The following is a 57,431-nucleotide window of genomic DNA, read 5'->3' on the forward strand; positions in this document are numbered from 1 at the left end:
GGGCTTGGGGGGGGGGGCGGGTTCCTGTTTTGTTGGTGTGCCCGCGACCCGCCCCCCCCCGGGCGGGGGGGCGCCCTTCTCTCTACGTGCGGTCAGACGCGCTTGGCGCGCATCCAGAGGATCGGGCCACTGACCAGGTAGATGGCGACGATCAGGACGAACGTCATGCGCGGCTGGAGCAGGGCGCCGACGATCGGGAGCAGCCACAGCCACGGCGGCAGCTTCAGGAGGCGGGCGAGCTTCGCGTACGGGAAGCTGGAGACCATCGCGAAGGCCAGCAGCGTCACGCCGGCCAGCTGCACCATGCCGGGCAGCGGCAGGCCGATCAGCACGGTGAGCGCGAGAACCGCGGCGGCCATCGTGGTGGGCACGCCGCAGAAGAAGCGGCCGTCCTTCGGCGAGACGTTGAACCGGGCCAGCCGGATCGCGGCGCAACCGGCCACCAGTGCGGTCGCGATCGCGGCGGCGGCCTGCGGCACCTCGTCGGCGAGCGACGCGTAGACCACGACCGGCGCGGCCAGGCCGAACGAGCACATGTCGGCCAGCGAGTCCATCTGCGCGCCGAACGGGCTGGCGACGCCGAGCTTGCGGGCGAGAGCGCCGTCCAGACCGTCGAACACCACGCACGCCACCAGGCAGGCGGCGGCGATCTGCGCCTTGCCGTCCATGGCCAGGAAGATCGCCAGCAGGCCGAGGCCGAGGCTGGACAGGGTGCACGCGTTCACGAGCGCGAAGCTCGCACGCCGGGACATGGTGCGCTCGCCCGGCAGCAAGGGGATGGAAGCCGGTGCCGGGTCGGCCCCGGCGACGGACAGCTCCACAGGAACCCCCGGTGCGGGAATGGTGATGGTCCGCACCGAATCGGAACCGATGTGCAGCACCTCGGCCCGGGTCGCGGTGGCGGCCCGACCGGTCTCGACGGAACGGCGGCCCACCCGAACCATCAGGGCTTGCCGCGCGAGAGTCCCGCCGCGGCGCAGCCGGCCAGCCCAACGACGCCCGGCGGGACGGGGACTATCCGTCGTACGACGCCGGCGCCAAGGGGTACTCGGCACGTGCTTCCTCCATGGAGTTCGGTTGTTCCGCCGGGTAGTCGCGAGCCCGGCGAAATTGCGGGTTACACCATCGCACAGCCGGACGGCATTGGCGAGAGGGCGAACGATCCTGGAGTGCAACGACGAGAGCTGCCCGTTGGATCCCTCGCGTGGAGCGACGGACAACTCATCGACCTTCCGTGTGACGATTTTAGCCCGTGCGGCCCAACGCATCCCGGGTCAGCTCGGTGAGCGGCAGTCCGTCGAGCTGTTCGGGCGTGAACCAGCCCGCGTCGGCGGTGGATCCGCCGGCCGCTTCGGTGACCTCGGCGGCGGTCGGCCGGTCGACGATGACCCGGTAGACGACACGGATCACGTGCCAGTCGAGCGGCACCCCCTCGGGGCCGAGCGCGGCCGGGTCGTACCGGTGCGAGACGTCGAGCAGACCGGCGATCCGGCCCCGCTGGGAGGTCTCCTCGTACAGCTCCCGGGCGACCGCGCGCTCCGGGGTCTCGCCGAAGTCGGTGCCGCCGCCGGCCAGGTGCCACAGCCCGGCGCCGGGGTAGCCGTCCGCGATCCGGGTCAGCAGGATCCGCCCGTCCGGGTCGCCGGCCAGGGCGTACGCTCCGAAGCGCTGCACCCGGCCGGTGCGCTCGGGCTCACCGGCGGGCACCTCGACCTCGGCGGTCTCGAAGCTCACGCCGAGGATGCCGGCCGTGAAGGGCAGCAGCGGGCGCGCCGCCACCTCGGCCGGGGTCAGCCACTCGGCGGCGTCGGTGGTGCCGGCCACCTCGGGGCTCAGGTCGCCGCCGGTCGCCTCGACGTCGTAGACGATCCGGTCGGTGTGCTCGACCGAGTCGTCGGGAAGCCGGGCCAGGTCGGCGAGCACGGCGCGCAGCCCGGTGATCCGCACCCGCAGGCCGGTCTCCTCACCGAACTCTCGGACCACCGTGTCGTCCGGGTGCTCGCCGTGGTCGATGCCGCCGCCGGGCAGGGACCAGACGCCGGGGAAGGCGGCCTCGGCGGATCCGCGGGTGAGCAGCACACGCCCGTCCGCGTCCCGGCACACGCCGTACGCCGTGGCCCTTCTCCTGATCTTCAACGTGTCCAGGTCCTGTCTCGTGAATCGAGGGGGAGGACCTAGATTAGCCGCGCCGCCCGCAAGGCATCGGCGGTCACCTCGGTGAGCTGGTCGTGCGCCAGTTCGGCGACCTCCTTGAGCGGCATCCAGCGCGCCTCGCAGGTGGAGCCGCCGACGTCGTGGATGGTCACCTCGGTCGGTTGGTCGACGACGACCCGGTAGAAGGCACGGACACCGTGCCAGTCGATCGGGTAGCCCTCCGGGCCGAGGGACGCGGCATCGCGGTGGCTGGCCACGCCGAGCAGCGAGACGAGGCGGCCCGCCTGACCGGTCTCCTCGACGAGTTCGCGGACCAGTGCGGTGCCGGGCTGTTCGCCGTAGTCGGTGCCGCCGCCGGGCAGGTGCCAGCAGCCGGCTCCCGGGTAGCCCTCGGAGATCCGGGTGAGCAGCAGGTTCTCGTACGGGTCGGTGGCGATCGCGTAGGCCGCGAACCGCTGCGCCCGGTGCAGCCCGTCCGGCCCCTCGTACGCGTAGAAGGACGGGAAGACCGGCGCCTCCTCGGGCCGCAGGTCACCGGCGGCGGTGGAGAGCCCGAGGGCGGCCGCGGTGAAGGGCCGCAGCTTGAGCTTCTCCGCCTCCTCCAAGGTGTGCCACCGCGCCAGGTCGGTGGGGTGGCCGACCCGGTCGATCAGGTTGCCGCCACGGACCGAGACCGTGTAGACCAGCCGGTCGGTGTGGATGGTGACGCCTCGGTGCGGCATCGAGCGCATGTCGGCGAGCACGTCCTGGAGCCCGGTGACGGCGACGGACAGGCCGGTCTCCGCCGCGGTCTCGCGGACGACGGTGTGGTTGGGATCTTCGCCGTGATCGACGGCGCCGCCGGGCAGCGACCAGACGCCGGGAGTGCCGGATCTGGACGATGCCCGGACCAGGAGCACGCGGCCGTCGCCGTCGCGCGCGACGGCGTAGGCGGCGATCCTGCGGAGCGGTTCCAGTGCGGGGGTCACGGGCGGCATTCTGCCCGGAATATGTGACCTCTCAAGAACTTTTGTCAACTTCCTGACAGTGGGATAGCGGTGCGTAACCGCAGCTCAGGGCGGCTTACGCCGCCCTGGGCGATTGATCCACTACTGTCCGTCACTCCCACTCAATGGTGCCTGGGGGCTTGCTCGTCACGTCCAGGACCACCCGGTTGACCTCACGAACCTCGTTGGTGATCCGGTTCGAGATCTTGGCGATCAGGTCGTACGGCAGGCGGGACCAGTCGGCGGTCATGGCGTCCTCCGAGGAGACCGGCCGCAGCACCACGGGGTGCCCGTACGTCCGCCCGTCACCCTGCACACCCACGCTGCGCACGTCGGCGAGCAGCACCACCGGGAACTGCCAGACCTCCCGGTCCAGCCCGGAGGCGGCCAGCTCCTCGCGGGCGATCAGGTCGGCCGCCCGCAGGATGTCGAGACGCTCCCGGTCGATCGCGCCGATGATCCGGATCGCCAGGCCGGGGCCGGGGAACGGGTGCCGCTGCACGATCTCGTCGGGCAGGCCGAGCTCCTTGCCGATGGCCCGCACCTCGTCCTTGAACAGGGTGCGCAGCGGCTCGATCAGCGCGAACTGGAGGTCGTCCGGCAGACCGCCGACGTTGTGGTGCGACTTGATGTTGGCAGTGCCGGTGCCACCGCCGGACTCCACCACGTCCGGGTAGAGCGTGCCCTGGACCAGGAACTCGATGTGCCGCTCGGCGTCGAGCTCACGGGCCGCGGCCTCGAACGTACGAATGAACTCGCGCCCGATGATCTTGCGCTTCTGCTCCGGGTCCTCCACACCCTTCAGGTGGGAGAGGAACTGCTCCTCGACGTTCTTCACGACGAGCCGGACATTGGTCACCGCGACGTAGTCCTTCTCGACCTGCGCCGCCTCGCCCGACCGCAGCAGCCCGTGGTCGACGAAGACACAGGTGAGCTGGTCCCCGATGGCGCGCTGGACCAGCGCCGCGGCGACCGCCGAGTCGACGCCCCCGGAGAGCGCGCAGAGGACCTGCTTGTCCCCGACCTGCTCACGGATGCGGGCGACCTGGTCGTCGATGATGTTGCCGGGCGTCCAGGTGGGCTCGATGCCGGCGATGTCGTACAGGAAACGCTTGAGCATCTCCTGACCCTGCTCGGTGTGCGCCACCTCGGGGTGGAACTGGACACCGGCCCGCTTCGAGATCAGGTCCTCGAACGCGGCGACGGGCGCACCCGGGGTGGAGGCGGTGACCGAGAAACCGGACGGGGCGACCGCGACGCTGTCACCGTGGCTCATCCAGACCGGCAGGTCGGCCGGGAGGTCGCGGAGGAGGGTGCCGCCGCGCGACTCGAGGAGGGTCCGCCCGTACTCCCGGGAGCCGGTGTGCGCGACCGTGCCGCCGAGGGCCTGGGCCATCGCCTGGAAGCCGTAGCAGATGCCGAAGACCGGCACATCATGATCGAACAGGCCGGCGTCGAGCGTGGGAGCACCCGGCTCGTAGACGCTGGACGGGCCGCCGGACAGGATGATCGCGGCGGGATTCTTCGCCAGCATCTCGGCCACCGGCATCGAGTGCGGGACGATCTCGGAGTAGACACGGGCCTCGCGGACCCGGCGGGCGATCAACTGAGCGTACTGGGCGCCGAAGTCGACGACGAGAACGGGACGCGGGGTACTCACCCGGCGAGTTTACTCACCGGCTGAGTACCCCGGCCTCGTCAGGCCCGGTAGTAGGTGCGAATCGTGGTGTACCGCACGTTGCCGGCCTTGTCGTACGCCCGCACGCGGACCTTCATCGTCTTCTTCTGGCTCGCGACCTTGAACGACAGCGCGTAGCCGGCCGCCGTGTCGGTCGCCACCACCTTGCCGTTGACCAGCAGCTGGACCCTACTGATCCCGGACTTGTCGGCAGCCTTCACGTACACCTTGACGGTGCCCTTGACCTTGGCCTTGTTCGCCGGAGCCTTGGTGATCGACACGGTCGGGAGCACGTTGTCCGCGATCACCGTCCGGGCCGGCAGCCAGGTGCTGTTGCCGGCCTTGTCGTACACCCGCAGCTGCACCTTGATCGCGCCGTTGCGGCCGGCCGTCTTCAGCACCGGGGCGAACGGGGCCTTGTAGTCCCAGCTGTGCCACTTGCCGTCGACGTAGAGGTCGACGGCCCGGATGCCGGACCAGTCGTCCTTCAGACCGAGCGGGGTGATCGCCACGTCACCGCGGACCTTGGCGTTCTGCGCCGGGCTGGTGCCGGTGCCGGTCGGCGGCACGGTGTCGGTGCCCTTGGTCAGCGCGGCGGCCGCGTCGACCAGACCGTAGTAGTTCCAGCTGCCGTTCGGCCGGGCCGAGCTGGTGATCGCCCGGTGCAGGCCCCATCCGCTGTAGTTCGGGTTCTTCGACTTGACCAGGGCGGCCACCCCGGCGACCAGCGGCGAGGAGAACGAGGTGCCCTGGATCTCGTAGTCGTCGTAGATGAGGTTGCCGGAGCTGTCCCGGATCGTCAGCCAGCACGAGCTGCGGTCGTCCCAGCAGTACGTGCCGTTGCGCTGCATGGCCGCGGTGATGGCGGGCGCCGAGACGTCCACCCAGCTGCCGTAGTTGGAGAACTCGACCCGCTCGCCGGGATTCGAGGTGTTCCGGGTGTTGGTGCCGCCGACCGCGAGCACGTCCCCGTACGCCGCGGGGTAGCTCTTGGCGCTGGAGCCGTCGTTGCCGGCCGCCGCGACGACCAGCACGCCCTGCCCGTTGGCCCAGGCCACGGCGTCCTGGAGGACCGCCGACGACTGGCTGCCGCCGAGCGACATGTTGATGATCTTCGCGCCCCGCTTGACCGCGTAGATGATGCCCTGCGCGATCTGCGAGTAGCTGCCCGAACCCGTGCTGCTGAGCACCTTGACCGGCAGGATCTTGCACTTGGCGCAGACGCCCGCGATGCCGGCCCCGTTGTTCGGCGTGCCGGCGATCAGCGAGGAGACGATCGTGCCGTGCCCCTCGTCGTCGGACGCGTTGCCGTCCCGGTTGACGAAGTCGTAGCCGGACAGCACCTTGCCGGTCAGGTCGCCGGTGCCGGTCACGCCGGTGTCCAGCACCGCGACCGTCACCTCCTCACCGGTCGTGGTGTCCCACGCGGCGGGCACCCGCAGCTGCCCCAGCTCCGGCTGCCGGCCGGCGGTGAAGTACGGGTCGTTCGGCGCCACGTCCAGCTTCTTGGCCAGCGGGTCGACCTGGACGTACGAGACGTTGGGGTCGAGCTTGAGCGCGGCCGTGACGGCGACGGCCCGGGCGCGCGGCACCTCGATGGACTTGGCCCGGATCTCGCCGAGCAGGCTGCGGGCCATCGAACCCTTGGCGTCGGCACCGGCCAGGCCGAGCCGGCTCAGGCTGGGCAGGTCGACATCGGTGGCGACACCGGCGCGCAGGCCCACGACCAGGCGAACCGGCAGTTCCCGGCTGGAACCGGTGACCGAGGCGTTGGCGGTGGGAGCAAAGCTGGCGCCCGCAAGAAGGGCAGCGGCAGCCAGACCGACGACGACGCGCCGGTGAGTGGATTTCATACTCGGACGGCCTCCCCATGAGTCGATCCGTCGATCGACGAATCGGCCGCGCAAGCCTACCGGTGATCTTAAATCTGGCAATACCCACGTGGCATTGAGCACTGCCGTGATCTCATTTACTGTTCGCGCTATGCGGAACAGCAAGATCACCTGGTCGATCGTGACCGGCACCGGCCTCGCGCTGATCGCCGGAGTGGGCGTCGCCATCGCGGTCAACCGGGGCCCCGCCGAGCCGGCCGCGGCGCCGTCCGCCGCCCCCTCCACGAGCGCCGCGCCCACGGTGAGCACCCCGTCGGCGCCGCCGTCGCCGTCCCCCGGCGCAGACATCAAGGGGCCGCTCGACCTGGTGCTGATCGGCGTCGACACCCGGCTGAGCATCCCCGGCTACGAGCCGCACGCCGACACGATCATGCTGCTGCACGTGGAGGCCGACCTCGAATCGGCCTATCTGTATTCACTGCCACGTGACCTCCGGGTCCAGATGCCGGCGTACAAGAAATCCGGTTTCCGCGGCGGCAAATACAAGATCACCGAAGCGATGAGCCGCGGTTCGCGCATCCCGGGCTCGAAGAAGAAGAGCGTGGAGCAGGGTTACGAACTGCTCACGAAGAGTCTCAGCGCGTACACCGGGATCAAGACCTTCCACGGCGGCGCGATCCTCAATTTCCGCGGCCTCGACAAACTGGTCGACAAACTCGGCGGCATCGACCTGGTGGTCGATCAGAAGGTGAAATCCCGACACCGCCGACCGGACGGCAAGATGCGGACGCAATCCGGCAGCGACTACAGCGGGCCGCAGGCCACCTACCTGCCCGGCAACCGGCACCTGGTCGGCTGGCAGGCGCTCGACTACGCCCGCCAGCGCTACGGGCTGCCCAACGGGGACTACGACCGCCAGCGGCACCACCGGCAGCTCGTCGAGGCGATCCTCACCAAGGCGATGACGCAGGGCATGGAGGACCCGGCGAAACTGGGCGGGCTGATCAACGCGCTCGGCGAGGCGCTGGTCTACGTGGGTGGCCGTACGCCGTTCGAGTACGCGTACGCCCTCCGGAACCTCACCGCGCAGGACATCACCACCGTGTCGCTTCCCGGCGGCGGCGTCGGCAGCGGCGGCGGGTACCTGGGTGAGCAGCTCAAAGCCGAGGGCCAGGGCTTCCTGAAGGCGCTCACCAAGGGCACCCACGTCGCCTACCTGAAGGCACACCCCAAACTGGTCGACAGGTAGTGGTCGTAACCTTCAAGCCATGAAACGACGGGCCGGCGGGCTGATCCTCCTGTTGCTGCTGTCCGGGTGCACCGGCGGTGAGCGCGAGCCGGAGGCGCCCCGGTCGGCGTCCCCGGCCCCCAGTTTCGGGCCGGGCGGGGTCGGCGCCGGCGATCCGTACTTCCCGACCTACGGCAACGGGGGCTACGACGTCGGCGGCTACGACCTGGCGCTGCGCTACGACCCGGCGGCCGGCAAGCTGGACGGCACGGCCACCATCACGGCCACCGCCACGCAGGACCTGTCCCGGTTCAACCTGGACCTGGCGCACCTGAAAGCCACCACCGTCCTGGTGGACGGCACCCCGGCCACCGTGGCCGCCGCGGGCAACGAGCTGGTGGTCACCCCGGCCGCCGGCATCCCGAAGGGCCGCGCCTTCACCACCGTGGTCAGCTACGGAGGCGTGCCGAAGCAGTTGGAGAACGAGACCCTCGGCGCGGGCGGCTGGCTGCGCGTCGGCAAGCAGGGCGCGATCGCCCTGGGCCAGCCCGAGTCGGCAAGCACCTGGTTCCCGGTCAACGACCACCCGTCCGACAAGGCGACCTTCAAGCTGGCGATGACCGTGCCGGACGGCGTCGAGGTGCTCAGCAACGGGCTGGCCGGCAACCGGGACACAGTGGACGGCTTGACCACCTGGCGCTGGGCCGAGGAGTCGCCGATGGCCAGCTACCTCGCCACCGTCGTGATCGGGCAGTACCGGATCACCACGGGCACCCACGCCGGGCGACCCATGATCACGGCGCTTCCCGAGTCGCTGCCCGCCGACGGCGCGGCCGCCAAATCGCTGGCCCGGACCGGCGAGATCACCGACTTCCTGGAGACGCAGTTCGGGCCGTACCCGTTCCGGGCCAACGGTGGCGTGGTGGTCGACGAGGACGAGATCCGCTACGCCCTGGAGACGCAGGCCCGCCCGGTCTACGGCAACACCTTCTTCACCTCCGGCGAGAACACCGGCGTGGTCGCGCACGAGCTGGCCCACCAGTGGTTCGGCGACAGCGTGGCGCTCAGCCGCTGGCAGGACATCTGGCTCAACGAGGGCTTCGCCACCTACGCCGAGGCGCTGTGGTCGGAGCACTCCGGCGGGCGGACGGCGCAGCAGATCTTCGACGAGGCCTACCGCGCCTTCGACTGGACCGAGACCCCCGGCGACCCCGGCCCGCGCCGCATCTTCGGCGACGCCGTCTACGTGCGCGGCGGCATGACTGTCCACGCGCTGCGCAAGACGATCGGCGACGAGGCCTTCTTCAAGCTGATCAAGTCCTGGGCCGCCGACCACCGCGACGGCAACGTCACCACCGAGCAGTTCATCGAGGCCGCCGAGACCGCCTCCGGCAAGGACCTGGACGCCTTCTTCGAGGCCTGGCTGAACGGCAAGACCAAACCCCCGAAGCCCTAGATTTCGTACGGGAGAACGGTCACCCACCCCTACGGCGGTGCACTAGACACACCCGCAAAACGCCGCCGGTGTCGAGGCGAGCGATTTGCCGACGCCAGCGGGGTTTGCTGGCGGCGGGAAATCACCTGCCTCGACACCGGTTACAAGGCGTTTTGCCGCGGAGCGAAGCGGAGCAATCAGGCCCGGTCGAGGACCAGGGCCACCTTCTGGAACTCCTTGACGTCGCGGTAACCGCACTTGGCCATCGCACGACGCAGGCCGCCGAAGAGGTTGAGCTGGCCGTCCGGGCGGTCGGCCGGGCCGTACAGGACCTCTTCGAGGGTGCCGTCGGGCTCGCCGGCGATGCAGAACCCACCACGCGGCAGGGCCGGGTGGCTGGCGGCCGAGTGCCACCAGGCGCCGCCGGCCGGGGCGCCCGCGGCGAGCGACAGCGGCTCGCCCAGCATGACCGCGTCGGCGCCGCAGCCGATCGCCTTGGCGATGTCACCGGAGGTGGCGAGGCCGCCGTCGGCGATGAGGTGTACGTACCGGCCGCCGGTCTCGTCCAGGTAGTCGCGGCGGGCGGCCGCGGCGTCGGCGATCGCGGTGGCCATCGGCACCCGGATGCCGAGCACGGTGTCCGTCGTGGACCACTCGTCGGCGCCGACACCGACGATGACACCGGCCGCGCCGGTCCGCATCAGGTGCAGGGCCGTCTTGTAGTCGGTGCAGCCGCCGACGATGACCGGCAGGTCCAGGTCGGCGATGAACTCCTTGAGGTTCAGCGGCTCGTCGGTGGTGGAGACGTGCTCGGCCGAGACCAGGGTGCCCTGGATGACCAGCAGGTCCACGCCGGCGTCCAGTATCACCGGGGCGAGCGCCAGGGTGTGCTGCGGCGACACCCGGACGGCCACGGTGACGCCGCCCTCGCGGATCTGCCGGACCCGCGCGGCGATCAGCTCCGGCTTGATCGGCTCGGAGTAGACCTCCTGGAGCCGCTTGGTGGCGTCGGCGTCCTCGTCCAGCGAGGCCAGCTCTTCGAGGATCTTGGAGGGGTCCTCGTAGCGGGTCCACAGGCCCTCGGCGTTGAGCACGCCCAGGCCGCCGAGGCGGCCCAGGGCGATCACCGAGTCAGGGCTCTGGGTCGCGTCCGACGGGTGCGCGACGCAGGGGATCTTGAAGGGGTACGCGTCGAGCTTCCACTCGGTCGACACGTCGTCCACGTCGCGGGTGCGACGGCTCGGAACGATGGCGATGTCGTCCAGGTGGTAGCCGCGCTGCGCGGTCTTGCCCAGGCCGATCTCCACTACGTCACGCATGGCTTGGATGCCTTCAATCCTTGTTACGGGTGGTGGGCGGGGTGGTTGGAAGGCTTCAGCGGGAGTGGTAGTTGGGAGCTTCGACCGTCATCTGGATGTCGTGCGGGTGGCTCTCCTTGAGCCCGGCCGCAGTGATCCGGATGAGCTGTCCCCGCTCCTGCAGGTCGGGGATGGTCTCCGCGCCCACGTAGCCCATGGCCGCGCGCAGCCCGCCGATGAGCTGGTGCGCCACCCTGGACAGAGGACCACGATAGGGCACCTGACCCTCGACGCCCTCGGGAACCAGCTTGTCCTCGTTCACATCCTGCTGGAAGTAACGGTCCTTCGAGTACGACTTCGCCTGACCGCGGGACTGCATGGCGCCGAGCGAGCCCATCCCCCGGTACGACTTGAACTGCTTGCCGTTCACGAAGATCAGCTCGCCGGGGCTCTCCTCCGAGCCGGCCAGCAGGCTGCCCAGCATCACGGTGCTGGCGCCGGCCACGATCGCCTTGGCGATGTCGCCGCTGTATTGGATACCGCCGTCGCCGATGACCGGGACGCCGGCCGGACGGCAGGCCCGGGACGCCTCCATGATCGCGGTTATCTGCGGCACACCCACGCCCGCGACGATCCGGGTGGTGCAGATCGCGCCCGGCCCGACACCGACCTTCACGGCGTCGGCGCCCGCCTCGACCAGGGCCTTGGCGCCCGCGTACGTCGCGACGTTGCCACCCACGATGTCGATCGTGGTGTCCTTCTTCAGCCGGGCGACCATCTCCAGCACGGCGCGCTGGTGACCGTGCGCGGTGTCGACGATGACCACGTCCACACCGGCGTCGATCAGGGCACGGGCCCGCTTGTACGACTCGTCGCCCACGCCGACGGCGGCCGCCACCCGGAGCCGGCCCTGCGGGTCCTTGGCGGCGTTCGGGTACTGCTCGCTCTTGGTGAAGTCCTTCACGGTGATCAGCCCGCGCAGGTGACCGCTCTCGTCGACCAGCGGCAGCTTCTCCACCTTGTGGCGGGCCAGCAGGGCCAGCGCCTCGTCCTTGCTCACCCCGACCGGGGCGGTGATCAGCGGCGCCTTCGTCATCACGTCGCGCACCTTGGCGTCGAAGTCGCTGACGAACCGCATGTCCCGGTTGGTCACGATGCCGACCAGCACGCCCTCGGCGTCGACCACCGGGGCGCCGGAGATCCGGTAGCGCCCGCAGAGCGCGTCCACCTGGCGGAGCGTGTCGTCCGGCCCGCAGGTGATCGGGTGGGTGATCATGCCGGACTCGGAGCGCTTCACCAGGTCGACCTGGGCCGCCTGGTCCTCCACGGAGAGATTGCGGTGCAGCACGCCGATGCCGCCCTGACGGGCCATGGCGATCGCCATCCGCGCCTCGGTGACGGTGTCCATGCCCGCGGAGAGCAGCGGGATCGACAGCTCGACGTTTCTGGTCAGGCGCGTAACGGTGTTGACCCGGCTTGGCACGACATCCGATTCGCCGGGCTGCAACAGCACGTCGTCGAAGGTCAGACCGAGAGGAACGGTACGAGCGCTGTCAGTTTCCACAAATCATCCCTAGAGAAGAGGCGGAGTTCATCATCCTACCCATCCGGAGCGGGGCACCCGGGCGGCGGACAGAACGTGCGGGCCAGCACACACACGCGGGAGGTGAGTACGGTATGAGGGTGCAAGATGAGCCGATCGACCCGTTCAACGGCGACCCGACCGACCCGGCCGCTGGTCTCGACGACCTCAACGAGGACGCCGAGTCCGAACCGCTGACCGAGGACGAGCGGCAGGATGTCCTGGAGGACCTCTCCGACCTGGAGATCTACCAGGCGCTGCTCAGTCCGACGGGCATCCGAGGGCTGGTGATCGAGTGCGAGGACTGCCACGAGCCGCACTACTTCGACTGGGACCTGCTGCGCGGCAACCTGCGCCATCTGCTGAGCAGCGGCCGTCCGCGGGTGCACGAGCCCGCCTACGATCCGGACCCCGACCACTACGTCACCTGGGAGTATGCCCGTGGCTACGCCGACGGCGTCCACGACACACTGACAGAGGGCACGGATGACGAGAGTTGAGTTCGTCGTCCGTACCCTCTGATGGGTGTTGATCTTCTAAGCGACCAGGCCCGCTCGGAAGCCGGCGGCGACCGCATGTGCGCGGTCCCGGGCGCCGAGCTTGCGGAACAGCCGCCGGGCGTGCGTCTTGACAGTGTCCTCCGAGACGAAGAGTTCCCGGCCGATCTCGGCGTTGCTCTTCCCGTCCGCCATCCCCCGTAGCACCTGCAACTCACGCTCGGTGAGCGTGAGTCGCCGACCGGCGGGCTGCGCGTCGGTCATCCCGACACCCGCCTCGTTGCCGGGCCACGCCACCATCGGCCGGCCGGTAGCCGGATCGATCGGGGCGTCGCCACGCTGTGACGGAACCATCGGCGCGTTGGGGCCGAGCATGGCCGGCACCGCCGCCGCGTTGTGCACGCCGATGCCGCCGGGCCCCTGCTGATACTGCCCCCGCGCGCCGGGCGAGTTGGTGTTGCGGACGCCGCCGGCCACCGTGGCCGGCTGCGCGTTCGAACCGTTGATCGGCATGCCCTGCGGGCGCACCGGTAGCAGGAGCAGGAGCAGCGCTTTCGCGACGACACTGACCAGGTCGTGCTCGACGCCGCGGATGACGCCCCGGGCTCCGGCGGCGACGGCCGCCGCCGCCACCCGCGGGTCTTCGGCACCGAAGAGCACCACTTGTGCCTGGGGGGCGCGGGCAAGTACACGCCGGGTGAAACCGACGCTGTCGGGCCGGGTCACGGCGGTGTCGGCCAGGACCACTTCGGCGGGCCGTTCCGCCAGTCGGATCATGGCCTCGGTCTCGCTGACCGCGGTCCGGACGACGCCGGTCATGCCGAGCCGGGCCGCGGTGGACGCGACGGTCTGGGCCGCCAGCGGGGTTCGGACGCACACGAGGACGGTACGCACAGTGATCCTCCTTCTCTCTCAGAGGAGATCACGCGAGGGCCGCAGCATTACGCGCTTTAGATGGAAAAAACGGGAAAGAAAGGTATGACTTGCCACCCCTTTGCCATACCGCTCACGAAGACATCGACGTGTTGCGTGTGAGCCGGCGATAGCCGGGGTACACCCGCGAGAGGCCTGAGTCAGGCCCCTCACGACGAACGCTCCGCGGTGCCGCGCGGGAGGAGGGTGTTGATGTCGAACGTTCGCAGACTGCCCGGGCCCATCGCCGATCTGTGGGATTGGCAGAGACTCGGGCTCTGCCGGGGCCGGGACAGTGCACAGTTCTTCCACCCCGACGGCGAGCGCGGGTCGTCCCGCAATCGTCGCGAGGCAAAGGCCAAGACGATGTGCGGCGCGTGCCCGGTCCGGGCGGAGTGCGCCGCGCACGCCCTCGCCGTTCGCGAGCCGTACGGTGTCTGGGGAGGTTTCAGCGAATCGGAGCGGCTGCGGCTGCTCGCGGTCGGCTGGGAGGACCTTGCCGATCGTCACGGACGGGTCGACCTGACCCGGCTCGAAGCCCGCCTCGGACGGCCCCACAAAACGGCGGTACCCGCGCAACGGCAGGCACCGGCGGCCTGACGCCGCCCGGAGCGCGGCATCACCACACGGCTTCCGGCACGGTCCTCCGCGGAGGACCGTGTCGAGTGGTTCAGCGGTTCTTCAACCGCATCGGTGGACATGCAAGCCACCGTATGAGCGACTTGCTTTCCCGAGTCGGACCGAAAGTGCGGCTTTCAACTACCCGATGTCGACTGTCACCTGGTGCCAGCCGGTCGCCCCGTCGGGTGCCGGAAGGGCCTCCTCCGGGGTCTGTGTCACCCCATCGAGATCGGTCGCGCGTACCCGTAAGGTGTGCCGTCCGGCGGAGGCGTCCCAGGTGAGGCTCCACTGCCGCCAGGTGTCCGCGGAGGTCGCCCCGGCCAGCGTGGCGGTCCGCCACTCCCCGTCGTCGACCTGCACCTCGACCTTCGCGATGCCGCGATGTGTCGCCCATGCGACGCCGCCCACCGTGACCGGGCCGGCCGAACGCGAGGCGCCGTCGCGCGGGGTGTCGATTCGTGACTGCGTCTTCACCGGCGCCTGCGCCGACCAGCCCCGGGGAACCCAGTAGGCGTCGAAGTCGGCGAACCTGGTCAGTTCGATCTCGGTGATCCACTTGCAGGCGGACACGTAGCCGTACAGTCCGGGAACGATCATCCGGACCGGGAAGCCGTGCTCGACCGGCAGCGCCTCGCCGTTCATCCCGACCGCCAGCAGCGCGTCCCGGCCGTCCCGCAGCACCGCGGTCGGCGTGCCGCAGGTCCAGCCGTCCACCGACCGCTGCACCACCTGATCGGCCTCGGGCAGCGGGTCCGCCTCGTCGAGCAGCGCCTTGATCGGGGTGCCGAGCCAGAGCGCGTTGCCGATCAGGTCGCCACCCACCTCGTTCGACACGCAGGCGATCGTCAGGTAGCGCTCGATCATCGGACGGCGCAGCAGATCGGCGAAGGTGACGGTGATCGGATTGCGCACCATCCCGTGGATCCGCAGCTCCCAGGTGGCCGGGTCGACCTGCGGGGTGACCAGTGCGGTGTCGATCCGGTAGAAGGTCCGGTTCGGCGTGACCCAGGGCACCGCGCCGGGCGCCTGCACGCCCGCGGGCGGCACCGGGGCCGGCTCCACCGGCGCCGGGAGCGCGATCGACCGCCGGGCCGCGCTCACCGCGCGCCTCGAGGTGAGCAGCCGCCCGCCGACGCCTCCGGCCGCCGCGATCACACCCACGATCCCCAGATCACGGACGAATCGGCGGCGGCTTCTTTCGATCTCGTACGGAGTTCGCGCGTCCCCGACCGCAGCGACGTGTCCCGCCCTACCGGCGCCGGCGCCGTCGTGGTCCGGGCCGTCGCCCGCCGCCGGGCGGGGCTGCCCACTCACCGGCCCGGTCGCACCCACCGCGGCCGGGTCGACGCCCCGGACCGTTTCCGGGTCGACGGCCCGGGACAGGCGCAGCAGGTGGTGCAGGACCAGAACCGCCACGGCCGCACCGACCAGGGCCGGGAGCACCGCGCCCGGTCCGGCCCCGGGACGGGTCAGCGCCGCCGCCGCGCCCACCGCCCCGAACAGCGCGATCCCGCCGACCGCGAGCGCCCACCGCCGCCGGCCCAGCACACCGACCCCGTAGGCGTATCCGGCGAGCAGCAGACCCGTACCGATGAGCAGTGCCGTCTTGTCATGCGTCCCGAAGACCGCGATGCCGAAGTCCTTGACCGGCGCCGGAACGTGGTCGACCACCACGCCGCCGACCGCGACCAGCGGCGCGGACCGTGACCCGGTCGCGGCCGCGACCAGTTCGGCGACGCCGAGCGCGGCGGCGGCCGCCGCGATCCCGGCCAGTCCGGCGCGTACCGATGCCCTCATCGGACCATCCTGCCTCGCGCCGGGCCCGCTCACCGCCCCCGGACTCGGCGGATCGCCCGGATCACCATCCGCTCGACGGCGTTGGGCGGCCGCTCCGCCGGCGTGGGCGCGGGCGGCCGCGGGATCCGGTCCGGGCCGCGGGCCGGCATGGGGACGCGCAGCTCGGGAAGGGTGCGGGCGTCCAGGGCCGCGACCAGCTCGGGACCGTTCAGGAAGAGGGCCGGCTCGACCTGCACGTGAATGGCGTCGTGCCCGACGAATCGCCGGGCCCCGTCCGGCCACTGGAGCACGGCCGAGCACTCGGCGAAGAGAACCGTTGCCATCGAGTCCTCCCGGGCCAGGGTGAGGCCGGTCTCCCCCGTGGTCAGGCGGATCTCCGGGTCGCCGAGCGCCGGGTACGTGGTGCCCTCGACCGCCTGCTCGGACCCGGTCGGCGCGGCGGTGTACCCGGCCCCGTCGGCCTCGCCGCGCCCCGGCGTCATGAGCAGGCCGTCGGCACAGGCCGCGGCGGCGACCGCCGCGACGCTGTCCCGGGTGACCGTGTCCAGTTCGGCGAGCACCTCGTCGAGGCTCTGCACCGGGCGGCCGTCGAGCAGATTGAACACCTGACCCGGCAACCGGCCGCCGGCCTCCTCGGCGCGGGCCAGTTCCTCGCGGCGCCGGCCGACGACGGTGGCGACCTCGGCCGGGTCGAACCGCCCGAGCCGGGCCGCGGCCAGCACGTCGACGAAGCCGCCGAGCACGGCGTCCTGCTTCTCCGGCAGCGAGTCGGCGACCGCGGTGAGCAGCGCCCGGCCGCCGGCCCGCGGCGTGTACTCGGTGTGCACGTTGTAGGAGAGGCCGCTCTCCTGGCGCAGCGACCGGAACAGCGACCGTTTCAGCAGGTCGGCGAAGACAGCGGTGCTCTGGCCACGCTCCACCACGGCGTCCCAGGCCACGACGTCGGAGCCGCCGACGAAGTACGCCGGGCGTACCGGAAGGGCGGAGGAGGGAGTGGGCACCGGCCGGCGCGTGCCCTCGGGAAGCTTGAGCTCGAGGCCGGCGGGCACGCCGGGCCCGGCGATCCAGAGCGCCGCGTTCTGCCGGTTGAAGTAGCGGGCCGTCCAGGCCCGCAGGTCGTCGGGGGTGAGCCCGGTCAGGCCCCACTCCGGGTAGCCGGGCATGCCGTGGTCGCGGGCCCCGTGCCGCCACAGCGCGAGGGCGTCGGCCGCGCTCTCGCCGTGGCCGTTCTCCTCGGTCCGCAGAATCTCCTTCTCGGTGGCGAGCCGGTGCATCGGCAGGTCGTGCAGCCCGGCGCAGACCCCGTGCAGGAAGGCCACGATGTCGTCCTCGGCGCCCTGCATGTGGAAGAAGGTGTGCTCGACGCCGGTGGTCCCGTTGTAGTGGTAGTCGGCCACCCCGAAGGAGAACAGCGCGAGGTGCTCGATGAGGTGCGTGATGCCCCGCCGGGCCAGCGGCTCGTCGGCGTGCCCGACCCGGAAGACCAGGCCGGCGTGCATCGGGCCGGTGGTCGGCGCGACCAGAGCGGGAATCCCGTCCACCTCGGTACGGGTGATCACGACGTCCCCCGGCGCAGCGCCCTTCGCGCGGCCCGGCGGGCGCGCAACTCGGTGACCGGCCCCCAGCAGATCCACACGAACAGGGAGGCGAGCAGAATCCCGCCGAACAGGGCATCCACGTCCTCGCCGGTACCGTTGCCGGTGACCACCATCCCGAGCTCCCACAGTGTGACCGCTACGAAGGCGATCGCCACCGGGCCGAAGAACAGCAGGGCTACATGCGGGCGCCATCGCTCCCGCCAGTCGTCCCGCCGGGGCGGGGCCTCCGGCTGTGGGATCGCGGCCCGGTCCCGGGGCGGCATGTCGATCCGCAGCCGGGGCGGGATCCGGGCGTCGATCTCCCGTACCACCCGGTCGGCGCCCCGGTAGAGGGTCGGCTCGATCCGGGCCGTCACCGCGTCCGGGCCGATCATCCGCCGCCCGCCGTCCGGCCAGGCGAGGAGCAGCGCGCACTCGTCCCAGCGGACCGAGGCGACCTGGCCGTACCCGGTCACGCTGATTCCCTCGTCCCCGCTGATCAGGCGCAGACTGCGGTCCTTGCGCCCGCGGTGCACACGGCCGGGAAGCGCGGCTTCCGACATCTCGGGGGCGGCGGTGTACCCGGCCCAGTCGGCGCTGCTCCCGGGCGGGGTCATCAGCAGCCCGTTGTCGTACGCGGCGGCCGCCACCTCGGTCACGTCCTCGGCGGTGACCGCGCGCACCTCGGCCAGCGCCTCCTCCAGGGTCTGCACCCCGCGGCCGGAGAGCAGGTTGAACGCCTGGCCGGGCAGCCGGGCCCCGCGCTGCTCGGAGTCGCGCAGCCCTTCGCAGGTCAGCTTGACCACGGTCGCCACCTCGTCCGGGTCGATCTGCCCGGCCCGCATGGCGGCGAGCACGTCGATCAGCCCGCCGAGCGCCGCCTCCTGCTTCTCCGGCAGCGCGTCGGCGACGGCGATGATCCGGGCGGTGCCGTCGGCGCGCGGGACGTACTCGGTGTGGGGCTGGTAGGAGATGCCGTCGCGGCGGCGCAGGTCGTTCATCATCCGGCGTTCCAGCACGGTGGCGAAGACCGCGGCCCGGGCCTCCCGGCGGACCACGGTGTCCCAGGCGATGGTCCCGCCGGCGCGGGAGAAGAAGGCCGGGGTGACCGGCAGCTCGGTGGTGACGGTCGGCGCGGGCCGCCGCTCGCCGGACGGCAGGTCCAGGACCAGTCCCTCCGGGATCTCCTCACCGGCCACCCAGAGTGCGGCGTTCTCCCTGGTGAAGTAGCGGGCGATCCACTCCTGGACGTCGTCCTCGGTGATCTTGGGAAGTGCCCACTCGGGGTAGCTGGGCACGCCGAAGCCGCGGGCGCCGTGCCGCCACATGGGCAGCGGGTCGCGGTCCGGCGGCGTGCCCTGGACCAGCTGCCGCACCGTGGCGATCCGGGCGGCCGGCGGGTTCCGCAGCGCCGCACACACGCCGGTGAGGAACTCGGCGACCTCGGCGGGCGAGCCGTGCATGTGGAAGTAGGTGTGTTCGGCGCCGGTGGCCCCGAGCTGCCGCCCGTCGGCGCCCAGCCCGTCGGTGACCAGGTGCTCGACGAGGCGCGTGAGGCCGCGCCGGGCGAGTGGCTCGTCCGCCGTGCCGACCCGGAAGACCAGGCCGGCGTGCGTCGGCCCACTCGTCGGGGCCAGGACCGCCGGAACTCCGTCGACCTCCAACCGCTTGATCACGTGTTACCTCCCGCCCGTGCCCGGAACTTCTCGATCGTCGCGGCCGGATCGCCGAGGTACTCCCATGGCCACCGGGAGCCCAGCCCGCCCAGCGCGTCGAAGAGGGAGGCCGCGGCCGGCTGATCGTCGAGCAGGACGAAGGCCATCGCGAACGTGCTCATCGTCCGAACCCAGCCGTGGGTACGCCGGAAGTCCGGGTGCCACACCGAGCGCATGGCGGCCTCACGCAGCTCGGCCCGCACCCGGTCGACGTCGGTGACCACCTCGGAGTGCTCGATGTAGGCCTCCGCCAGCAGGACCGGGTTCGGCGCTCCGGCGGGCGCGGCGGCGGCCGCCTCCTGCGCGAACTCGTACGTCAGCGCGGCGTCCCCGTACCACTTGGTGCAGAGACTCTGCAGCATCTGCTGCTGGCCGGGCAGGTGGTGCGGATCGATCTCGGCGAGCCGGCCGTAGCGGCGGCGGATCTCGGACAGACCGAGTTGCAGACCGCGAGCGGTGACCAGCCGGGCGGTCCAGATCGCCGGATCCCCCGGGCTGCGGGCGGCGGCGTCGACGAGGACCCGCTCGGCCTCGACGAGCCCGGCCCGGAAGGCCACGAACTGCTCCCGGCTCACGTGCTCGGCCCGGGCCCTGGTCCGGATTCTCCAGGCCTCCTCGACCAGATGCCGGCCCAGCAGCGCACCGGCCGTGCCGTCGCCCGGATCGCCGCGCAGCACGCCGCGCAGGAAGTCCTCCAGGCCGTCCACGTCGGCGACGACCGCTGTCAGGTAGCTGCGTTCCGCCTGTTCGGCGGCGTCGAGCAGCTCCCGGCAGGCCGGCCAGTCCCCGGCGTCCAGCGCGGCCCGCAGGGCGGTGATCTTCGGGTACGCGGCCGCCGGGTCCAGATTCGATTGACGCGGGAGCATGGCGGGCAGCATAGATCTCCCGCGATCACCGGCGGATTCCGGGTGATCGGCTACTCAGGACACGAGAGGGTCGTCGAGCAGGTGGTCGAAGGCCAGCTCGGCCGCCCCGATCAGGGCCGCGTCGGTGCCCAGCTCCGGGGTACGCAAGCGGACGTGCTCACGGCAGGCGGGCAGCCCCACGGCGTTGAGCCGGCTGCGGATCTGCGCCGCGGCGCCCAGGTAGACGTCCCGCAGCGTGCCCCCGAAGATGACCACCTCGGGGTTGAAGATGTTGACCAGGTTGCCGACGCCGAACCCGACCCAGTCGCCGACCTGCCGCAGCGCGTGCTGGGCCTGGCTGTCCCCGCGCATCGCGGCGTCCACCACGGCGAGGACCGCGTCCCGGCCGCTCCGGTCGTCGCGCCCGGCGAGGCGGAGCAGGGCGTGCTCGCCGATCTCGGTCTCCCAGCAGCCGCGGGAGCCGCAGCTGCACGGCCGCCCGTACGGGTTGACGACCATGTGCCCGACCTCGCCGCCGTACCCGCCGTGCCCGGTGACCCGGCGTCCACCGGCCACGATCCCCGCGCCGACTCCGACGTCCCCGTACAGATAGATGACGTTGTCCGAACCGACCGCGGCCCCGCGCGCGTGCTCGGCGAGCGCGCACACGTCGGCGGTGTTGCCGACCGTCAGTTTTCCGAACTCGCCGAGCTCGGAGCGGACGGCCGCGCCGACCGGCTCCTCCACCCAGCCGATGGTGGGGGCGAGGCGGACCATGCCGTCCTCGCGGCGGACCATGCCGGCGACCGCGAGGCCGGTGCCCACGCAGCGGCCGTCGTCGGGGGTCCCGGAGCGCATGGTGGCCACGAAGTGGGAGAGCGGGCGGACCGCCTCGGGGGCGGTCATCCCGGGTGGGCGCTCGGTCTCGTACTGCTCGAGGATCCGGCCGCCGAGCCCGATCCGGGCGGCACGCAGGCGGTCGACCTCGATGCTGAGCGCGTAGGCGTACACCCGTCCCGACTCGGGCCGGACGACCAGTGAGGGTCGCCCGGCCCGGCCGGTCTCGCGGGGCGCCGCCTCGCTGACCAGGCCCGCGCCGATCAGCTCGGCGGTGAGAGCTCCGATGGTGCTGCGGTTGAGCCCGAGCCGGGTGGTGAGTTCCGCCCGGGACGTGGCGCCGTGCATGTGCACGTAGCGCAGCAGCGTCCCGAGGTTGTGCCGACGTACGTCTTCCTGGCTGGGCCCGGCCCGCATCAGCGTCCCGTCCCCCGCACGGGATCCTGCATCATCAACTACCCGTTGCCGCTGCTCTGCGCCGGGCCAGGGCGTCGACGCTCGCCGCCGCCAGCAGCACGAGGCCGGTGAAGATGAACTTCACGCCGGAGTTGAGGCCCAGCAGGGTCATGCCGTTCTCGATGACGATGATCACCGCACCACCGATGACCGCATAGATGACCTTGCCCTTGCCGCCGAAGAGACTGGTGCCGCCGATGACCGCCGCACCGACCGAGTAGAGCAGGATGTTACTGCCACCGGTGTTCGGGTCGACGGAACTTTGCCGGCTGACGACCAGGATTCCGCCGATCGACGCCATGAACGAGCAGATCACGAAGACCGAGATGCGGATGCGGTCGACCGGGATGCCGGCCCGGCGGGCCGCCTCGGCGTTGCCACCGACCGCGTAGACGTGCCGGCCGTAGGTGGTGCGGGCCAGGACGAAGGTCCAGATCACCAGGAAGACCACGATGATCGGTACGACGATCGGCGTGCCCTTGAGCGAGGTGATCGCCTTGTTGACGGCCCGCTCCAGGGTGAGCACGTAGGTGGCGGAGAAGGCCAGCAGCGCGACCCCGGCGATCCGGGCCGCCACGATGCCGAGCGGCTCGGCGACCAGGTTGCGGGAGACCCGGCCCCGCCAGCGGAGCAGCTGCGCCGCGGCGAAGCCGACCACGCCGATGATCGCGAAGAGCCAGCTGTCGCGTACCGACAGGGTGCTGTTGTTCAGCGCCTTGACGAACTCGTCGGTGATCGAGATGTTCTTGCCGCCCTCGAGCAGGGTCAGCAGGACGCCCTGGAAGCCGAGGAAGGCGGCCAGCGTGACCACGAAGGACGGGATGCCGAGCTTCGCGACCAGCACACCGAGCACGAGGCCGATGACGATGCCGGTGACCATGGCCGCCGGGATCGCCACGTACCAGGGCAGGCCGTGGGTGGTCAGCAGGATCGCCATGACCGCGCCGCAGACGCCGCTGGCGAAACCGGCGGAGAGGTCGATCTCGCCGAGCAGCAGCACGAAGACGAGGCCCATGGCGATGAAGACGATCTGGGCGCTCTGGTTGAACAGGTTCGCGAAGTTGAGCGCGCTGAGGAACGTCTCGCTCCGGGCGGTGCCGAAGATCAGCACCAGGACCAGCAGGCCGAGGACGGCCGGGAGGGTGCCGAGGTCGCCGCCGCGGATCCGGGCGAAGTAGTCCCGTATGTGGCTGCCGACGGTGGGCTTGACGACCTGGATGCCACCGGCCGTCTCAGTCGTGGTGGTCACTTCTTGACCTCTCCCGGCGTGATGTCGATGAAGTCGGAGGGTCGCTCCGGGGGCAGGCCGAGGTTGCCGCTGCGGCCGCCGGTGATCAGCTCGACGACCTGGGAGTGGGTCACGTCGGCGGCCTTCACCTGGGCGGCCATCCGGCCCAGGTAGAGGGCGGCGATCCGGTCGGAGACCGCGAAGACGTCGTTCATGTTGTGCGAGATCAGCACCACGCCGAGGCCGTTGTCGGCGAGCCGGCGGACCAGCTCGAGCACCTGGGCGGTCTGCGCCACACCGAGGGCGGCGGTCGGCTCGTCGAGGATGACGACCCGGCTGTTCCAGAGCACCGCCTTGGCGATCGCCACGGTCTGCCGCTGGCCGCCGGAGAGGCTGGAGACGAGCTGGCGCAGCGACTTCACGGTTCGTACGGAGAGGCTGCGCAGCGTCTCGCCGGCCATCTCCTCCATGGTCGCCTCGTCGAGGACGACGCCGCGCTTCTTCTCCCGGCCGAGGAACATGTTCTGGACGATGTCCAGGTTGTCGCAGAGCGCGAGGTCCTGGTAGACGACCTCGATACCGAGGGCGGCGGCGTCCCGGGGGTTGTGGACCGACACCTCCCGGCCTTCGAAGGTGACCGTGCCCGCGTCGATGCTGTAGATGCCGCTGATGCACTTGACCAGCGTGGATTTTCCGGCGCCGTTGTCGCCGACCAGGGCGGTTACCTCGCCCGGGTAGACGCTCAGACCGACGTCGTGGAGGACCTGGACAGGACCGAAGCTCTTGTCGATCCCGCGCAGCTCCAGGAGGGGTGTCGCGGCCACTGATGGTTCTCCTTCGTTCGGTGACCGGGTTCGTCGTGGGCTGCGCCACCTCGTCGTGGCGGGGCCGACTACGGGAAGGTTCTGTAGAACCGACTCCGGCGCCGCCCGCGCGAGCACGGGCGGCGCCGGCCTTCAGCCGTTGGTGTCCGGCCTTCGGTGGTCAGCCGAGACTCAGATGCCGGCCTTGGTGCAGGCCTCGGCGAAGTCGGCGGTGCAGAGCTCTTCCTTGGTGACGAAGCCGTCGGCGACGACGTCCTTCACGTTGGCCGCGGTGATCGACTGCGGGGCGAGCAGGACGGACTTGACCTCCGCCTTGGTCTCCGGGTCGACGACCGTCTTGGTGGCGGTGCTCGGGGTCTCCTGCTTGGCCAGCGCGATCGCCAGCTCGGCGGCCGCGTCGGCCTCCTTCTTGATCGCCTTGTAGACCGTCATGCACTGGTCACCGGCGAGGATGTTCTGCAGGCCCTGAACGGTGGCGTCCTGGCCGGTCACCGGGACCTTGCCGTTCAGCTTGTTCCGCTTGAGCACCTGGATCGCGGCGTTGCCGAGGCCGTCGTTGGCGGCCAGGACACCGGCGATCGCCTTGTTCTGGGTCAGCATCTGCTCGAAGATCGTGCCGCCCTGGGCGTTGTCCCAGTCCGGAACGTCCTGGTCCGGGCCCTTGACGTAGTCGCCGGAGTCGAACTTCGGCTTGATCACCGAGTCGTAGCCCTGCTTGAACAGGGTGGCGTTGTTGTCGGTGGGCGAACCGTTGAGGTAGGCCACGACCGGCTTGGTCGCCTTCTTCTCGGTGAGGCAGTCCACCAGGCCCTGGCCCTGGAGCTTGCCGACCTCGGTGTTGTCGAACGACACGTAGTAGTTCGCGCCGCCGCCGAGGGTGAGGCGGTCGTAGTCGATGGTCGCGATACCCGCGGTCTTCGCCTTCTCCAGGACAGCCTTACCGGTGCCGGAGTCCAGGTTGACGATGACCAGGACCTTGACGCCGCTGGCGATCATGCCGTCGGCGATCGTGGTGAACCGGGTCTTGTCACCCTCGGCGTTCTGGATGTCGGCCTCGACACCGGCCGCCTTGAACGCCTCGGTCAGGTACTTGAAGTCGGCGGTCGCCCAGCGAGCCGAGCTCTTGGTGTCGGGCAGGATCACACCGACCTTGCCGGCGGAGGTGCCGCTGCCGGTGCCGGTGCCGGTGTCGCCGCCGTCGTCGGTGCCGCAGGCGGCCATGCTGCCGGCCATCAGGCCGACCGCGGCAAGGGCGAACAGTCCCTTACGCATCCCTATATTTCCTTTCGGGGGGTAAATCCGGGGCCTTGTGTCGGATTTGTCAGAGACTTGGCACCTGGGAGCACCGTGCCTCTGGGTAGCGCCGATGGATTAGGAACCGGTTTGTTGTGTCCGGCAACGTATTCCCAACGTGGCCGAGAACACAAGCCGCAACGGCCGTCTATCTCGTACCGAGGGATAACAATCCGGCAACACGCCCGTGCCACCAGGGCACCGTCCAACCCCCGAAGTCGCCCCGCGATCGGCATACCGTAACGCTAGGTAGTATTTTCGCCGACCGGGCGCCGAACCGCGAAGAACGGACGGGTACTAAGATCCGGCCGCCCGGATGGGGGCGACCGTCGCACTGGTCAGCCGGATCAGATCGACGGGCGCCAGCGCCACCTGTAGGCCGCGGCGGCCGGCCGAGACGTACATCCTCTCCAGCCCGGCGGCCGAGTCATCGATCACGGTGGGCAGTCGTCTGCGCTGGCCGAGCGGGCTGATCCCGCCCCGCACATACCCACTGCTGCGCTCGGCGGCGGCCCGGTCGGCCAGGATCGCGCGCTTGCCACCGGCCGCGGACGCCAGCGCCTTCAGGTCGAGATCGCCGGTCACCGGCACCACCCCGACCACGAGCCGGCCGTCCACCTCGGCCACCAGCGTCTTGAACAGCCGATGCGGCTCGACGCCGAGGGCCCGCGCCACCAGCGCCCCGTACTGCGGGGCGTCCGGCGACACGTCGTACGGATGCAGGGTGTGCGCCACCCGCTCCGCGGTCAGCAAGGCGGTGGCCGGCGTGCCGGCCGCTTTCTTGACCATGCGCGGCACGGTACTACCGTGGCCGATCTCCGCGCACGTCCGATTCCGACCTGTTACGCCGTTGTTGTCAGGAGCGCCGTGGGAGCCCCGTCCACCCGGGTCAGCAGCAGGCCCGCCGTGTTCGGACCGGACAGTTTGAGGTCCTTGCGCAGTTGGTCGGGCACCAGCGCCGAGCCGCGCTTGCGGATCTCCAGCACCCCGACGCCACGCTCGCGCAGCAGCGCCCGCAGCCGCTTGAGCGAGAACGGCAGCACGTCGGTCACCCCGAGGCGGCGGGCGAACGGCGTGTCCACCGGCTCGTCGGTGTAGACGTAGGCGATCTCCGGGTCGGCCAGCCACCCGCCCACACTCGCGGCGAACTCGGCGACCAGGTGCGAACGGATCACCGCCGGGTCGAGGTCGTAGATCCAGGCGCCGACCGGGCCGACCGGCGCCCGTTCCAGGCCCGAGCCGGTCAGCCCGCTCACCTCGGAGCCGCTGATCAGGGTGGCCCGGCGCTCCGCGGACGCCAGCGGGCCGCACCAGAAGGCCGCCTCGACCAGGTCGCCGCCGACACTGACCCATTCCCCCTCGGCGCCCGGCGGCAGCAGACCGTGATCGATGCCGGGCGCCAGTTTCAGCACCGTGCGGGGCACCCGTACGGGCAGGCCGGCGATGAAGTCCCACGGCGGCGAGTAGGCCTTCGGGTCGAACACCCGGCCCCGGCCGGCCTGGCGGCGGGCCGGGTCGGCGAAGACCGCGCCGTACCGCTCGACCTCGACCGTGGTGGCGTCCGCGCACTCCACGGTGATCCGGCCGGAGAGCCCGGCGGCCTCGGCGTTCGCGGCGGCCAGGGCGGCGGTCAGCGGGTCGGCGTCCACGGCGTACACGGAGATGCCGTGCCGGGCCGCCGCCAGCGCGTCGGAGCCCAGCCCGCACCCCAGATCGGCGAGGGTCTCGACGCCGGCGGCGGCGAGCCGCGCCGCCCGCCGGTCCGCGACGGCCGCGCGCGTCGCCTGCTCCAGCCCGGCCCGGGTGAAGAACATGGCGGCGGCGTCCGCGCCGAACTTGCCTGCGGCGCGCCCACGCAAACTAGCCTGGGTCAAGGCGGCCGCGGCGAGTTCCGCGCCGAAGCCCCGGGCCCGCATGGCCGAGGCCGCGGCGAGCGGCTCACCGCCGGTCACCTCGGCCGCCACGGCCAGGGCTTTCGACCCCTCCGGGGTCCGCAATCGTTGCAACAACTCAGGTGTCACGTCAGGCATTCTCCCTGGCGTGACAGGTTGGCACTCTGGTTGACGGAGTGCTAGTTCCGGCATAGTCTCCGGTTAGCACTCTCACCATGAGGGTGCCAACCGCACGGCCCGTCCGTGCGGTTAGGCACCAGGCGGACCGGCACCCGCGACGACGGCCCCGCCCGGTGGCATGAGGCATTGACCGGCCTGGTTCAAGGCCGGCGAAACCTGTACCCAGGAGGGTATGCCCGTGACTACCGCGACCAAGGTTGCGATCAAGCCGCTCGAGGACCGCATCGTGGTCCAGGCGAACGAGGCTGAGACCACGACCGCCTCCGGCATCGTGATCCCCGACACCGCCAAGGAGAAGCCCCAGGAGGGCACCGTCCTCGCCGTCGGCCCCGGCCGGATCGACGACAAGGGCAACCGCGTCCCGCTCGACGTCAAGGTCGGCGACGTTGTTCTCTACTCGAAGTACGGCGGCACCGAGGTCAAGTACGCCGGCGAGGAGTACCTGGTGCTCTCCGCCCGCGACGTCCTCGCGGTCATCGAGAAGTAAGACCTAACCGTCTGTGCAGGCGCCCTGTTCCGGTTCTCGGGGCAGGGCGCCCGTGCGTGAAGGGACCAATACATGGCGAAGATCCTCAGCTTCTCTGACGACGCCCGGCACCTCCTGGAGCACGGCGTCAACACGCTCGCCGACACGGTCAAGGTCACCCTCGGGCCGCGCGGGCGCAACGTCGTCCTGGACAAGAAGTTCGGCGCTCCCACGATCACCAACGACGGCGTGACCATCGCCAAGGAGATCGAGCTCACCGACCCGTACGAGAACCTCGGCGCGCAGCTCGTCAAGGAGGTGGCGACCAAGACCAACGACGTCGCCGGTGACGGGACCACCACGGCGACCGTTCTCGCGCAGGCGCTGGTCCGCGAGGGCCTGCGCAACGTGACCGCGGGCGCCAACCCGATCGGCCTCAAGCGGGGCATGGACCAGGCCGCCGAGGCCGTGTCCAAGGCGCTGCTCGCCAAGGCCGTCGAGGTCGCCGACCACAAGGCGATCGCCAACGTCGCCACCATCTCGGCGCAGGACGCGAACATCGGCAAGCTCATCGCCGACGCGATGGACCGGGTCGGCCGCGACGGTGTGATCACCGTCGAGGAGGGCTCGGCGCTCCAGACCGAGCTCGAGGTGACCGAGGGTCTCCAGTTCGACAAGGGCTTCATCTCGCCGAACTTCGTGACCGACGCCGAGTCGCAGGAGGCGGTGCTGGAGGACGCGCACATCCTCCTCACCACCCAGAAGATCTCCAGCATCGAGGAACTGCTTCCGCTGCTGGAGAAGGTGCTCCAGACCGGCAAGCCGCTGCTGATCGTCGCGGAGGACGTCGAGGGCCAGGCCCTGTCCACCCTGGTGGTCAACTCGCTGCGCAAGACCATCAAGGTCGCCGCGGTGAAGGCGCCCGGTTTCGGTGACCGCCGCAAGGCGATCCTCCAGGACCTGGCGATCGCCACCGGTGGCGAGCTGATCGCCCCCGAGCTGGGCTACAAGCTCGACCAGGTCGGCATCGAGTCGCTGGGCAGCGCCCGGCGGATCGTCGTCGACAAGGAGAACACCACGATCGTCGACGGTGGCGGCAACTCGTCCGACATCGCCGACCGGGTCGCGCAGATCCGCAAGGAGATCGAGGCGTCCGACTCCGACTGGGACCGCGAGAAGCTCTCGGAGCGGCTGGCCAAGCTCTCCGGCGGCATCGCGGTGATCAAGGTCGGCGCGGCCACCGAGGTCGAGATGAAGGAGCGCAAGCACCGCATCGAGGACGCCATCGCGGCGACCAAGGCGGCCGTCGAGGAGGGCACCGTCCCGGGCGGCGGCGCCGCACTCGCGCAGGTCGCCAAGGACCTCGAGGGCAACCTGGGCCTCAGCGGCGAGGAGGCGCTCGGCGTCGGCATCGTCCGCAAGGCGCTGGTCGAGCCGCTGCGCTGGATCGCGCAGAACGCCGGTCACGACGGCTACGTCGTGGTGGGCAAGGTCAACGAGCTGGGCTGGGGCCACGGCCTCAACGCGGCCACCGACGAGTACGTCGACCTGGCCGCGGCCGGCATCATCGACCCGGTGAAGGTGACCCGCAACGCGGTCTCCAACGCCGTCTCGATCGCCGGTCTCCTGCTGACCACCGAGAGCCTCGTGGTGGAGAAGCCGGCCGAGGCGGCTCCGGCCGCCGGCGGTGGTCACGGCCACAGCCACGGTCACGGGCACGGCCACCAGCACGGTCCGGGCTTCTGACCGGGTCGGGCTTCGATGTGAAGGGCGCGCTCTGCGGGGCGCGCCCTTTCCTTTTCGGGGTACGGGCTACGCGTGCTCGGACACCTCGGCCGGCTCGGTGCCACCCTGCCAGGACCGCCACAGCGCCGCGTAGGCCCCGCCCGCCGCCACCAGCTCGTCGTGCGGCCCCAGCTCGGTGATCCGACCGTCCTCCACGACGGCGACCCGGTCCGCGTCGTGTGCCGAGAAGAGCCGGTGCGCGATGGCCACCACGGTCCGCCCGCTGACCACCGCGGCCAGCGAGCGCTCCAGATCCCGGGCGGCCCGCGGGTCCAGCATCGCGGTGGCCTCGTCGAGCACCAGGGTGTGCGGGTCGGCGATCACCAGCCGGGCCAGCGCCACCTGCTGCGCCTGGGCCGGGGAGAGCGGATGCCCGCCGGCGCCGACGACCGTGTCCAGCCCGTCCGGCAGCGCGTCCGCCCAGTGCAGGGCCTGTACGGCGGTGAGCGCTGCCCGTACCTCGCCCTCGTGGACGCCGGGACGCACCATCGCGACGTTGTCGCGGAGCGTGCCCACGAAGACGTGGTGTTCCTGGGTGACCAGCGCGACCTCGGCGCGCAGCCGTTCCGGCGGCAGCGCGGCCAGCGGCGTCCCGCCGACCGTGACGGTCCCCGAGGTGGGCTGGTGGATGCCGGCGAGCAGACGGCCCAGGGTGGACTTGCCGGCGCCGGAGACGCCGACGACGGCGAGCCGCTCGCCCGGTTCCAGGACCAGGTCTACGCCGTGCAGCACCTCCCGGCCCGGCTCGTAGCCGAACCGGACACCGCACAGCTCGACGCGGGTCCCGTCCGGCGCCGCGGTCCCGGCCGGCTGCGGCTGCGGCCCGGCGGTCACGCCCAGCAACCGGGCCAGGGCGGCCCCGCCCACTTCCAGCTCGTCCAGCCAGCCGACCAGCCGGTCCAGCGGATCGACCAGCTGCTGCACGTAGACCACCGCGGCGGTCAGCTCACCCAGGGTCACCGTGTCGTGCAGGTAGAGCAGGCCTCCGGCGAGCAGGGTGAGCACCATCGGCAGCACGTAGCTGATCTCGATGACCGGCCACCACACGGTCCGCAGGCGCAGCGTGTACCGCTCGGCCCGCCACGACCGCCGCAGGTCCGCGTCGGTGCGCCCGGCCCGCTGCCGCTGCCGTCGCATGGCCTCGACCGTCCGGGCGCCCTCGACCGTCTCGGTGAGCCCCTCGGTCACGTCCGAGTAGGCGGCGTTCTGCCGGAGATAGCCGCGCGGGGCGTGCCGCAGGTACCACCGGGTGCCCACCGTCATGATCGGCACCCCGATCAGCAACGGCACCGCGAACACCGGGCTGACCAGCAACAGCGCCGCCACCACGAGAATCAGGGTGATCAGTGCGATCAGGGTCTCCGGCACCGCGAAACGGACGCATTTGGACAGTGCGTCGACATCCCGGGTGGTCCGGGTCAGCAGGTCACCGGAGCCGGCCGCCTCCACGGTGGACAGCGGCAGGCCCAGCACCCGGGTCACGAACTCCTCCCGCAGCCGGGCCAGCACCCGCTCGCCCAGCCGGGCCGAGGCCAGATGGGCGAACCGGATCAGCACCGACTGCGCCAGCACGAATCCGCCGATCATCAGAGCCAACCGGTCCAGCCGGTCCAGCGGCACGCCGTCGTGGATGCCCTGCACCATCTCGCCGAGCAGTCGCGGGCCGGCCAGCCCGGCCAGGGCCGCGGCCGCGTGCAGACCGATCGTGGCGCGGAACATGGCCGGGTAGCGGCGGATCAGGTCGCGGGCGTACCGGCGGGCCTGCACGGCGCTCGCCACCGGGAGCAGGCGGGTCACTGCTTCTCCTCGCGCAGCACCATCCGGGCGTAGCCGGGTTCACCGCGGAGCAGGTCCCGGTGCCGGCCGGCGGCCACCAACCGGCCGTCCTCGACGTAGCAGACGTGATCGGTGCGGCTCAGCACCAGCGGGCTGGACGTGCACACCACGGTGGTCCGGCCGCTGCGGGCGGCACGCAGCCGCTCGGCGATGCGGGCCTCGGTGTGGGCGTCGACGGCGTTCGTCGGCTCCACCAGGATCAGCACCTCGGGGTCGGCGATCAGCGCGCGGGCCAGGCGCAGCCGCTGCTGCTGGCCGCCGGAGAAGGAGCGGCCGCGGTCGGCTGTCACCGTGTCCAGGGCGTTCGGGAGGGCGTCGACGATGTCGGTGGCGCCGGCGGCCGCGAGCGCCCGGGCGACACCGCCGCGGCCTTCCGGGTCCAGATCGGAGCCCAGCCGTCCGGAGAACAGGTGGGCGTCGTTGTCGACGACCAGGATCCGGTCCCGCACCTCGGCCAGAGCCACGGCCGACAGCGGCACACCGTCCATCGTGGCGCCGTCGGCGTACCGGCCGAGCCGGTCGGCGATCCGGGCCGCGTCGGCCGGCGTGGACGCCACGATCGCGGTCAGCCGGCCCGGCGGGATCCGCACCCCCGACCCGGAGTCGGCCAGCTCACCCGAGGGCAGCGGGACCGGCTCCGGTGGATCCGGCAGGTCGCCCTCCACCTGGAGCATGGCCACCACCCGGCGGCTCGACACGTGGCCCCGGGTCATCTTGTCCAGCACGTCGGTGAGCTGGCGCAGCGGGGCGACCAGGAAGGCGGCGTACGCGTAGAACGACACCAACTGCCCCACGGTGATCCGCCCGTCCGCCGCGAACCGGGCGCCCAGCCAGGTGACCAGCACCAGGAACGCCCCGGGCAGCAGCACCTGGGCCGCCTCCAGCAGCGATTCGACGCGCGCCGTTCGTACCCCCGCCGCGCGCAGCGCCTGTGACTCGGCGCGGTAGCGCGCCGCCATGGTCGACTCCCCGCCCACGCCGCGCAGCACCCGCAGCCCGCCGACCAGGTCCGCGGCCCGGCCGGTCAGACGGCCCTGACTCTCCCGGTACGCCTTCTGCCGCCGGTGCAGCGGCCGGATCAGCAGGCCCACCACGAGCATCAGCAACGGCACCCCGACCAGCACGATCAGGCCCAGCGGCACCGACGTGCGCAGCAGCACCACGGTGATCGTGACCACGGCCAACAGCGAGCCGGCGCCGCGCGAGGTGATGTCGACGGCGCCGCCGATGTGGGTGATGTCCGAGGTGCCGATCGCGACCACCTCGCCCGCGTCCAGCCGTCGCGGCAGCGTGGATCCGAGCCGGTTCGCCTGCCGGACCACCACCTGCACGGTCCGGAAGGCGGCGGCCAGCCAGTTGGTCACCGCGAACCGGTGCCGGGTGATGCCGGTCAGCGCCTGCACCACACCGACACCGAGCAGCAGCAGCGCCCCGGCGAGCAGGGCCGCGGCGTCGCGCGTCACGGCGGCGTCGACGGCCCGGCCCACCAGGGCGGGCACCAGGGCCTGACAGCCCATCCAGGCGATCGCCAGCAGGGCCGCCGCCGCGACCGTCAGCCGGGAGCGCCGGACCAGCCAGAACAGATATCGAGCGGCGGACCGGGAGTCGGGTGTGCCGGGATCGGTGACGGGCAGTCTTCGCATCAGGACCCGACGGTAAGGGCCGCGACGCGCCGACGGCGAGGGTCAGCGATCGACGGGGGTGAAATCCCAGACGTGCGGAGCGCGTGCCACCAGCTTCTCCGGCGGCGTCAGCAGGCTCTCCGGGGTATTGCGCCATTTGGTGATGACGACGATGCGATGATCGGTGGACGAATAGACGTCACTCGACACATGTTGTGGCAGTACCTCCAGAGCCGGCACCGCCGTGTCGCAGACCCAGGCCAGCAGCTCGTCGAAGCCACTGCGCGAGGCCCGCACCTCCCACATCCGCGCGATCATGAACGCTTCCTACCCCGGCACACTCACCGCGGTCAAACTCATCGCGGAATCCGCGGGCAGATCCAGGCGGCTCGGGGCGACGCCGGCCCGCACCAGATGCGAGCCGAGTGCCGCGACCATCGCGCCGTTGTCGGTGCACAAACCCGGACGGGGTACGCGGACCGCGATCCCGTGCTTCGCGGCGCGTTCCTCGGCGAGCACGCGCAGACGCGAGTTGGCCGCCACCCCACCGCCGATCACCAGAGTGCCCACCCCGTTGGCCCGGCAGGCGTCGATCGCCTTGGCGGTGAGCACGTCACAGACCGCCTCCTGGAAGCTCGCCGAGACGTCCGCCACCGGCACCGGCTCGCCGGCCCGCTCCCGGCTCTCCACCCAGCGGGCCACGGCCGTCTTGAGCCCGGAGAAGGAGAAGTCGAAGCGGTGCGCCGCCAGGTCCTTCGCGGCGGTCAGCCCTCGCGGGAACGCGATCGACGCCGGGTCGCCCTCGCGGGCCGCCCGGTCGATGATCGGCCCGCCCGGGAAGCCCAGGCCGAGCAGCCGGGCCACCTTGTCGAAGGCCTCCCCGGCCGCGTCGTCGATGGTCGCCCCGAGCGGCGTCACGCCAGCGGTCAGGTCGTCGACCAGCAGCAGCGAGGAGTGGCCGCCGGACACCAGCATCGCCACCGCCGGCTCGGGCAGCGGGCCGTGCTCCAGGGTGTCCACCGCCACGTGTGCGGCCAGGTGGTTCACGCCGTAGATCGGCTTCTCGGCGGCGAGCGCGTACCCCTTCGCCGCGGCCACCCCGACCAGCAGCGCGCCGGCCAGGCCGGGCCCGCTGGTGACGGCGATCGCGTCGACGTCGGCGAGGGTCACCCCGGCCTCGTCGAGGGCCCGCTGCATGGTCGGGACCAGCGCCTCCAGGTGCGCCCGGCTGGCCACCTCCGGCACCACCCCACCGAAGCGGGCGTGCTGGTCCACACTGGAGGCCAGCGCGTCGGCGAGCAGGGTGTGCCCGCGCACGATGCCGACACCGGTCTCGTCGCAGGAGGTCTCGATCCCGAGGACCAGGGGTTCGTCACGCATCGCGCATCATCACCAGGGCGTCCGTGTTGCTGGGTTGGTAGTAGCCGCGCCGGATCCCGACCGGCTCGAAGTCGTACTCGGCGTAGAGCCGTTGCGCGGCCGCGTTGTCCACGGCCACCTCGAGCAGCGTCTTACGGGCACCGCGCCGGGCCGCCTCGGCAAGCAGCGCCTCCAGCAGGCCGCGGCCGATTCCCCGCCGTTGCGCGTCCCGGCGGACCGCGATGTTCTGCACCCAGGACTCGTGCTCGTCCACGACGGACAGTCCGGCATAGCCGGCCACCGCGCCGTCCGCCTCCGTGGCGACCAGGTAGAACTGGCGGGTGGCCAGCTCGTTCCAGAACATGGCGGCGGACCACTTCTCCGGTCCGAAGAGGTCCTCCTCGATCGGCATCACCTCGTCGATGTGCCACCAGCGGAAGCGCTCGATCACATAGTCCGCGGCCGCCGGGCTCACAGCCTCCGGGCCCGCGGCCGCCGGGCCCTCGGCTGCTTGGGCCTGGGGCGGGCTCGCGGGCACCGGGGTCTCGGCGCTCATCAGGTGAGCACCGCCTTGCGGGCGCTCGGCTCCACCGCGTCCGGCCGGCGCAGGTAGAGCGGCGTCAGCGCCTCGCCCGGCGCGCCCGCCCGGATCCGCTCGGCCGCGAGCGCGACCAGCGCCGCCCCCGGCGGGTAGAGCAGATGCTCCTCGACCGGCACGCCGAACACGTCCCCGTACTTCAGGGCGCCCTCACCGGCCGCCCGCTCGACCAGCCCGGCCATCGACGTGCCGCCGCCCGCCTCCTCGGCGCCGACCAGCACCCCGGCCGGCAGCGAGCCACCGGTGGCGCCGCGCACCAGGGCGGCCAGGTCGGCCGGCTTGGCCACCTCCGGCCCGGTCACCCGCTCACCGTCCGCGTACGTCGCGAAATACACCTCGCGGCGCCGGGCGTCGGTGGCGATCAGCACCCGGCCGGGCCCGGCCGCGCGCCCCAGGGCGTCCAGCGAGCACACCGCGTACGTCGGGATGCCGAGCGCCTGCCCCATGCTCGCCGCCGTGGCCAGCCCGACGCGCAGCCCGGTGAAGGGCCCCGGCCCGACACCGGCCACGATCGCGGTGACGTCCCGCGGCCGGAGACCGGCGTCGGCGAGCACGGCGGCGATCTCCGGAGCGAGCCGCTCCCCGTGGGCGCGCGGATCGACGGCGCGCCGCTCCGCCACCCCGGTCAGACCGTCCACGGTCACCTCGACGAGCGCGGCCGTCGAGGCGGGGGTTGCGGTGTCCAGAGCCAGTACCAGCACAGGGTGACCCTAGACGGTGGCCCGCGGGTCCCAGTCGATGACCGGCCGTCCGCCGTCGGCCAGCGCCTTGTTGGCCGCGCTGAACGGACGGCTGCCGAGGAACCCGACCCTGTTCAGCGGGCTCGGGTGGCCGGCTTCCAGGATCGCGTGCACCGGGTTGGTGACCAGGACCGCCTTCTTCTTCGCATAGCTGCCCCAGAGCATGAAGACGATCCGCTCGTCACGCTCGTTGAGGGCCTTGATGGTGGCGTCGGTGAACGCCTCCCAGCCCTTGTTGCCGTGCGATCCGGCCTTGCCCGCCCGGACCGTCAGAACCGCGTTGAGCAGCAGCACACCCTGCCGCGCCCACCCGGTCAGGTCGCCGCCCGCCGGCTTGGGCACGTTGAGGTCCTCGTTGAGCTCCTTGAAGATGTTGCTCAGCGACGGTGGCCGGCGGACCCCGTCACGAACGCTGAAGCTGAGACCGTGCGCCTGGCCTGGCCCGTGATAGGGGTCCTGACCCAGGATCAGCACCCGGGTCTGCTCCGGGGAACACAGCCGGTACGCCGCGAACAGGTCCTCCACCGGCGGGTAGACGGTCTGCGTCGCATACTCCTCCGCCGCCCATCGGCCCAGAGCGGTGGTCGCGGCGTCGTCGAGGTGGGGGGTCAGCTCGGCACGCCACTCGGCGGGCAGCAGCTCGGTCAGGTTCACATGCTCTCCAGTCGGTGTGCCCAGTCGCCGCCGTGCGGCGACAACTCGACAATGCGGGTGTCGTCGTCCAGCCGGTCCAGACGGACCTGCAGGTATTCGTCGTTGAGCTGTTCCACCAGGCCGACGCCCCACTCGACGACGGTCACCGCGTCGTCGGCCGAGGCGTCCAGGTCGAGGTCGTCGATCTCGGCCCGCGGGTCCGGCCGGTCACCCAGCCGGTACGCGTCGGCGTGCACCAGCGGCACCGGCCCACGATGCACCCGCGCGATCACGAACGTCGGCGAGGTGATCGGCCCCTCCACGCCCAGGCCGGCGCCGATCCCCTGGGCCAGGGCCGTCTTGCCGGCGCCCAGCGGGCCGGTGAGCAGCACCAGGTCACCGGGCCGCAGCAGGCCGGCCAGCCGCCGCCCGAACGCGCGGGTGTCGTCGACCGTCTTCAGCTTCACGTGAGTTTCTCCAGGAACGGGATCAGCGCGGCGTTGACCTGGTCGGCCTTCTCCAGCATCACCACATGGCCGCTGTTCTCTATGGTGAGCAGCTCGGCCTCGGGCAGGTTCTCGATGATCTCCTTGGAGTGGGTGACCGGGGTCAGATAGTCCCGGTCCCCCACCACGACCAGCACCGGGACGCCGCGCAGCGCGGACAGCGCCGGGATCCGGTTGTGCGTGTAGAGAGTCTGCAGGTACTTGGTGAGCGTCTCCACCGACGTCTTCGAATTCATGCTTTCGACGAAGGTGACCAGCGACGGGCTGGGCTTGGTCTCACCGAACCCGTAGCGCCGGGTGAGCAGCCAGGCCAGGTCGGAGGAGGCCACCCGGGCCCGGTCGATGGTGCCGCCGCCGAGCTGGGCCGCCCTGTCCCACAGCGGGAAGAACGGGGCGCTGACCCGGGCCACCACGTTGGTGATGCCGAGCTTGGCCTTGTCGAACAGCCCGGCCGAGGTGGAGATCAGCACCACGCCGGTGACCCGGTTGCCGAACCAGGCCGGGAACTGCTCGGCGAACGCCATGATGGTCATCCCGCCCATCGAGTGGCCGGCCAGGATGATCCGGCCCTCGGGCACGGTCTCCTCCAGCACCGCGGCCAGCGAGCGGCCCAGGGCGGCCAGATCGTACGTCCCCGATTTGAGCTTGCTGGACCGGCCGTGGCCGGGCTGGTCGTAGAAGACCAGCCGGTGCGTGCCGCGCGCGGCCAGCTCCTTGCGCTGGAAGTAGAAGGTGCCCATGTCCAGCGCGAACCCGTGGACGAAGACGATCGTCGGCTCGGTGCTCGCGCCCGCCGGCTCGATGATCTCCACATGCAGGTCGGTGCCGTCGGCCGCGGTGACCGTCAGCGACCGGTCGTGCGGCTGGTCACCGAACGGCTCGTCGACATAGGGGTCGCCGGGCGCGTTGACCGACCGCCGCACCAGCGCCCGCTCCACAGCGAAGGCCGTGGCCAGACCGGCCGCGGCCACACCGACCGCGGCCCCGAATATGCCCGCCCGCTTGGCGACCTTCGACCGCTTCACGGAGCGACCTCCCCGTCGTAGTGCCGTGGGATCCGGCTGCTGCCGAACCGGGTGACGATCTCGTAGTTGATCGTGCCGGTCGCGGCGGCCCAGTCGTCGGCCGTCGGCTCGCCGTCGTCGCCCGGCCCGAACAGGACCGCCACGTCACCAGCGGCCACCGGCTCGTCGCCCACGTCCACCACCACCTGATCCATGCAGACCCGCCCGGCGATCCGCGCCGTGACGCCGCCCACCCGGACCGGGCCGGAGCTGGACGCGTGGCGGGGCACCCCGTCGCCGTAGCCCAGCGGGACCACGGCCAGGGTCGTCTCCCGGGACGTCGTGTAGGTCAACCCGTACGACACGCCCTGACCGGCCGGCACCCGCTTGGTCAGCATCACCCGGGCGCGAGCCGTCATGGCGGGACGCAGACCGTACGTCTCTCCGGCGACGGGCGACAGACCATACGCCGCGATCCCGACCCGGACCAGGTCGAAGTGCGCGTCCGGCCGGGTCAGCGTGGCGGCCGAGTTGGCGATGTGCCGGTAGCGGGGGTTGATCCCGAAGGTCTCGGCCAGGGCCAGTCCCTCGTGGAAGGCGGCGAGCTGCCGGCCGACCGACTCGTGACCGGGCTCGTCGGCGCAGGCGAAGTGGCTCCACACCCCGACCGCCTCGATGTCGCCGCCGGCCTGGGCCTTGGCCGCCGCCTCGAACAGCGCCGCCCACTCGGCGGGGACCGCGCCGCCCCGGGCCAGGCCGGTGTCGAGTTTGAGGTGCACCCGGGCCGGGCGGCCGGCCCGCCGGGCGGCGGCGACCAGCTCGCCGAGCATGGCCGTGGTCGCGGCGCTCAGGTCGACCCCGGCACCGACTCCCTCGTGCAGGTCGAGCCCGGGGGTGAGCAGCCAGGCCAGGACGGGCGCATCGACGCCCGCCCGGCGCAGCGTCAGCGCCTCGTCGAGGGTGGCGACGCCGAGCCAGGTGGCGCCGCCGGCGAGCGCGGCCCGGGCGGCCGGCACCATGCCGTGCCCGTAGCCGTCCGCCTTGACCGCCACCAGCACCTCAGCGGAGGTGCGGGCGCACAGCGACGCGACATTGTCCCGGATCGCGTCCAGATCGACGCGGACTTCGGCCTGCCACATGTCATCCACCCTACTGAGGGGTATGACAGTTTCCTGCGGTCAGCCCAGGAGATCGACGAGGACCGGTCGCAGGGCGGACGCCACGTCCGAGGCCGTGACGGGTCCGCCCCCGGCGGCCCGGCGCCCGGCGAGGCCGTGCACGTAGGCGGCCATGACCGCGGCCCGGACCGCCGGCAGCCCGGCCGCGAGCAGCGAACCGAGCAGCCCGGCCAGCACATCCCCGGTGCCGGCGGTGGCCAGCGCCGGGCTGCCCGTGGGATTCGCCCAGATCTCCCCCGCCGGGGTGGCGACGATCGTCCGGTCACCCTTGAGCAGCACCACGGCGTTGGTCCACGCGGCCAGCCGGGCGGCCGCCCCGGCCCGGTCCCCGCCGGGCGCCTCGCCGGCCAGCCGCTTGAACTCGCCGTCGTGCGGGGTGATCACCAGCGGCGCGTCCCGGCGCAGGTCCTCGGCGTGCTCGCCGCCGACCAACAGGGTGATCGCGTCCGCGTCGAGAAGCACCGGCAGCGAGGTGGCCAGCACACTGCGCAGTTCGGTACGCGCCTCGTCGCCGGTGCCCAGCCCCGAGCCGCAGACCCACGCCTGCACCCGGCCCGCGTCGGCCACCTTGCGGGAGGCGACCACCGTCGGGTGGGCGCGGACCACGTCGTAGTGGGCGGAGCCCGCGTACCGCACCATCCCGGTCGGGCCGGCCAGGGCGCCCGCCGCGGAGAGCAGAGCCGCGCCCGGGTACTTGACCGAGCCGGTCGCCAGGCCGACCACGCCGCGGGTGTACTTGTCCGAGGCCGGGCCGGTGCGGGGCCACCAGGCGGCGATGTCGGCGGCCTCCGTCACCCGGACCGCCGGGTCGGCCTGAAGGACCGGGCCGAGACCGATGTCCACGAGATCCACGTGACCGCAGCGGACCGCGGCCGGGCCGAGCACGTGGGCCGGTTTGAGGCACCCGAAGGTGACCGTGACGTCGGCGGTCACCGCTTCGCCGGGCACGTCGCCGGTGTCCACGGACACCCCGCTCGGCACGTCCACGGCCACCACAAGCGCGCGGTCGCCCGTACGCCCGCGAAGTGCTCCGAGCCCGCGCGCGATCGCCGCGGCCTGGGAACGCAGGCCGCCTCTCGATCCGATCCCGACGATCCCGTCCAGGATCAGGTCGGCACGGGTGGGCAGGTCACGGGTGGTGAACCCACCGGCCTGGCGCAGCGCGGCCAGCCCGGCCAGATGCACCCGCTCCGGGGTGAGCAGCAGCGCACGCACCTGGGCGCCGCGCCGGGCCAGGGACGCGCCGGCGTAGAGGGCGTCCCCGCCGTTGTCGCCGCTGCCGACCAGCAGCAGCACCCGGGCGCCGTAGACCCCGCCGGTCTCCTCCAGCAGGAGGGCGCACCGCCGGGCCAGCCCGGCCGCCGCCCGCTGCATCAGCGTGCCCTCGGGAAGGGTCGCCATCAGCGTCTTCTCGGCCGCGCGCACATCGGCCACCCGCCATGCCTGCCGCATGTGTCCTCCTGATCAAGCTCCGGCTTCGGCCACCACCATCGCGGACGCGATGCCGCCGTCGTGCGACAGCGACAGGTGCCATCGGGCGATGCCCCGCTCGGTCGCCGCGGCGGCGACCGTACCGGAGACGGTCAACCACGGGCGCCCGTCCGGATCGGTGACGACCTCGCAGTCGTGCCACCGCAGGCCGGCCGGCGCCCCGAGCGCCTTGGCGACGGCCTCCTTGGCCGCGAACCGGGCGGCCAGCGACTCGGGGGATCGCGGGTTTCCGGACGAGGTCAGCCGCTCGGGCTCGGTGAAGAGCCGGTCTCCGAGAAGCGGGGTCCGCTCCAGCGCACGGGCGAAGCGGTCCACCAGGACGACGTCGATGCCGACAGACACGATCACAACGGTCACCCTAGCGGTGCCGCGGGTGACATCCCAGGCCTCTACCAGGACCCCGGCAGGACGGGAAGCCCTGTGGACAGGTTGTCCACAGGCCGCCCCGGTGATCTCCACCGGCCTCTAACGTCGGCGCATCCCGCTGTCCCGCTTGGAGGTTGCCCGATGAATCCTGATCTCGAGGTCGACACCGAGAGCCTGCGCCGCGACGCCGCCGTGGTGGACGATCTGGCCGCCCGGGTGACCGGCGCCGCCGGTCCGGCTCCCGATCCCGACCCGTCGCCGCGCTGGGCCACCACCGGCGCCGCCACACTGGCCGCCGGCGCCGCCGCGCGCATGCTCGGCCTGCTCGGCACGGATGTCGGCGGCACGGCGGAGCGGATCCGGGCGTCCGCCGAGGCGTATGCGGAGTCCGACGACCGCGCCGCCACCCGATTCCGGCAGACGCGATGAGCGAGCTGGCGATCACGTATGCCCGGTTGCGGGTCACCGATCCGTCCCGCTGGCTGGCCACCGCGCTCGCCTGGCGCCGCTGGGCGACCCTGGCCGGCGTCCTCGGCGCCGACCTGGGCCGGTTCCCGGCCCGGCTCCGGGCCTCCTGGTCCGGCACGGCCGCCGCGGCCGCCGTCACGAGAATCGACGGCCTGCGCCGCCGGCTGGCGCTGTTCCGGGTGCTCTGCTGGCGGGCCGACCAAGCGCTCAGCGAGTTCGCCGCGGCCCTCGGCCGGGCCCGCGCGCTGCTCGACCGGGCGCGGTCCGGTGCGCGACGATCCGGCCTGTCGATCGACGATTCAGGTACGGTGCGGGGTCGCCCCACCGAGCAGGCGGCCGTCCGGTCGGTGGCCGCCGATCTGGCGACCGCGCTGGAGGTGGCGGCGCAGGCCGACGCGTCCGCCGCGGCCCGGCTGGCCGGGTTCGCCGACGTGCCGCCCACCCCGGTGGCCACGTCGTTCCCGGCCTGCACCGCCACCCCGGCCGAGGTGCGGCGGTGGTGGGACGGTTGGACCCCGGCCGAGCGGAACTGGTTGCTGGTCACCGACCCGGCGGCGTTCGCGGGCGCCGACGGGATCCCGGTCGCCGACCGGGACATCGCCAACCGGCTGCTCCTGGACGACCGGCACGGGGCGGGCCTCGACCGTCTTCGGTCCCGGTTGGCGGACGACTCCGGCCCGCGCGCCTACCTGGTGTCGCTGGGTCTGGACGGTGACGGCCGTGCGGTGGTGGCGCTCGGCGACCCGGACCGGGCGTCGCACATCCTCACCCACGTGCCCGGCATGACGTCGGATCTGGCGTCGCTGGGCGGCGAGCTGACCCGCGCCGAGCGGGTGGCCGTGCGGGCCGGCGAGCTGGACCCCGGCCGGACCACGAGCGCCGTGCTGTGGCTGGGCTACGACGCTCCGGACTTCCTGCACGAGGCGTTCTCGGCACGGCAGGCCGTCGACGGCTCGGCGGGTCTGCGCCGTTTCCAGGAGAGCCTGCGGGTCACCCACGACGGCCCGCCCGCGCATCAGACCCTGCTGGGGCACAGCTACGGCTCGCTCGTGGTGGGCACGGCGGCGGCCACCGAGGGGCTGGCCGCCGACCGGCTCGTCTTCGTCGGCTCGCCGGGCGTCGGCGTGGACTCGGCCGCCGGTCTGAAGGTGCCCGCCGATCAGATCTGGTCCACGACGTCCCGCACCGACGTGATCCAGTACGCGGCGGTCTCCCCACGCGAACTGCTGATCCCGGATCTCGGTCTGCCGGACCGCTCGCACGAGCTGTGGTTCGGCCGGAGCCCGGTCGACACCGGTTTCGGTGGCCGGGTCTTCGCCAGCCAGGCCGACGCCGGTCACCTCGGTTACTGGGAGCCGGGCCGGCCCGCACTGGACGCGCTGGCCCGGCTCACCCTCGGGGAGAAACCGTGAGCGGCCGGCTACTCGACGGTGACCGACTTGGCCAGGTTGCGCGGCTGGTCCACGTCGTTACCCCGGGCCGTCGCGATCTCGCACGCGAGGATCTGCAGCGGGATCGTGGTCATCAGCGGGGCGAGCAGCGTCGGCGTGTGCGGGACCGGGATGAGGTGGTCGGCGAAGGCGCGGACGTCCTCGTCGCCCTCCTCGGCGATCACGATGGTCCGGGCGCCACGGGCCCGCACCTCCTGGATGTTCGAGACCACCTTGTCACGGATGACCCCGCGCCCGGCCGGCGACGGGACCACGCAGACCACCGGCGTGCCCTCGTCGATCAGCGCGATCGGACCGTGCTTGAGCTCACCGGCGGCGAAGCCCTCGGCGTGCATGTAGGCGAGCTCCTTGAGCTTGAGCGCGCCCTCCAGAGCCACCGGGAAGCCGACGTGCCGGCCGATGAACAGGATCGTCGAGGCGGTCCGCAGGTCACGGGCCAGCTCCCGGACCTCCTCCATCCGGTCGAGCAGGATGCGCATGCCGTCCGGCGTCTGGCGCAGCTTCTCGACGACCGCGGCGACCTCGTCGGCGTACATGACTCCGCGGATCTGGGCCAGGTGCAGCCCGATCAGGTAACAGGCGGCGAGCTGGGTGAGGAACGCCTTGGTGGAGGCGACCGCGATCTCCGGGCCACCGTGGGTGTAGAGGACGGCGTCCGACTCCCGCGGGATGGTCGAGCCGTTGGTGTTGCAGATCGCCAGGACGCGGGCCTTCTGCTCCTTGGCGTGCCGCAGCGCCATGAGGGTGTCCATCGTCTCGCCGGACTGGCTGATCACGATCACCAGGGTGGACCGGTCCAGGATCGGGTCCCGGTAACGGAACTCGCTGGCCAGCTCCACCTCACAGGGGATGCGGACCCAGTGCTCGATGGCGTACTTGGCGATCATGCCGGCGTGGAAGGAGGTGCCGCAGGCCACGATGAAGACCTTGTCCACGTCACGCAGGTCCTGGTCGGTGAGGCGCACCTCGTCCAGGAGGATCTCGCCGCGCTCGGAGAGCCGGCCGAGCAGGGTGTCGGCGATCGCCTGCGGCTGCTCGGCGATCTCCTTGAGCATGAAGTAGTCGTAACCGCCCTTCTCGGCGGCGGAGGCGTCCCAGTCGATGTGGAACTCCTTGCCGGTCGCCGGCGCCCCGTCGAAGTCGGTGATCTCGATGCCGGCCGGGGTGATCAGGACGACCTGGTCCTGGCCCAGCTCGATCGCCTCGCGGGTGTGCTCGATGAAGGCCGACACGTCGCTGGCCAGGAAGTTCTCCCCGTTGCCGCGGCCGACCACTAGCGGCGAGTTGCGCCGGGCGGCGACCACCGCGTCCGGCACATCGACGTCGACGGCGAGCAGCGTGAAGGCGCCCTCCAGACGGCGGACGACGCGGCGCATGCCCTCGGCGAGCAGGGCCGGCCCGTCCACGCCACCGGCCTCGCGCAGCGCGCGCATCTCGGCGGCGAGCAGGTGGGCCGCGCACTCGGTGTCGGTGTCGCTGCGGAACTCCACACCGGTCGCCTCGATCTCGGCGCGCAGGCGGGCGAAGTTCTCGATGATGCCGTTGTGGATGACGGCCACCCGGCCGTCGGCGGAGAGGTGGGGGTGGGCGTTGCGGTCGGTCGGGCCGCCGTGGGTGGCCCAGCGGGTGTGGCCGATACCGGTGGTGCCGGTCTCGATGCCGTCGCCGGTCCGTTCGGCGAGCGCCTTCTCCAGGTTGGCGAGCTTGCCCGCCTTCTTCTCGGTCTTGACCAGTTCGCTGTCGATGATGGCGACGCCGGCCGAGTCGTACCCGCGGTACTCAAGACGCCGGAGCCCGTCGATGACGATGCTCAGCGCCGGTCGATTGCCTACGTAACCCACGATCCCACACATGGGGAGGCAGCCTAGCCGACTTTCGCTCAAACGTCATGCTCGGTACCCGCAGTTATGAGCATGGCACTTGATCGGAACTCTAGGGTGGGATTCGGTGTCCTTACGGGTGAGTGATCTGGACGTGCGGTCCTGGCGTACCGTCGGGAGCGGTGCCCTCACCGGGAGGAAAGATGAGCGATCCGAGCGAACCCCGACAACCGCCCCGACCGCCTCAGTTCACGCCCGGGCACGCCCAACCGCCACAGCCGGAGGACTATCCGCCGACGTCGGAGTTCCCCCCGGTCAACTACGCCCCGCCCGGCCGGCCACCCGATTACGGCGCCTATCCGGACCCGGCGAGCACCTACCCGGACCCGACCGGCGCCTACCCACCGCAGGCGCCGACGAGCGGTGGCTACCCCCCCGGGCGGTTACCCGCCGGCCGGCTACCCACCGCAGGCGCCGACGAGCGGCGGCTACCCGCCGGCCGGTTACCCGGTGCCGGGCCCGCCCGGGCCGCGGCGCAGCAACGCCCCGCTGATCGCCCTCATCCTGGCCGTCACCCTGCTGCTCTGCGGCGGCGTGGTGACCACCGCGGTGATCCTCGTGCAGCGCGCCGCCGACAAGGCCGAGGAACTGGCCGCGCCGATCGTCGACCCGACGCTGCCCACCCTGCCCGAGGACGCCCCGGACTTCCCCGGTCTGCCGACCGACTTCCCGGAGCTGCCCGGCCTGCCCACCGATCTCCCGACCGAACTGCCGGGCATCGGCGAGGGCCGCGAGATCAAGGTCACCTACGAGGTGACCGGCGACGGCCCGGCCGAGATCCTCTACGTCGATCAGCTCGGCCAGGCTCCGAAACGGGTGGCGAACGCCAAGCTGCCGTGGAAGATCTCCACCACCATGAAGGGCACCTCGCTGATCTCCGTGGTCGCCGTGCGCACCGGCACCGGCGCCGGGGACATCGGCTGCCGGGCCACCGTGGACGGCGAGGAGATCGTGAAGCAGAGCGCGCAGGGCGGACTGGCCACCGCGAGCTGCTACAAGCTGGTGATCAATTGACGTCCGACCCGCTGGTCGCTCGGATGCGCCCGTTCGGCACGACGATCTTCACCGAGATGTCGGCGCTGGCCGCCCGGACCGGCGCGGTCAACCTGGGCCAGGGCTTCCCGGACACCGACGGTCCTGAGGAGATGCTGGCCGCGGCCGCCGAAGCCCTGGCCGGCGGCGCCAACCAGTATCCTCCGCTCGCCGGCATCCCGGTGCTGCGGTCCGCCATCGCCGCCCACGAGCAGCGGTTCTGGGGCCTGATCCGGGATCCGGACAGCGAGGTCGCCGTCACGGCGGGCGCCACCGAGGCGGTCGCGGCGGCGATCCTGGCGCTCTGCGAGCCGGGCGACGAGGTGGTGTGCTTCGAGCCGTACTACGACTCGTACGCCGCCTCGATCGCCCTGGCCGGCGCGGTCCGCCGCCCGGTCACGCTGCGCCCCGGCCCGGCCCGGCGGTTCGAGTTCGACCCCGATGAGCTGCGCAAGGCGTTCGGCCCCCGGACCCGCCTGGTGCTGCTGAACTCCCCGCACAACCCGACGGGCAAGGTGTTCACCCCGGCCGAGCTGGAGTTGGTCGCCGGCCTGTGCCGGGAGCACGACGTGTTCGCGGTCACCGACGAGGTCTACGAGCATCTCGTCTTCCCGGACGCCGCGGCGCCGCACGTCCCGCTCGCCACCCTGCCCGGCATGCTCGAGCGCACCCTGCGCATCTCCTCGGCCGGCAAGACCTTCTCCTGCACCGGGTGGAAGATCGGCTGGGCCACCGGCCCGGCCCGTCTGGTCTCCGCGATCCTGCGGGTCAAGCAGTTCCTGACGTTCGTCAACGGGGCGCCGTTGCAACCCGCGGTGGCCGTGGCGCTGAACCTGCCGGATTCCTACTTCGCCGGTTTCACGGCCGGGCTGCGGGACCGGCGGGACCGCCTGGTCGCTGGGCTCACCGACGCGGGCCTGGCCGCCCTGCCGTCCGAGGGCACCTATTTCGTGACCGCCGACATCCGCCCGCTGGGCGGGGAGGACGGCATCGATTTCTGCCGTGCCCTGCCCGGCCGCAGCGGGGTGGTGGCGGTGCCGACCCAGGTCTTCTACGACCATCAGGAAGCGGGCCGGCACCTCATCCGTTTCGCCTTCTGCAAACGCCCCGAGGTGATCGACGAGGCGGTTCGCAGGCTCAAGGGCTAGGCCGCCGGGCTGGCCGCCCGCACCTCGTCGGCGATCCGCTCGGCGACCGTCCGGGCGGTCTCCTCGGTGGCGGCCTCCACCATGACCCGGACCAGCGGCTCGGTGCCGGACGGGCGTAGCAGCACCCGGCCGGTCTCGCCCAGCTCGTTCTCGGCGAGGGCCACCGCCGCCTGCACGGTCGGCGCGGAGGCGCCCGCGTCCCGGTTCCCGACGCGCACGTTGATCAGCACCTGGGGCAGCTTGTGCACGACCGCCGCCAGGTCGGCCAGCGACTTGCCCGAGCCGGCGATCTGCGCCATCAGGTGCAGGCCGGTGAGCACGCCGTCGCCGGTGGTGGCGAAGGCCGGCATCACGATGTGGCCGGACTGCTCGCCGCCGAGGGCCAGGTCGCCGTTCTGGAGCTCCTCCAGCACGTACCGGTCGCCGACCTTGGTCTCCAGCAGCTTGATCCCGGCCTGCTTCATGGCGATCCGCAGACCCAGGTTGCTCATCACGGTGGCGACCAGGGTGTCGTCGGTGAGGGTGCCGTTGTCGCGCATGGCCAGCGCCAGGATGGCCATGATCTGGTCCCCGTCGACGACCTCACCGGCGGCGGTGACGGCCAGGCACCGGTCGGCGTCGCCGTCGTGCGCCAGGCCGAGGTCGGCGCCCTCCCGCAGCACCGCCTCGATGACCTTGTCGAGGTGGGTGGAGCCGCACTCCTCGTTGATGTTGAGCCCGTCCGGTTCGGCGTGGATGGCGATGACCTCGGCCCCCGCCTCCCGGTACGCCACCGGCCCGACATCACTGGCCGCCCCGTTCGCGCAGTCCACCACGACCTTGACCCCGTCCAGCCGGTGCGGGATCGACTCGACCAGGTGCTTGATGTAGTGCTCGGCCCCGTCCAGCAGGTCGTGGACCCGGCCGATGCCGGCGCCGGTGGGACGGCCGATCAGCCCGTGCCCGTCCTCGATCGCCTTCTCGATGGCCTCCTCGAGCTCGTCGGGGAGCTTGGTGCCACCGGCCGCGAACAGCTTGATGCCGTTGTCCGGCATGGAGTTGTGCGACGCCGACAGCATCACACCGAGGTCGGCGTTGGTCTGCCCGACGAGGTACGCGACCGCCGGGGTGGGCAGCACGCCGACCCGCACCACGTTGGCCCCGGCACTCGTCAGCCCCGCGACGACAGCGGCTTCCAGCATCTCGCCGCTGGCCCGGGGGTCACGGCCCACGATGGCGAGCGGCTGGTGGCTGCTGTCCGTCTCGACCAGCACCCGGGCGGCCGCGACCGCGACCGCGAGTGCCAGTTCGGGGGTGAGCAGATCGCCGTTCGCGAGACCGCGAACGCCGTCGGTGCCGAAGAGTCGCCCCATGGCGGCTTCCTTTCGCCGGTAAACGTGGCCTCAAGCCTGCATCAGCGATCGGCTGACCAGGAGTACCGGAACGGCTAGTTGGAGAGGGGGAGGGAGGGTAAGAAACATCGACGGCCGAGCGCATCCCCCGGATGGGGGACGAACTCGGCCGTCGTTCAGACGAGGCGTGAAAAAATCAGCGCTTCGAGTACTGCGGGGCCTTACGGGCCTTCTTGAGACCGTACTTCTTGCTCTCCTTGACGCGGGCGTCACGGGTCAGGAAGCCGGCCTTCTTCAGGGCCGGGCGGTCGTCGGGCTCGACGGTGATCAGGGCCCGCGCGATGGCGAGACGCAGGGCACCGGCCTGGCCGGTGATGCCGCCGCCACGCAGGTTGGCGATCACGTCGAACTGCTCGGCGCGCTCAGCGGTGACGAGCGGCTCACGGATGAGCTGCTGGTTCACCTTGCTGGGGAAGTAGTTCTCCAGGTCACGGCCGTTGCAAGTGATCTTGCCGGTGCCGGGCACGAGACGCACCCGGACGATGGCCTCCTTGCGACGGCCGACGGTCTGGACCGGACGGTCACCGGGGCGCGGGGCGCGGACCGGGGCCGGCGCGGCCGTCTCAACGACGACGACCGTCTCAGCGGGCTCCTCGACGGTCTCGACGACCTCGGGCTCGATGATGTCGGACATGCTGCTGCCTTCTCCCGCGCTCACTGCGCGATCTGCTTGATTTCGAACGGCTGGGGCTGCTGAGCGGCGTGCGGGTGCTCGGCGCCCGGGTAGACCTTCAGCTTCTTGATGATCTGCCGCGCGAGCTTGTTGTGCGGGAGCATGCCCTTGACGGCCAGCTCGATCGCCTTCTCCGGACGCTTGGTCAGGAGCTCCTCGTAGCCGACCTGCTTCAGACCACCGGGGTAGCCGGAGTGCCGGTAGGCAACCTTGGTCTGACGCTTGTTACCGGTAAGCGCCACCTTGCCGGCGTTGATGATCACCACGAAGTCGCCGGTGTCGACATGCGGGGCGAACGTCGGCTTGTGCTTACCGCGCAGGAGGTTGGCCGTGTGGGTAGCCAGGCGGCCCAGAACGACGTCAGAAGCGTCGATAATGTGCCACTGACGCTCGATCTCACCCGGCTTCGGGCTGTACGTACGCACAGAATTACCTTGTCTCGTCGTCGGTCTGGGGGCGCGCGCTGGTCGCATCGAGCAGATGCGTCAAGCGACCCCGCACAGGGACCACTCGCAACAGTCGCACAACAGCAGGCAACAATACCCGGCTACGCGGCGAGCGGTCAAAACAGGCGGTGTTCAGGGCACCAGCAAACCGGCGAGCATCCTTGTTGCAGACACTCAGCCCTGTGGAACTCCAAACAGAGCAAGCATACTCCGCGCCACGGACACGCCCGAAGCGGGTGGCGTACCCCACCGCGGCCGACTTAGCAGGCCTGAAACAAACGGGACGCTCTGCCGAAATTCGCCCACGGCACGCTTCGGTCATGGCCAACGGTGCGGACCTCACGACGACGCGGCCCGGCAGTGGCCGAAGCCGCGCTCGCGGGCGCACCATGGAGAGACCACCGTCAGGGTTGAGGACGGACCTGACGGTGTTCGCCGGACCGGTTGCCCGGTTCGGTGAGGAGAAGTCGCGGCGTGCCCCGGACGGAGGTACGGCGAGGACCGCAAGCGTGGCATGGGAGCGGGTCGACGCTGAGGACGGCGGACTTCGAGCGTGCCCTTCGGTGGACCGTTCGGCCACGCCGCGACTTCTCGGCCCGGGGATCGGATGATCGACCGCACCCCGGGCGCCCGGCGGGCGGTGCTGACGGCTGCCGCGCTGGCGGAGCCGGCCTCGGCGCTGTCCGGCTACACCGTCGGCGTGACCGCGGACCGCCGCAAGGACGAGCTGTCCACCCTGCTGGAGGCGCGTGGCGCCCGGGTCGTGGTGGCTCCCGCGCTGCGCATCGTCCCCATCTCCGACGACGCCGAGCTGCGCGCGGCCACCCGTTCCTGTCTGGACAGTCCACCCGACATCGTGCTGGTCAACACCGGCATCGGCATGCGCGGCTGGCTGGAGGCCGCCGAGGGCTGGGGCCTGGCCGAGCCGCTGCACGCCGTGCTGTCCGGCGCCTACCTGGTCGCCCGCGGCCCGAAGGCCAAGGCCGCGGTCCGGTCCGCCGGCCTGCGCGACGACTGGTCACCGGACGGCGAGGGCTACGAGGAGGTGGTCGAGCACCTGACCACGCGCGGGATCGACGGCCGGATCGTGGCCATGCAGCTGCACGGCGAGAGCCAGCCGGAGTACACCGAGGCCCTGGAGTCGGCCGGCGCCCACGTCATCGAGCTGCCGGTCTACCGCTGGGCGCCGCCCACCGATCCGGCGCCGCTGCACCGCCTGGCCGATCTGATCATCGCCCGCCTGGTCGACGCCGTGACGTTCACCTCGGCCGCCGCCGTCCAGGCCGTGCTGCGCGCCGCCGGCACCGGCGCCGACGCCCTCCTGGACGCTCTCCGCGACGACGTCCTGGCCGCCTGCGTGGGCCCGGTCACCTCGGCCCCGCTGCGACGGCACGGCATCCCGGTGGCCGTTCCCGGCCGCGCCCGCCTGAACTCGCTGGTCCGCACCATCGTCGACGAGCTGCCCAAACGCGCCGTCACGCTCCAGGTCTCCGGCCACTCCCTCACCCTGCGCGGCCACGCCGCCATCGTCGACGGCGAGCTGCGCCCCCTGGCCCCCGCCCCGATGGCGGTGCTGCGCGCCCTGGCCGGCTCCCCCGGCCGCGTCCTGTCCCGCGCCGCCCTCCTCCAGGCCCTCCCCCGCGGCGCCGACGAACACGCGGTCGAGATGGCCGTCGCCCGCCTCCGCGCCGGCCTCGCCCTTCCCGGCGTGGTCCAGACGGTCGTCAAGCGCGGCTACCGAATCCCCACCTGAAGATCAAAATCAGGATGTCGCAGCCGAGTGGGTGGTACAGACCGCTGCTCCCGCCGAGGGCCGGGCGCGGGCGGCCAGTCGCCTGGCGGCTCCTGAACGGCCACCCCCACCCGGCGACGTGCGTGAGCCTGACCGTGCGGCTGGCGCCGCACTGTCCGACCCGGGCGGCCGGCGCCGCACGGGTCCCCGGGGCCGGCTGGCCGTGAGTGCTGTCTCAAGGCCCTCCAAACAGCGCTGACCCTGCTGGCCAATGGGCCGACTCCCGTCCGCCGCTCGTCCCTTCCGGCCATGGCGGACGCTCACGTTGCTCCGTCCGTGCGCCTGAACTGCCGCTATGGCGAAATCGCCCGCGTGCTAGACCGCGCGGATCAGGCCCCGGCCGGTGGCCCGGATGCCCGGGGCCAGCCGGTTGATGAGCAGCAGCGCGTGCCGCTCGGTGTAGGGCCGGGGCAGCGGCAGCCAGCGTTGCGTGATCTCGTCGGAGGCACCGGCGACGACGTCGCCAGCGCCTCCGATTCCCGCAGCACCAGCCGATCGGTCCGCAGGACCAGGCCGGGGAAGGTGTGCGCCTGGCCTGGGTCAGCCGACCGCCGCGGCCTCGTGTTCGGCGACCAGGGTCGCCATCGCATGCTCGACCACCCCGATCAGCACGGCCTTTACCGACTCGCGATGGCGCGCGTCGCACATCAGCAGCGGCACCCGCGCCGGGATGGCGAGCGCCTCACGCACCTCGTCGGGCTCGTACCGTGGCGCGCCGTCGAAGCAGTTGACCGCGACGAGGTAGGGCAGATGCCGGTTCTCGAAGTAGTCCAGTGGCGCGAAGGCGTCGGTGAGCCGTCGCGTGTCGACCAGCACCGCGGCGCCGACCGCACCCCGGATCAGCTCGTCCCACATGAACCAGAACCGGGTCTGACCTGGGGTTCCGAAGAGGTAGAGGATCAGGTCGTCGGCCATCGTGATCCGGCCGAAGTCCATCGCGACCGTGGTGCTCTCCTTACCTGGCACCTTCGACGCGTCGTCGATGCCGGCACCGGCCACGGTCATCACCGCCTCGGTGGTCAGCGGCTCGATCTCGGAGACCGCCCCGACGAGGGTCGTCTTCCCCACACCGAAACCACCCGCGACGACGATCTTCGCGGACGTGATCTCCGCGGGATGCGGCCCCGTCCGCTCAGAGCTTGCGAAGTCCACCCAACACCCTTCCCAGCAGGTCCATCCGCTCCGTGAACCCCGTCTTGGGAGCGGCACTGTGCAGTTGAAGCAGCCCGTCGGCCACCATGTCGGCGACGAGCACCCGGGCCACCCCCAGGGGCAACCTGGTGTGCGCCGCCAGCTCGGCGAGCGACAGCGCCTTCGGCTCACACAGCACGGCTATGCGGTACTTGTCGTGCCCGGCGAACCGTGCCTCCTGCACGGCCGCCGCGCTGGCGATCAGGACCGCCTCGATCGGGATGTCCCGGATCGGTTCGGTCCGGCCACGGGTGACCGCGTACGGCCGCACCAGGTTGCCCCGGGGATCTTGCGGCTGTGTCATGTCGCGGTCACCTCGTCTCCGCCGGGTCGATAGGACCCGGCGCTAGTAACTGACGGCCTCGCGGGGCGCCGGCGACAGGGCCGCGCCGACGCGTTCCACCAGCAGGGCCATCTCGTAACCGACCTGGCCGACGTCGCTGTTGCGCGCCGCCAGGACGGCCATCGAGGAACCGTCGCTGATGGACATCAGGAAAAGATAGCCGCTCTCCATTTCGATGATGGTCTGTTGCACCGCGCCGGCGCTGAACATCCGGGACGCGCCGTCGGTGAGGCTGACCACGCCGGACGTGATCGCGGCGAGCTGGTCGGCCCGGTCCGCTGGCAGGTCCCGGGATGAGGCCAGCAGCAGCCCGTCCGCCGAGACCGCGATCACGTGCGCGATGCCTGCGACGCTGTCCGCGAAGTTGCTGAGCAGCCAGCCCATGTCATGCATGGTGGGGGGCCTGGTCACTGTTCCCTCTCCTTAGGAGCCGGTGTTGCCGCGGCGGCGGTTTCGGCCACGCCGTCCGTCCGCCCTCGTTGCACTCCCCTGTGGTACGCGGAAAGCAGGCCGCGAACCTCATCGGGACTGCGACGATGTTGTGCCCGTGGGATCTCCTGCACCCCACCGGGGACGAGTTGCGCCTGTGGAACCCGCTTCGGCAGGCCGGACCGGGTGGTTCCGCCGTCCTTGGGGGCGGACGCCGCCATGGCCCGATGCCAGCCCTCGTCGGCCGCGCTACGCCAGCGGTCCTCGGCCGACGACCGTGGTTTCGGCTTCGTCGGCTCGACCGGCTCGGCCTTGACCGTGACCGCGGTCGGCGGTGGCGCGTAACCGGCCGTCGGCATGCCCTGCTGGTTGGTGGCCGCCAGCTCATCGGCGAACCAGCTGTGCTGGACCTCCATCCGGATGGGCGCGGCGACGGGCGGCAGCCCGACCGGGGCCGGGGGCAAACCAGCCGGGGCCGGTGCCAGCCCGACCGGGGCCGGGGGCAAACCGACCGGGGCCGCGGGCAGCCCGGCCGGTGGGTCGTCGGCCGGACGGGGTGTCCGGGTCGGCAGCGGCGGCCGGTCGGGGGTCGGCACGAAGTCCGGTTCGGGGGGTGCCGCGACCGGTTGCGGCCGCAGCGGGGGCGCGACGGGCGCGGCGGTGCGGATCGGCGGCCGGCTCTCCACCGTGCGCGGCATGCCGGTGGGCGCCGGCGGCGGCGGGCCCGGCCGGGTCCAGCTGGCCGCCCGGGACGGCGGGGCGGCCGGTGCGCCGGCCAGCACCACGATGTCGGCCGGCAGGACCACCTCGGCGAGGGTGCCGCCTTCGGGGCCGGGCCGCAGCTCGACGCGGATGCCGTGCCGGGAGGCCAGCCGCCCGATCACCGCGAAGCCCATCAGGCGGAAGGTGGCCACGTCCACTTCGGACGGCTCGCTGAGCCGCCGGTTGAGCTGCTCCATCTGGTCGGCGGAGATGCCCAGCCCGCGGTCCTCCACCTGGACCACGGCGTGATCGCCGGAGCGGCCGCCGTGCGCCACCACCACGGTGTTCGGCGGGGAGAAGCGGGTGGCGTTGTCCAGCAGTTCGGCGATCAGGCGCACCACGTCGTTGACGGCGGCCGCGGCGACCAGCACGTCGGTGTCGAGGGTGCCGAACTCGATCCGGTGGTAGAGCTCGACCTCGGACTGGGCGGCCCGGAGCGCGTCGATCAGCAGCGCGTCCTCGCGGCGCGGGGTGCCGACCTCGGCGCCGGCCAGCACCAGCAGGTTCTCGTCGTTGCGGCGCATCCGGGTGGCGAGGTGGTCCAGCTCGAAGAGGCGGGCGAGCCGCTTCGGGTCCTCCTCCATCCGCTCGATCTGGTCGAGTTCGCCGATCATCCGGTCGACCAGCGACTGGCTGCGCCGGGCCAGGCTCAGGAACATGGTGGAGACGCTGGTACGCAGGGCGGCCTGTTCCGCCGCGACCCGTACGGCCTCCCGGTGCACCATGTTGAACGCCTCGGCGACCTGGCCGAACTCGTCCTGCTCGGGCATGTCGATGGGGTCCCGGGTCTGCGCCAGGATCCGGTCGACGCCGCCCTCGCCGAGGTTCTCGGCGTCGTGCAGCCGGCTCACCGCCTCGGGCAGGTCCCGGTGGGCGACGGCGAGCGCGCCCTCCCGCAGGCGGCGGACCGACAGCAGCAGCGAGCGGCCGAGGTAGACGGCGAGCGCCACGGCCGCGATCACGACCAGCAGCACCATCACGAACTCGATGGTCGACCGCCGGCCGCTGCTCTCGTTCTCGTCCTCGGCGACCGCGACGACCTGGTCCTCGAGTTGCCGTTCGGCGGCACGCAGCAGTTCGATCACGTCGCCGAAGGTGTCGGTGATCTCGGCTGTCCCGGCCGCTCCGGGTCCGGTCAGCCGGGTGGACAGCTCGTCGGCGCGGGCCACCGTCTCGTCGGCGATGACCGAGTCGACCAGGGCGATCTGTTTCCGGGCGGCGCCCGCACGGAATTCGGCGAGCGCCCGGGCCCGGGTGACCTGGGCGGTGGTGAGCGCCTTCTGCCGGTCGGCGTCGAGGCTGCCGGTGGTCCGGGCCACGTAAGCCACCGCGGCCTGCTCGGCGACCGCGGTCTCCAGTTCGGAGAAGGCGGCCAGCGTGCGCAGCCCATCGGCGACCGGTCCCGGCTCGGCGACCTGGCTGAGCAGTGACTCGTAGCCGGACAGGAGGGTCAGGGTCTCGCTGTAGCGCTGGTTGGCGCCGGCCAGGTCCTCCCCGGTCCGTCCGCTGACGGCGACCCGCAGCCCGGCGAGCCCGCTCAGGTGCTGATCGATCAGGTCGAGGCGGTCGTCGACCCGGGACGGCACCTCGGTGATCTCGGCACGGTCGGTACGGACGACGCGGGCCTGCGAGTCCACCGCCTTGATCGCCTCGCGGTATCCGGTCTCCGGCACGTCCGGCCCGGACAGGTATTCGACGGCGGCCATCCGCTCGTCGTGCAGCGCCTGGGCCAGGGTGGCGAGGCCGGTGCCCAGGCGGGCGAGCTGGGCCACCCGTTCGGCGTCGTCGGCGCGCTCGCCGACCTCCATGAGCCGTACGTTCGCCAGCGCGAGCACCGCGGCCAGCGGGATGACGAGCAGTACGGCGAGTTTCACACGCAGCCGTGCGTTGCGCAGACCGAGGAAGCCACCACGTCGCGCAGCCAGGGTCGAGGATCCCGTGCTCACGACATCTCCTTTGTGGTCGTCACCGCTCCGCACCACGGTTGGAGCCGGTCTTTCGACGGTCGCGGTCCGGCCCCGTCCGGCGCCGCGTTTCCGGCGCGGCGATTTCATCAGAACGCCGGGGGCTTTGGGAAGCCTGGAACCTCCCGGAAAGGACCCGCCCGTCCGGGTGAAACCCGTGCACCGATCTCATCACCAGCACTGACGTGCACGAATACGTCACACGTAACCATCCGTGAAGTCACGGTCACCGGACACCATATTCGTTCCAACCACTATCTGGGAGTTTCGTCCCGCGACCACGGTGGCAAGGTTTGGCACGACACGACGGACTCGTTGTCCGGTGCGCGACAGTGTCCACTCCGGACCATCGTTCTGGCAAGTCGCTCGCAGTTCGCACGATGATTACCGTGGGTAACCGTTTTTTGATCGACGTTTTTCGATCATAGACGGTTACGACTTTAGGCCGCCTTAAGAAGGACGACCCGGACTGGCGCATCCTGCGGAACATTCCGTAACGTGCCCGGCATGGCATTTCGGAGCTGGCTGAAGCTGTTGGCCGCCACCACCATGGCCGCCGCCGTCGTCGGCGCAGGTCAACTCGGCATCGCTTACGGGCTCGGCATGGTGCGGCTCGACCAGACTCTGGAAGTCACCCAGCGTGATCAGTGGACAGCACAACTCGCCTGGGTCGCGTGGATCACGATGACCGCCGCGGCGATCGGCGCCGTGGTCGCCACCGGGCTCCGGCCCCGCTGGTCGCCCCGCCCGGTCGGCGCCGCCGGTTCCCTCGCCATGGGCCTGGCCGCCGGCTTCGGCGCCCTCGCCGTCCTGCCGCTGACCATGCAGCCGGCCCGCGCCGCCCACATCGCCGGCGTGCAGCCGGTCGTCGTCATCGGCATCTGCGCCACGCTCGCCGCCGCGGTCGGCATCTTCGCCGCGGCCGCCGCCGCCGCGAAGCCCGTGGCCCGCTGGAGCGTCGCCACCCTGAGCGTCATCGTCTGGGCCGTCGCGCTGATCTCCGTCGTGCCGTCCCTGCTTCCCGGTGAGACCCCGGTCGCGGCCCGCCTCGGCGTGCTCGAGGGCCGGCTCATCCCGGCCGCCGCCACCGAGCACACGCCGTTCATCACGATGCCCGTGCTGGCGCTGCTCACCGGCCTGATCCTGGGACTGGTGGCCCGGAGCCGGAAACTGTCCACCTTCGCGGTGGCGCTCAGCGGCCTGGCCGGCCCGGTCCTGCTGACCCTCGCCTACCTGATCGCCGGTCCCGGTTCGGCGGCCGGCTTCGAACTCAGCCCGTACTGGGCGGCGATGACCGCGGCCGGCGCCGGCGTGCTCGGCTCGGTCCTGGCCGCGATCGTCCGCGGCGGCGGCGATGCCGAGCCGGCCCCCGCCGCGGAGCCGGACGCCCCCGCCGACGACTCCCCCGCCGACGCCAAGCCCGAGCCCGTCTCCGGCCGCGCCAGCCTGCCCCGCCGGGACGTTCCGGTGCAGTCGGCGATCGCCGCCGCCGCGGCCGTCGCGGCCCAGCGCCCCGAGGACCAGCTCCGGCCGTCCGACACCGGCGTGCTCACCGTGGGAGCCGCGGACCGCCCGCACCCGTTGCAGGGCCTGGCCGCGGAGGCGGCGCCCGCCTCGCCGTTCACGTCCGGCACCGGGTCCCCGTTCGGTCAGGCTCCGGCCTCGTCCGGCGCCACCTACGCCTCCGGCGACGCGGAGCCGCGCTTCTCCGGGCAGCAGCCCGTCAAGCGCGGCATGGGCGCCGGCCTCCGGCGCGGATGGCGTACGCGGCGCGGCGCTCCCGAGGCCCCCGCGCCGTCCCCGGCCCTGACTGGTGACACCGGTTCGTTCAACGGCTTCACGGCCGGGCCGCCCGGCCCCCGGGTGGGCGTCGACACCGCCGAGCACCCGCGGGTGGCGACCCGCGCCCCGCTCACCCCCGAGCCGACCCCGATCAGCGCCCCGCTGCCCCAGCCCCAGCCGATCGCCCCGCCGCCGGTCGCCCCCGCCCCCGCCCAGCGCGGCGCGATG

50 protein-coding genes (1 of these 50 only partly in view) are annotated in these 57,431 nt (G+C 71.8%); 12 read left to right on the plus strand and 38 right to left on the minus strand.

Annotated features, from left to right (window positions below):
* Positions 1–92: 92 nt before the first annotated feature.
* The 5 genes from KZ829_RS02365 to KZ829_RS02385 form a co-directional block, all read right to left on the minus strand.
* A complete protein-coding gene (locus KZ829_RS02365) occupies positions 93–1,055 on the minus strand; it encodes a CDP-alcohol phosphatidyltransferase family protein (RefSeq protein WP_372453827.1) in 963 nt (320 codons plus the stop codon).
* Positions 1,056–1,245: 190 nt separating this feature from the next.
* Positions 1,246–2,136 (minus strand): NUDIX hydrolase, encoded by an 891-nt coding sequence (locus KZ829_RS02370; protein ID WP_220142197.1) that lies wholly within the window; start codon positions 2,134–2,136, stop codon positions 1,246–1,248.
* Between the two features lie 38 nt (positions 2,137–2,174).
* On the minus strand, positions 2,175–3,122 hold the full coding sequence (locus tag KZ829_RS02375) for an NUDIX domain-containing protein (RefSeq protein WP_220142198.1): 948 nt from the start codon (positions 3,120–3,122) through the stop codon (positions 2,175–2,177).
* Between the two features lie 130 nt (positions 3,123–3,252).
* Positions 3,253–4,800: a glutamine-hydrolyzing GMP synthase gene (guaA, locus tag KZ829_RS02380; protein ID WP_220142199.1), complete on the minus strand. Its 1,548-nt coding sequence runs from the start codon at positions 4,798–4,800 to the stop codon at positions 3,253–3,255.
* 38 nt (positions 4,801–4,838) lie between these two features.
* Positions 4,839–6,671, minus strand: a complete 1,833-nt coding sequence (locus tag KZ829_RS02385; RefSeq protein WP_220142200.1) for a S8 family serine peptidase — start codon at positions 6,669–6,671, stop codon at positions 4,839–4,841.
* A 130-nt stretch (positions 6,672–6,801) separates the two neighbouring features.
* Between KZ829_RS02385 and KZ829_RS02390 the strand changes: the two genes are divergently transcribed.
* Positions 6,802–7,899, plus strand: coding sequence for an LCP family protein (locus KZ829_RS02390; protein WP_220142201.1), 1,098 nt, complete (start codon positions 6,802–6,804; stop codon positions 7,897–7,899).
* A 19-nt stretch (positions 7,900–7,918) separates the two neighbouring features.
* The gene (locus KZ829_RS02395; protein ID WP_220142202.1) at positions 7,919–9,334 is read left to right on the plus strand and encodes a M1 family metallopeptidase; all 1,416 of its coding nucleotides are present in this window, start codon (positions 7,919–7,921) and stop codon (positions 9,332–9,334) included.
* 176 nt (positions 9,335–9,510) lie between these two features.
* On the opposite strand, the gene KZ829_RS02400 is transcribed toward KZ829_RS02395, so the two are convergent.
* Together KZ829_RS02400 and guaB are read right to left on the minus strand one after the other, a co-directional pair.
* A complete protein-coding gene (locus KZ829_RS02400; protein ID WP_220142203.1) occupies positions 9,511–10,632 on the minus strand; it encodes a GuaB3 family IMP dehydrogenase-related protein in 1,122 nt (373 codons plus the stop codon).
* Between the two features lie 55 nt (positions 10,633–10,687).
* The gene (guaB, locus tag KZ829_RS02405; protein WP_220142204.1) at positions 10,688–12,175 is read right to left on the minus strand and encodes an IMP dehydrogenase; all 1,488 of its coding nucleotides are present in this window, start codon (positions 12,173–12,175) and stop codon (positions 10,688–10,690) included.
* A gap of 119 nt (positions 12,176–12,294) precedes the next feature.
* Here guaB and KZ829_RS02410 point away from each other — a divergent pair, with 119 nt between their 5' ends.
* Complete coding sequence (locus tag KZ829_RS02410; protein WP_220142427.1) at positions 12,295–12,693, plus strand: DUF5319 domain-containing protein; 399 nt, start codon at positions 12,295–12,297, stop codon at positions 12,691–12,693.
* A gap of 36 nt (positions 12,694–12,729) precedes the next feature.
* Here KZ829_RS02410 and KZ829_RS02415 read toward each other — a convergent pair whose 3' ends face one another.
* Positions 12,730–13,584, minus strand: a complete 855-nt coding sequence (locus KZ829_RS02415) for a response regulator transcription factor (protein WP_188121012.1) — start codon at positions 13,582–13,584, stop codon at positions 12,730–12,732.
* 231 nt (positions 13,585–13,815) lie between these two features.
* Between KZ829_RS02415 and KZ829_RS02420 the strand changes: the two genes are divergently transcribed.
* Positions 13,816–14,202, plus strand: coding sequence for a WhiB family transcriptional regulator (locus KZ829_RS02420; RefSeq protein WP_204296082.1), 387 nt, complete (start codon positions 13,816–13,818; stop codon positions 14,200–14,202).
* A gap of 159 nt (positions 14,203–14,361) precedes the next feature.
* Here the strand turns inward: KZ829_RS02420 and KZ829_RS02425 are convergent, their stop codons facing one another.
* From KZ829_RS02425 to KZ829_RS02470, 10 genes are all read right to left on the minus strand, one after another.
* Complete coding sequence (locus tag KZ829_RS02425) at positions 14,362–16,020, minus strand: molybdopterin-dependent oxidoreductase (protein WP_220142205.1); 1,659 nt, start codon at positions 16,018–16,020, stop codon at positions 14,362–14,364.
* Positions 16,021–16,049: 29 nt separating this feature from the next.
* Positions 16,050–17,579 (minus strand): M16 family metallopeptidase, encoded by a 1,530-nt coding sequence (locus tag KZ829_RS02430; RefSeq protein ID WP_220142206.1) that lies wholly within the window; start codon positions 17,577–17,579, stop codon positions 16,050–16,052.
* Positions 17,576–19,273 (minus strand): peptidase M16 family protein, encoded by a 1,698-nt coding sequence (locus tag KZ829_RS02435; protein ID WP_220142207.1) that lies wholly within the window; start codon positions 19,271–19,273, stop codon positions 17,576–17,578. Before KZ829_RS02435 ends, KZ829_RS02430 begins: the two co-directional genes overlap by 4 nt.
* On the minus strand, positions 19,270–20,178 hold the full coding sequence (locus KZ829_RS02440) for a hypothetical protein (protein ID WP_246634904.1): 909 nt from the start codon (positions 20,176–20,178) through the stop codon (positions 19,270–19,272). The genes KZ829_RS02435 and KZ829_RS02440 overlap by 4 nt, the downstream gene beginning before the upstream one ends.
* A gap of 54 nt (positions 20,179–20,232) precedes the next feature.
* Positions 20,233–21,411, minus strand: a complete 1,179-nt coding sequence (locus KZ829_RS02445; RefSeq protein WP_220142209.1) for an ROK family protein — start codon at positions 21,409–21,411, stop codon at positions 20,233–20,235.
* 34 nt (positions 21,412–21,445) lie between these two features.
* On the minus strand, positions 21,446–22,699 hold the full coding sequence (locus tag KZ829_RS02450; RefSeq protein ID WP_220142210.1) for a sugar ABC transporter permease: 1,254 nt from the start codon (positions 22,697–22,699) through the stop codon (positions 21,446–21,448).
* On the minus strand, positions 22,696–23,502 hold the full coding sequence (locus KZ829_RS02455; protein ID WP_220142211.1) for an ATP-binding cassette domain-containing protein: 807 nt from the start codon (positions 23,500–23,502) through the stop codon (positions 22,696–22,698). Before KZ829_RS02455 ends, KZ829_RS02450 begins: the two co-directional genes overlap by 4 nt.
* Positions 23,503–23,673: 171 nt before the next feature.
* Positions 23,674–24,774 (minus strand): sugar ABC transporter substrate-binding protein, encoded by a 1,101-nt coding sequence (locus KZ829_RS02460; protein ID WP_220142212.1) that lies wholly within the window; start codon positions 24,772–24,774, stop codon positions 23,674–23,676.
* A gap of 318 nt (positions 24,775–25,092) precedes the next feature.
* A complete protein-coding gene (gene ybaK, locus KZ829_RS02465) occupies positions 25,093–25,584 on the minus strand; it encodes a Cys-tRNA(Pro) deacylase (RefSeq protein ID WP_220142213.1) in 492 nt (163 codons plus the stop codon).
* A gap of 53 nt (positions 25,585–25,637) precedes the next feature.
* Positions 25,638–26,825 carry a class I SAM-dependent methyltransferase gene (locus tag KZ829_RS02470; protein WP_220142214.1) on the minus strand — a complete coding sequence of 396 codons (1,188 nt, stop codon included), beginning with the start codon at positions 26,823–26,825 and terminating at the stop codon, positions 25,638–25,640.
* A 220-nt stretch (positions 26,826–27,045) separates the two neighbouring features.
* Here KZ829_RS02470 and groES point away from each other — a divergent pair, with 220 nt between their 5' ends.
* Both groES and groL read left to right on the plus strand, forming a co-directional pair.
* Positions 27,046–27,354: a co-chaperone GroES gene (groES, locus tag KZ829_RS02475; protein WP_014687825.1), complete on the plus strand. Its 309-nt coding sequence runs from the start codon at positions 27,046–27,048 to the stop codon at positions 27,352–27,354.
* A 72-nt stretch (positions 27,355–27,426) separates the two neighbouring features.
* Positions 27,427–29,079, plus strand: coding sequence for a chaperonin GroEL (gene groL, locus KZ829_RS02480; RefSeq protein ID WP_220142215.1), 1,653 nt, complete (start codon positions 27,427–27,429; stop codon positions 29,077–29,079).
* A gap of 66 nt (positions 29,080–29,145) precedes the next feature.
* Here the strand turns inward: groL and KZ829_RS02485 are convergent, their stop codons facing one another.
* The 12 genes from KZ829_RS02485 to KZ829_RS02540 all read right to left on the minus strand — a co-directional run bounded on the left by KZ829_RS02485 (position 29,146) and on the right by KZ829_RS02540 (position 40,433).
* A complete protein-coding gene (locus tag KZ829_RS02485; protein WP_220142216.1) occupies positions 29,146–30,915 on the minus strand; it encodes an ABC transporter ATP-binding protein in 1,770 nt (589 codons plus the stop codon).
* Positions 30,912–32,597: an ABC transporter transmembrane domain-containing protein gene (locus tag KZ829_RS02490; RefSeq protein WP_220142217.1), complete on the minus strand. Its 1,686-nt coding sequence runs from the start codon at positions 32,595–32,597 to the stop codon at positions 30,912–30,914. The genes KZ829_RS02485 and KZ829_RS02490 overlap by 4 nt, the downstream gene beginning before the upstream one ends.
* Before the next feature lie 42 nt (positions 32,598–32,639).
* Entirely contained in the window at positions 32,640–32,894 is a 255-nt protein-coding gene (locus tag KZ829_RS02495) for a hypothetical protein (protein ID WP_183222884.1), read from the minus strand.
* A gap of 9 nt (positions 32,895–32,903) precedes the next feature.
* The gene (gene tsaD, locus KZ829_RS02500; RefSeq protein WP_220142218.1) at positions 32,904–33,956 is read right to left on the minus strand and encodes a tRNA (adenosine(37)-N6)-threonylcarbamoyltransferase complex transferase subunit TsaD; all 1,053 of its coding nucleotides are present in this window, start codon (positions 33,954–33,956) and stop codon (positions 32,904–32,906) included.
* Complete coding sequence (gene rimI, locus KZ829_RS02505) at positions 33,949–34,347, minus strand: ribosomal protein S18-alanine N-acetyltransferase (RefSeq protein ID WP_246635022.1); 399 nt, start codon at positions 34,345–34,347, stop codon at positions 33,949–33,951. Before rimI ends, tsaD begins: the two co-directional genes overlap by 8 nt.
* 143 nt (positions 34,348–34,490) lie before the next feature.
* Positions 34,491–35,234 carry a tRNA (adenosine(37)-N6)-threonylcarbamoyltransferase complex dimerization subunit type 1 TsaB gene (gene tsaB / locus KZ829_RS02510; RefSeq protein ID WP_220142220.1) on the minus strand — a complete coding sequence of 248 codons (744 nt, stop codon included), beginning with the start codon at positions 35,232–35,234 and terminating at the stop codon, positions 34,491–34,493.
* 9 nt (positions 35,235–35,243) lie between these two features.
* Positions 35,244–35,927 (minus strand): uracil-DNA glycosylase, encoded by a 684-nt coding sequence (ung, locus tag KZ829_RS02515; protein ID WP_220142221.1) that lies wholly within the window; start codon positions 35,925–35,927, stop codon positions 35,244–35,246.
* Positions 35,924–36,373 carry a tRNA (adenosine(37)-N6)-threonylcarbamoyltransferase complex ATPase subunit type 1 TsaE gene (tsaE, locus tag KZ829_RS02520; protein ID WP_183222879.1) on the minus strand — a complete coding sequence of 150 codons (450 nt, stop codon included), beginning with the start codon at positions 36,371–36,373 and terminating at the stop codon, positions 35,924–35,926. The genes ung and tsaE overlap by 4 nt, the downstream gene beginning before the upstream one ends.
* Positions 36,370–37,437: an alpha/beta fold hydrolase gene (locus KZ829_RS02525; protein WP_220142222.1), complete on the minus strand. Its 1,068-nt coding sequence runs from the start codon at positions 37,435–37,437 to the stop codon at positions 36,370–36,372. The genes tsaE and KZ829_RS02525 overlap by 4 nt, the downstream gene beginning before the upstream one ends.
* A complete protein-coding gene (alr, locus tag KZ829_RS02530) occupies positions 37,434–38,555 on the minus strand; it encodes an alanine racemase (protein WP_220142223.1) in 1,122 nt (373 codons plus the stop codon). Before alr ends, KZ829_RS02525 begins: the two co-directional genes overlap by 4 nt.
* A 39-nt stretch (positions 38,556–38,594) precedes the next feature.
* Entirely contained in the window at positions 38,595–40,046 is a 1,452-nt protein-coding gene (locus tag KZ829_RS02535) for an NAD(P)H-hydrate dehydratase (protein ID WP_220142224.1), read from the minus strand.
* A gap of 12 nt (positions 40,047–40,058) precedes the next feature.
* Positions 40,059–40,433 carry a holo-ACP synthase gene (locus KZ829_RS02540; RefSeq protein ID WP_220142225.1) on the minus strand — a complete coding sequence of 125 codons (375 nt, stop codon included), beginning with the start codon at positions 40,431–40,433 and terminating at the stop codon, positions 40,059–40,061.
* 159 nt (positions 40,434–40,592) lie between these two features.
* Here KZ829_RS02540 and KZ829_RS02545 point away from each other — a divergent pair, with 159 nt between their 5' ends.
* Both KZ829_RS02545 and KZ829_RS02550 read left to right on the plus strand, forming a co-directional pair.
* Positions 40,593–40,880, plus strand: a complete 288-nt coding sequence (locus tag KZ829_RS02545) for a type VII secretion target (RefSeq protein ID WP_220142226.1) — start codon at positions 40,593–40,595, stop codon at positions 40,878–40,880.
* Complete coding sequence (locus tag KZ829_RS02550) at positions 40,877–42,331, plus strand: alpha/beta hydrolase (protein ID WP_220142227.1); 1,455 nt, start codon at positions 40,877–40,879, stop codon at positions 42,329–42,331. The genes KZ829_RS02545 and KZ829_RS02550 overlap by 4 nt, the downstream gene beginning before the upstream one ends.
* A gap of 8 nt (positions 42,332–42,339) precedes the next feature.
* Here KZ829_RS02550 and glmS read toward each other — a convergent pair whose 3' ends face one another.
* On the minus strand, positions 42,340–44,223 hold the full coding sequence (gene glmS, locus KZ829_RS02555; RefSeq protein WP_220142228.1) for a glutamine--fructose-6-phosphate transaminase (isomerizing): 1,884 nt from the start codon (positions 44,221–44,223) through the stop codon (positions 42,340–42,342).
* A 390-nt stretch (positions 44,224–44,613) separates the two neighbouring features.
* Here glmS and KZ829_RS44375 point away from each other — a divergent pair, with 390 nt between their 5' ends.
* Positions 44,614–45,264, plus strand: coding sequence for an MmpS family transport accessory protein (locus KZ829_RS44375; protein ID WP_220142229.1), 651 nt, complete (start codon positions 44,614–44,616; stop codon positions 45,262–45,264).
* A complete protein-coding gene (locus KZ829_RS02565) occupies positions 45,261–46,430 on the plus strand; it encodes a pyridoxal phosphate-dependent aminotransferase (RefSeq protein WP_220142230.1) in 1,170 nt (389 codons plus the stop codon). Before KZ829_RS44375 ends, KZ829_RS02565 begins: the two co-directional genes overlap by 4 nt.
* On the opposite strand, the gene glmM is transcribed toward KZ829_RS02565, so the two are convergent.
* The 3 genes from glmM to rplM form a co-directional block, all read right to left on the minus strand.
* Positions 46,427–47,782: a phosphoglucosamine mutase gene (gene glmM, locus KZ829_RS02570; protein WP_220142231.1), complete on the minus strand. Its 1,356-nt coding sequence runs from the start codon at positions 47,780–47,782 to the stop codon at positions 46,427–46,429. The genes KZ829_RS02565 and glmM overlap by 4 nt on opposite strands.
* A 175-nt stretch (positions 47,783–47,957) precedes the next feature.
* Entirely contained in the window at positions 47,958–48,455 is a 498-nt protein-coding gene (gene rpsI, locus KZ829_RS02575; protein WP_183222868.1) for a 30S ribosomal protein S9, read from the minus strand.
* A gap of 20 nt (positions 48,456–48,475) precedes the next feature.
* Positions 48,476–48,919, minus strand: coding sequence for a 50S ribosomal protein L13 (gene rplM / locus KZ829_RS02580; protein ID WP_014440773.1), 444 nt, complete (start codon positions 48,917–48,919; stop codon positions 48,476–48,478).
* A 628-nt stretch (positions 48,920–49,547) separates the two neighbouring features.
* Here rplM and KZ829_RS02585 point away from each other — a divergent pair.
* Positions 49,548–50,693: a uroporphyrinogen-III synthase gene (locus tag KZ829_RS02585; RefSeq protein ID WP_220142232.1), complete on the plus strand. Its 1,146-nt coding sequence runs from the start codon at positions 49,548–49,550 to the stop codon at positions 50,691–50,693.
* Positions 50,694–51,272: 579 nt separating this feature from the next.
* On the opposite strand, the gene KZ829_RS02590 is transcribed toward KZ829_RS02585, so the two are convergent.
* The 4 genes from KZ829_RS02590 to KZ829_RS43765 are packed head-to-tail and all read right to left on the minus strand — an operon-like array spanning position 51,273 to position 55,403.
* Positions 51,273–51,884, minus strand: coding sequence for a GTP-binding protein (locus KZ829_RS02590; protein WP_220142233.1), 612 nt, complete (start codon positions 51,882–51,884; stop codon positions 51,273–51,275).
* Positions 51,865–52,227, minus strand: a complete 363-nt coding sequence (locus KZ829_RS02595; RefSeq protein WP_183222864.1) for a DUF742 domain-containing protein — start codon at positions 52,225–52,227, stop codon at positions 51,865–51,867. The genes KZ829_RS02590 and KZ829_RS02595 overlap by 20 nt, the downstream gene beginning before the upstream one ends.
* Before the next feature lie 42 nt (positions 52,228–52,269).
* A complete protein-coding gene (locus tag KZ829_RS02600) occupies positions 52,270–52,677 on the minus strand; it encodes a roadblock/LC7 domain-containing protein (RefSeq protein WP_183222863.1) in 408 nt (135 codons plus the stop codon).
* Complete coding sequence (locus tag KZ829_RS43765) at positions 52,674–55,403, minus strand: sensor histidine kinase (protein ID WP_308285314.1); 2,730 nt, start codon at positions 55,401–55,403, stop codon at positions 52,674–52,676. The genes KZ829_RS02600 and KZ829_RS43765 overlap by 4 nt, the downstream gene beginning before the upstream one ends.
* A gap of 525 nt (positions 55,404–55,928) precedes the next feature.
* Between KZ829_RS43765 and KZ829_RS02610 the strand changes: the two genes are divergently transcribed.
* A protein-coding gene (locus KZ829_RS02610; RefSeq protein ID WP_220142235.1) for a hypothetical protein crosses the window boundary here: on the plus strand, positions 55,929–57,431 show its 5' portion. Its footprint extends 51 nt past the window's final position; only the first 1,503 of its 1,554 coding nucleotides appear in the window; it begins with the start codon at positions 55,929–55,931; the stop codon falls past the right edge of the window.

This window comes from Actinoplanes hulinensis (assembly GCF_019429605.1).
Lineage (GTDB): Bacteria > Actinomycetota > Actinomycetes > Mycobacteriales > Micromonosporaceae > Actinoplanes > Actinoplanes campanulatus.

Excerpts from the sequence above, each read along its gene's own strand:
- KZ829_RS02385 (WP_220142200.1), bottom strand. The coding sequence starts at position 6,671 with ATGAAATCCACTCACCGGCGCGTCGTCGTCGGTCTGGCTGCCGCTGCC.
- KZ829_RS02390 (WP_220142201.1), top strand. The coding sequence starts at position 6,802 with ATGCGGAACAGCAAGATCACCTGGTCGATCGTGACCGGCACCGGCCTC.
- KZ829_RS02395 (WP_220142202.1), top strand. The coding sequence starts at position 7,919 with ATGAAACGACGGGCCGGCGGGCTGATCCTCCTGTTGCTGCTGTCCGGG.
- KZ829_RS02400 (WP_220142203.1), bottom strand. The coding sequence starts at position 10,632 with ATGCGTGACGTAGTGGAGATCGGCCTGGGCAAGACCGCGCAGCGCGGC.
- KZ829_RS02420 (WP_204296082.1), top strand. The coding sequence starts at position 13,816 with ATGTCGAACGTTCGCAGACTGCCCGGGCCCATCGCCGATCTGTGGGAT.
- KZ829_RS02425 (WP_220142205.1), bottom strand. The coding sequence starts at position 16,020 with ATGAGGGCATCGGTACGCGCCGGACTGGCCGGGATCGCGGCGGCCGCC.
- KZ829_RS02440 (WP_246634904.1), bottom strand. The coding sequence starts at position 20,178 with ATGCTCCCGCGTCAATCGAATCTGGACCCGGCGGCCGCGTACCCGAAG.
- KZ829_RS02445 (WP_220142209.1), bottom strand. The coding sequence starts at position 21,411 with ATGCGGGCCGGGCCCAGCCAGGAAGACGTACGTCGGCACAACCTCGGG.
- KZ829_RS02460 (WP_220142212.1), bottom strand. The coding sequence starts at position 24,774 with ATGCGTAAGGGACTGTTCGCCCTTGCCGCGGTCGGCCTGATGGCCGGC.
- ybaK (WP_220142213.1), bottom strand. The coding sequence starts at position 25,584 with ATGGTCAAGAAAGCGGCCGGCACGCCGGCCACCGCCTTGCTGACCGCG.
- KZ829_RS02470 (WP_220142214.1), bottom strand. The coding sequence starts at position 26,825 with ATGCCTGACGTGACACCTGAGTTGTTGCAACGATTGCGGACCCCGGAG.
- groL (WP_220142215.1), top strand. The coding sequence starts at position 27,427 with ATGGCGAAGATCCTCAGCTTCTCTGACGACGCCCGGCACCTCCTGGAG.
- KZ829_RS02490 (WP_220142217.1), bottom strand. The coding sequence starts at position 32,597 with ATGCGAAGACTGCCCGTCACCGATCCCGGCACACCCGACTCCCGGTCC.
- KZ829_RS02495 (WP_183222884.1), bottom strand. The coding sequence starts at position 32,894 with ATGATCGCGCGGATGTGGGAGGTGCGGGCCTCGCGCAGTGGCTTCGAC.
- tsaD (WP_220142218.1), bottom strand. The coding sequence starts at position 33,956 with ATGCGTGACGAACCCCTGGTCCTCGGGATCGAGACCTCCTGCGACGAG.
- rimI (WP_246635022.1), bottom strand. The coding sequence starts at position 34,347 with ATGCCGATCGAGGAGGACCTCTTCGGACCGGAGAAGTGGTCCGCCGCC.
- alr (WP_220142223.1), bottom strand. The coding sequence starts at position 38,555 with ATGTGGCAGGCCGAAGTCCGCGTCGATCTGGACGCGATCCGGGACAAT.
- KZ829_RS02535 (WP_220142224.1), bottom strand. The coding sequence starts at position 40,046 with ATGCGGCAGGCATGGCGGGTGGCCGATGTGCGCGCGGCCGAGAAGACG.
- KZ829_RS02545 (WP_220142226.1), top strand. The coding sequence starts at position 40,593 with ATGAATCCTGATCTCGAGGTCGACACCGAGAGCCTGCGCCGCGACGCC.
- KZ829_RS02550 (WP_220142227.1), top strand. The coding sequence starts at position 40,877 with ATGAGCGAGCTGGCGATCACGTATGCCCGGTTGCGGGTCACCGATCCG.
- glmS (WP_220142228.1), bottom strand. The coding sequence starts at position 44,223 with ATGTGTGGGATCGTGGGTTACGTAGGCAATCGACCGGCGCTGAGCATC.
- glmM (WP_220142231.1), bottom strand. The coding sequence starts at position 47,782 with ATGGGGCGACTCTTCGGCACCGACGGCGTTCGCGGTCTCGCGAACGGC.
- rpsI (WP_183222868.1), bottom strand. The coding sequence starts at position 48,455 with ATGTCCGACATCATCGAGCCCGAGGTCGTCGAGACCGTCGAGGAGCCC.
- KZ829_RS02585 (WP_220142232.1), top strand. The coding sequence starts at position 49,548 with ATGATCGACCGCACCCCGGGCGCCCGGCGGGCGGTGCTGACGGCTGCC.
- KZ829_RS02595 (WP_183222864.1), bottom strand. The coding sequence starts at position 52,227 with ATGACACAGCCGCAAGATCCCCGGGGCAACCTGGTGCGGCCGTACGCG.